The sequence below is a fragment of the Collinsella sp. OF02-10 genome, assembly GCF_003463445.1.
GTDB lineage: Bacteria > Actinomycetota > Coriobacteriia > Coriobacteriales > Coriobacteriaceae > Collinsella.
Window position 1 is genome coordinate 1 of record NZ_QSCW01000012.1, and the last position, 57671, is coordinate 57671.

The following is a 57671-nucleotide window of genomic DNA, read 5'->3' on the forward strand; positions in this document are numbered from 1 at the left end:
TCGCCATCGAAATTTATCGATGGCCTATTTCAGACTGTAATGGGGTACGATTCTTTTGGTTGCGCAAAATATCGGACCTCCTATTGAGGAATTGAGTAGCGGGTCGATCACAGATATTGGATAAAGCAGGTCATTTTGGGGATAAATGACCACTTACGCCAAAATAAGTAGCATTTAGCGACAAAACATTGAAAAATGTGTAGCACATCGCTATGTTTTTCTTACGAAAAGATTCCAAATTGGCTTATTTCGGACTCGCTATTCAAGCGCCTTGCGGTTTCTGCTGAAACTTGCTGACCCTTGGATTGGTCGAATTAAGGCCTCGATGGGGATGAATTAATTATTATGGCGGCGCGCGGACTCAAACGATTTATTGCGCTTCTTTGTAGCTTGGTGCTTGTACTCGTCATGGCCCTTGCCGTCGTTTCTTTTGTTCCTCGTGCATTTGGATACATGCCTTTTGCTGTGCTCTCGGGCTCTATGGAACCCGAGCTTCCCGTCGGCTCCATGGTGTTTGTTCGCCAGGTTGAGCCAACGGATATTGCCGTGGGCGACAATGCAACGTTTTACCGATCGGACGGCGCCGTGGTGACGCACCAGGTGTACGAGGTCGACCCTGTGGCGCAGATGATCGGCACGCAGGGAATTGCGAACAAAAATGCAGATGGAAGCATCATGCACGATGCCGAGCAGACACCTTTTTCGCGCGTGATCGGCACTGTCTCTTTTTGTGTCCCTTACCTGGGCTTCGTTAACGCATATTGCACGACGATGCCCGGTTTGCTTGTTGTGGTGGCCGTTCTGGCGCTGCTGGTCGCGGCGTCGATTGTGCTCGATCGGATGGTCCCCGACGAGCCTGCGGACAAGCATGCCCGCGCGCATGCGAGGGGGCGGCGTCCATAGCGGCAGGGAGAGGTGTCGGCGGCGGCAAGGGCCGTTGCCGGGGAAGTCGGTTTTCGAAAGGAAGAGAACGATGGAAAACAAGAAGAAAAAACGCTACGGCATCGTTGCCGCCCTGCTGCTGCTGGTACTGGCTGCCGGCGTGGGCACCTATGCCTGGCTGACGGCTACGCAGTCGCTGGAGAACGTGTTTACGGTGGGTAGCTTTGGTCCCACGGAGAACAAACCGGATCCGACCGACCCCGAGAAGCCGGACCCCAGTAAACCGAATACTGGCAAGGCCTACCTGTTCGAGACCAAGTGGGTCGACGACTCCAAGATCGTTCCCGGTGCAACTGCCGATAAGAACCCCAACGTTGGCATCAAGAAGGGCTCCGATGACGCCTACGTGTTTATCTATGTGAAGAACGCCATGGTCAAGGAGGGCACCGATCCCGCGGACACCCCGTACTTCACGCTCCATAACAACTGGAAGCCGGTCGATGGTGAGGTGTCCACTTCCGCCGACGGCAAGTATCTGAGCGGCCTGTTCATGTACGCCAAGGGCGCCACGAGCGGTCCCGCCGTTCTAGGCGCCAAGAGCGCTGCTGCGGACGTCTACACCGGCGAGCTCTTTAGTAAGGTTATGTTCCCTAGCACGCTGAAGGGCTCCATGGTCGCCGACGCTCCCAAGATGACGGTTTCCGCCTACATCTTCGGCGCCGACCAGAAGGGCGAGGAAGCTACTCCTGCCGCCAACGCCGTTGCTCAGGCCAAGGATTGGGCTAACGGCCTGAAGTAATCCCACCCCCTCCACCGAGATCCCGACCCGCTCCCCATCCCCATTTTCGGGTCGGGATCTCGGTCCCCCTTTGATCGACGATTGCGAACGTAATGCTCAACAATCTTTCCGACAATCAGAAACGCACCTTGGCGCTTGCCGCGATTGCGCTGTTGGCCCTGGCGTGCCTGTGTGGCACGCTGGCTTTTACAGTTGATATGGTTCCGGCGAACAACGTCCTATCGTTTGGCAGCGTGAAGGTACGAGTCTGCGAATACACCCTAAACGAGCGGGGCGAGGAGATTCCGTTTGAGGCCAACGAGCACGGGGACTATCCCGACACCAAGGCCGGGGGCTCTGACATCAGCCGCATCGTGCGCGTGGAGAACGTCGGCGCGCAGCCTGAGTACGTTCGCGCGCGCCTGCGTATGGTATCGGTGGCGCCCGACGGTTCGAGCGCGGATGCCTCGGGCAACGTTGCGTTTAACGTAAACGCGGGCGAGGGGTCCCCGTGGATCGATGGCGGCGACGGGTGGTACTACTACCGCGGATTGGCTGGACGTGGCGGCGTGCTTGACCCCGGCTCCATGACGGAAAGCCTCATGGACTCGCTGCGATTTGTGGGCGACTACCACGATGCCGCGCGCGGCGGCTCATACAGGCTCGATATCGACGTCCAGGCCGTGCAGGCCAAAAACCAGCAGGCAAACGATACCGTCCTCGACGTGCTCGACGTCGTGGGCTGGCCGGAGGCGAACTAGCCCATGGAGATTAAGAACATGAACCGAGGCGTGCTCGGCAGGCTGATCGCTGTGGTGGCAATCGCCCTTTGCTGCGTTGTAGCGCTGCCGGCGGCAGCGTATGCCGAGGATGTGCCCGAGGACAAGACCGAATTCCATATCACAAACAGGAACGACTTCCTGGCGTGTGTCGCGCTGTCGCGACAGCGCGACACGTCGCAGTGGCGCGTCTATCTCGATAACGATATCGTTCTTAACGATGATGATATGAACGCCATTGTTGAGGATACGGTCAAGCACCTCTCCTTTGGCAACAAAGAACATCCCTTTAAGGGCGTCTTTGACGGTCAAAACCATACCGTGAAGGGCCTGAACTACGAGAATAAGGTCTTGGATCCCGAGCGCGATACGGGCTTTTTTGCCGAGACCGATGGCGCCACCATTAAGAACTTCCTGGTCAAGGATGCCAACATTTGGGCTGACTTCCGCGGCGGCATTATCGTGGGCAGGGCGATCAACACCCACTTCGAAAACGTTATGGTCATGGAGAGCACCCTGCACGTTACGTGTGCCAACAACATGCTCAATGTGATTACCAATGCGGGTTTTGAGGGGGGCCTGATTGCTGGCGAGCTCGATGGTTGCACCCTCTACAACTGCGAGGTCCGTGGTGGCCGCGCCGTTAACAACACGACTTCGGGCGTACAGGCAATCGGTGGCGAGGGCCTGTATATGGCGGCGTTTGCCGGCTACGTTAAGAACTCGACCATCGAGTATTGCCGCGTGACGCCTACGCGCAACGAGGATGGCTCGATTGCCGAGAAGGGCATGACCGACGTTACCAATAAATACGATGTGGCCATTGGCGCCCTGGGCGGCAACAACGTGTACGCCTCGGGTTTTGTGGGCTGCATGGCAGAAGGCGCTAAAGTCATTGACTGCTTTTCAACGGCGAAATGCTATAGCTATGCTGCTTCTTACGTGGGCGTTGTCTCCGTAACGCGCGCTTGGACGGGCGGTCTTGCAGGCCGCATCTTGTCTAAGAGCGGTAATGAAATCACTCGCAGCCATTTCGCCGGCGATTTGAGCTCGCGCCAGTACAACCCCATCGCCGTGATCCCCATTATTCAAAACGACGTGAACCTGGGCGGTATTGCTGCACGCGCTAATGCGGGTGATGCGACTATCACTGATTGCTACTTCAAGCCCAGTGTCAGCCTATCCGGGTTTAGTCAGGGTACGGCAGCCAAGAAGAAGATTTACGCCCTTGCGGGTGATGGCACGGTATCCGGTGCCGGATTCGGTTCCTGGGACGACGAACGCTACGTCACACGTGAGCTGTGGGAGCAGCATGATTACGACTTCTGTGCCGGCACCATGCGCTCGACTGCTAACGATGCGTATCTGAATGACTCACACTCCAATGAGTGGGCGATGGACTACAAACTGAATATTCCCGTGCATGGCCAGAGCGTTAAGGCGACGATTGATTTTCCCGGTGCAGGCATCGCGACCATCGAGGCAACCAAACTCGGTATTGATCAGGCGACCTCGGATCCGTATACCTTTGCCGTGAGTGCCGTGCTGGCGGGAACGGCCCAGGGCTTGGCCCAGGGCGATACGTCGGTAACGTTTAAGCAGGATACCTCCGCAAAGCCTGAGGGGCTGAGCGAGGAGAACGGCGGCTACCGTTTTATGGGCTGGTTCCGCGAGCCCGATGTGCAAGTGAATCGAATTGGACAAGACAACAGCTGGTTTGACGGCAAGACCGATGCCGATGCTGTGGCTGCTGGCAAGCAGGTCCAGAAGAGCGAGTTGCACGACGAAACGTCAACCTATACTGCCGATAACGCGAAAGGGGCCAAGGCTTTTGAGGGCAATGACCTGTTTATCGCTTCGTACGAGGCACAGGTGCTGTTCTATAACGTCAAGGGCGAAACGCTCGATTGGCAGAGCGGTGCTGCGCACGACAGGTCGACGGATTGGTACCGCTACGGCGTGGGTTTGACGCCCGCTGCCCCCGCGGATCGCGGCAACTTGAAGCCTACCGCGACATTTATCGGCTGGACCACGCAGCCTAGCAGCGAGGCGGGGATGAATGGTGGCTATGCCGCCATCACCTCGACTCAGCTAGCCGAGCTTAAAAATCAGGGAGCTTTTTATCCTGCGGGTAGCGAGATCACGGTTGTCCGTCCTACCGACTTCTACCCGGTGTACAGCGACTACGTGTCGAACATCATAACGGTGTTCGAGGGCAATGAGCGGGACACAACCGACGATAAGACTCTGCGCGACGGTGTGGGCAAAACCAATGTCGACGTCCAGACTACCGAGGACGGCACCAGCGTCTACACGGTACAGGTGTGCAACACGGAAGGTACGCCCCTGTCCAATGGCGGCAAGCTGCCCGATGGCTATCGCTTCTTGGGTTGGTATGAAAACAAGGGGACCGAGGATGCTCCGCTCGAGGTGCGCGTAAGCCGCGACCCCAGCTACACACTCCCTGCCGATGTCGATCTAACTGTGCCACATACCTACATCGCCCGCTTTGAGTACCGAGTGGATTATTACGTTCGGGCTTATACCAACCATGAGTTTACGGACAGCAAGCTACTTTGTTCCGTTTGGAATCGCTATCAAACGCCCTTTGAAGAAAACGTCGGTAGTACCTTCGTGCGTGAAAACGTCGTCCACTGGGGTCCGGAGCATGTTGACCACGGCATAAAGGATAGTTATGACGGAACGTGTGAGACGCGCTACACGACGAAAACCCTTGTCGTGAGTCCCCTTAACGCGTACTCGCACAACGTTAAAAACGATACGGGAGCCGATACTCTAAAAAACCTCTATGCCGATACTGATTTTCCAGGCGCTGCAACGCTAAGCGATACTTGGACTTCGGCTTCGCTGAACGTAACGGCCAAACTGGTGAATGATCGCTATCGCCTGAATTTCTGGACGCTTGAGCGCGATGGTGAATATTGGACATATGTGAAAAATCCCATCGAGAGCATAGTGCGTACAGATAAGAAGTACTACGCTCGCGCGATGATTACCACGGACGTTAATTTCTACAACAAGGGCGATAATGTCGTGAGGACTGCCACGCGGCGCTATGAGAGTAACTTGCTGCAGACCAAGGTGAACGGGGCGGATCCGACGTTCACGTATTACTACCCGCATGTTAATAAGTCGGTTAAAGTGGCCGAAAAACCAGAAGATGGTGAGAAGGGATCGTATGAGAGCCCCCTGACCCTCGAAGCTTCCCCGACCGATGCCGACATGGCCGTGCCGGGCTATAAGTTCCTGGGCTGGATTTCGACCGCCGAGGTCAAGAAGGATTCTGCCGTCTGGAAATATATCTATGATGTCGCCAACGACCCCTATGTGACGAGCGATCCGGAAAGGGCGGCGCCATACTTGGCGACGGATGACTCCAAGGTCACCCAGTGTCAGGATGCCTATCCCGTCTACGCAAAGTTCGACGTCAACTACACCACCAACCTGCACCGCGCCGGTTTTAATGGCACTTCCGAGGTGAATGTTCCTAGGTATGACATCACCCCTAATCTCAATGCGGACACCGATCCCGCCACGGCAACGGTGACTCCTGATATCGAAACGACGGTATACAAGTCAGGCGGCGAGCGATACAAGCTGAATAAGGTCGAAATCGAACTCCCGAACGGTGAGGTTAAGGAGCTCGAATCTGACGGCAATAACTCGTATACCTATCCGGTGGAGCCGGGCAAGCCTTACACGTTTGTGGCCTACTACACGCCCATTGCGGTGGTGTATCACCTGAACGACACCGATATCGATGGCAAGCTCGCGCAGGAGGGCAATACGCTCGGCAGCCTTAAGGATGGCATGCCGCTGCCGACGTATAACGTTGGCGACATCGATGCTGCAACGAGCGCATACAATGCCTTCGTAGGCTGGACGGAAACTAAACCGGCATCCGGCAACGGTTATGTCGTTTGGTCGGACGGCCTCCCCATGGTGAATACAAACACTGTGGTTAACGCCCCCATGGAGCTGTACCCGGTCTACCGTGCCAGCGCGGTAATTGTCCAATCGAGTATCGATGCCAATCTGGATAACCCCGATTCTGTGCGTTCTCTTTCGCGCACCGACTCTGGCGATCAAATTTCGCTGGAAGTAAGAGCTACAGCTGAGGTTGTCGGCAAGGATGGCACCAAGTACGACTTTGTCGGCTGGTCGCGTGACTACGAACCCGATGGCAAATACACTCTGTTGACCGATGACGAGAAGTATCCCCTCGAGGGCAGCGAGCCCTTTGAGAGCGTGACCTACACCGCGGTGTATAAGATCGCGCCGTATAAGGTGCGCTATCACGGTGTCGACGGGTCGGTCGTCTTTACGGCGACGGTCGACTCGGACGGCGAGCGAGCGACGGGCGCCGGCTTTGTCCATAACGTCGATGTTCCCAAGGTGGATGAGAGCGGCAACCCGGTCTATGACAAAAACGGCAATCCCGAGATGGAGAAAAAGTCCGTGGCATACGACCCGGACGCCCACTCCAAGATCGTCGCGCTGCTCGATGAACAGACGGCTACTAGCGGTGGCGTGCGCGAACTCTTCCTGGAGTGGCGATATGTGCCTGCCGTTGGCGCTCCGAAGTCTTGGGATGAGTTTAAGGGCGAGCCGGTCAAGGGAGACATGGACCTGTATCCCGTGACGTATCGAGTGGCCGCCAACGATACGTCCGATACCGAGAGACCCGTAGCCATGACCGCGCAGCTTAAGTGGCTGCTCGATCCCACCGCTGGCAACACAGTCGACAACAACGCCGATGAGGCGCCGTTTAAGGCCTGCTTCGCCGAGCCGTTTATGGGGACGCAGCTGACTGTTACCGTTAAGCGGGCGAGCTACGGTCCTGGTGCGTCCATGTCGGAGGAACCCGTCAACGACCAGTATGTCTCGCTCTACAGCTTGGGCTCGGGTAACGGTTCGTTCGACTTGACCAACCGCCTGGAGTCCAAGAAGACGGGCGAAGGGGGGCAGGCTCCTGGCAATGCCGTGTTCGACTTCGCCAAGACCCATGCGCTGACGATCGTCAAAAAGACCACCGATGCCAGCGCCATGGGACAGACGTTCCGCTTTAAGGTGACGAAGACGGCGGGGGGAGCCTCTCCCGAGACGCGCGTGGCCGAGGTGAAGGTCGATAAGCGGCAGCAGGAAAACGGTGAGACCTGGTATGTCGGCAGCGTGCAGCTCGCCGCTCCGGCGGGCATCTATACCGTCGAGGAAGACACGGCTTGGGCATGGCGCTACGAGGGCGAGCTGAGTACGCCGGGCAAGGCGCTCGGCAAATCTGCCGAGCTGACGATTTCGTCTGCATCGAGCGCGAACGATGCCACGTTCACCTGCACGAACACGCGTGTGAACGACAAATGGATCGACGGCAGCGATCGTGCCCATAACGTTTGGAGCAACGGCAACGTAGCAAAGAAGGAGGATTAGCATGTCCAAGCGCAAGCGCATCATCGCCTTGCTGGTGGGGGTTATCCTCTTGGCCGGTACGGCAGGCACGCTGGCCTGGCTTTCGGTTACGGGCGTGCTGGTCAACCAGTTCGGCATCGGATCGGTGACGCCATCGGTTCAGGAAACGCTCAACGGCAAAGTGAAAAGCGATGTCAAGGCGAAGAACACGGGTACTGCGCCCGCCTATATTCGTGCTGCAGTGGATATCTACTGGCAAGATGCGACGAGCGGCGCTCGCCTGTGGGATGAGCCGCAAGCTGACTCGGACTACGAGATTGCGTGGAGCGTGGCTGATGCCTCGGGCGCGAACTCGGCTTCTAGCTGGGTTAAGTCGAGCGACGGGTTCTATTACTGGACGTCGCCCGTTGCTCCCGGCGGTGAAACCGGCATGCTCATTAATAGAGTAACCGAGCTCAAGGCAACCGAAGGTCGCGATCTTGTCGTGGATATCTCCACTCAGGCGGTCCAGGCGACGCCCGATGAGGCCGTGCACGATGCATGGGGTTGCTCGGTCAAGAATGGCGTGCTGGTGCCGCCGCATGGAGGTGCGTAAGTATGGCGTTCCCAATTCGCAAAGGTGTTGCGCGCTCCTTGCGTTGCATGGTCGCGGCCATTTTCTGCGTAGTCACGCTCGCTGTTCCCGCCCGTGCGTTTGCCGATACTCCCGCGATTGCCTATGACGGAAATGCGCGCCAGCTGACGGTCTCGGGGGCGACGGGCTCCTCGGGGGAGCCCGATCTGTTTCCCGCCTTTAAAGGTCTAATGCCCGGCGATGTGCGCGAGCAGCAGATTGAGGTTCGTGCCACGGGTGTAAAGTCCCAGGTACGCGTGTTTGTGCGGGCCGTTGTCGATCACGAGACGGCACGCCAGCTGTCGCCCATTACCTTAACGGCGTCGGCGGGCGATGCGTCTGCCGGTTGGCTCCAGACGGGAACGCCGGGCAGCGTGTTCGCCTATCCCACGCAGGTCGCAGCGTTTACGAGCGATGGCAGCACGGTGCTCAATTTGCAACTAAGTGTCCCGACGTCGGTGGGCAACGAGCTTGCCGACGCAAGCAAGACCATCCGCTGGGAAATCACCGCCGAGGACGATGGCGAGAAGATTCCCGTACAACCTGTTGGCAGTAAGAGCCCCGGTCTGTTTGGCCTGGCGGCAACCGGCGACAGCACGCTCGCATTGCTCTTGGTGTTGCTGACGCTTGCAATCATTGCTTTCATGGCCGCGCTGCTCTTATCCCGGAGGGATAAGCGCTAGGTCCATCTTCTAAATGCTTCGCCCTCCCGGGCGGCGGGCACGAAGTTCCCTGCTCTACAGTCCTGCGCAAAGGAAGCCACATTAAGTGGCCTTCTTTGCGTGCGGAACTCGCGATGAGCTTCGTGCCCGCCGCCCGGGAGGGTGTCTCTTTATTGATAGAAGGCCTAATAAGCTGATGATTTCATGCCTGGATGTATTCGGAGTGGGACGGGCTTTCCGGATGGGCGGGGTTTCGGAAAGTGTGTCCCAGAATCGACGCTCAGAGTGGTCCCCACTTTCCGGTTGATGTATTGTCCGGAAACTATGTCCCGGAATTAAGGCTTGGAATGGGATGCACTTTCCGGTTGAGAGCCTTAGCGGAAAGTGCGACCCGGAATTTACTCTTGAAGTGGGATGCGCTTTCCCAACAGGCCCTCAAGCGGAAACTGCGTCCCATTCCGAAGGCAGATTCCGGGACACACTTTCCGAATATAAAGAAGGCCACTTAATGTGGCCTTCAACTTATATATGTTGCGGATGCTTTCATGGCAAGCCGCGCTTCAACACCGAGGCGTCTGCCCGGCGACGCGGAATGTAAGGTTCATCGCGAGTTCCGCACGCAAAGAAGGCCACTTAATGTGGCCTTCGTCTTGCGCAGGACTGTCCGAGCAGGGAACCTTATATGCCTCCGCCTGGACAGACGTTTCAGTTGTGGCTCAGCAGCTAGCAGCTACTTAATCTTGGTCGTGCCCGGTGCCAGGTTGGGGTCGGTCTCGTTGGCCTCGGTCTGGAAGTGCTTGGTGTACACGTTCTTGCCGTCGCGGAACATCTCGTAGTACTGCATCTTGGCGTAATCCTCGCGCGCCTTGGTGGCGGCTGCGGCAACGGCGTCGTCGCCGGTGACGTTGGAGGAGAGCGCCCAGCGCAGGCTGGCGTCCTCGTAGCCCACCGAGTTGATGGCGGGCAGCGACTCGCGCAGCGTCATGTGCGCCTTCTGGTAGTCGGTCAGCGGTGCGCCGATCAGTTGCATCAGCTGGGTGGACAGGTAGTTGGTGGACAGGTCGTCAACCTCGCTCGTCTGGTCGCAGCCGGCAACGTCGTAGTTGGCCCAGATGATGTAGTCGGTCTGCCACAGACGCTCCTGATGGGTGGCGTCGTCCTCGTCGGTAAACCACTTATCGTTGAACTTGGACGGGAAGAACGGCTGATGGTCGCCCCAGAACACCACGACCACCTTACGGTCGAGCTTGCTCAGGGCGTTGAGGAAGTAGCGAAGCGCCTGGTCGGACTGCTCGATGCACGAGACATATTCGTCGACATCGGAGAGCGTGCCGTCCTCGACGGTCTTGGCGTCCAATTCGGTCGTGTCGATGTTGAGGTGCATCTGCTTGTCGACCGGCAGCAGGCCCGTGTCGTAGCCCGAGTGGTTCTGCATGGTCACGTCGAAGATAAACTGCGGATCGGCGTTCTGGCCGAGCAGCTCAAGAATCTTGTCGTAGGTAGCCTGGTCGGTCACCATGCCGCGCAGAGTGTCGGCCCCCTGGAAATCGTTGATGGACAGGAACTGGTCAAAGCCAAAGTCCTTGTAGACGTTCTCGCGGTTCCAGTTGGTCGCGTGGTTGGGGTGCATGGCCGTGGTGGTGTAGCCGAGCGATTTGAACTGCTCTGCCAGATTCCCGGTCGTCTCCATGTTGTAGATGGTGTAGGGGTACACGCCCGAGCCCAGGTTGGCCATGGAGTTGCCGGTCATAAACTCAAACTCGGTATTGGCGGTACCGCCGCCGTAGGCGCTCACATAGAGCTTGCCGCGGCTGAGGCAGTTGGACAGGCTCTTAAAGTACTGCGGGCCCTCGTAGCCGGCGCGCATGTTCTGGTAGATTGACAGATCCGAGAAGGTCTCGTTCATGATGGCGATGACCGTGGGCTTCTCGCTGTCGAACTGCTCCTGGGCGGCGGCGCGCTCGTCGCTCTTGGCCGCGTCGGACTTGTCGTAGGCCTTGGCGTACTTTTTGAGCGTGGCCTTGGCATCGTCGGCGGAGTAGTCGGCGGGTTTGGGCGGCTTGATGGACTGTGCCGCACTAATAAAGGCGGGCAGGTAGCCCTCGCGCCAGTAGCTCTCGAGCGGGCGCCAGGTGTAGACGGTGATGCCGAGGGTGTTGTAGTAGTCGATAAGCGTGACGTGTGCGGTCACGCCGCCCAGGCACAGCACCGCCACGAGCAGGTTGGTGAGCAGCATGCGCTTGGCGTTGGCGGCACCCTTCTGACGGTGCGGTGCCACCAGGCCGGCGTACTCGCATAGCAGCATGGCGATGGCGGTAAAGCCCATGGACAGCACGCAGAACAGCGAGATCGAGAAGGTGTAGCCGTTGCCGGCGACTTCGGCGGCGGTGGAGATGGCCGAAAGGTCGCCCGGCTGGATCGGCATGGATTTAAACGTGATGACGAAGAACTCGGCAATGCCCAGGACAAAGAGGGCAAAGGCCAGGACCGCGGGAGCTGCGCCGTGGCGCTGGAATAGGAAGAACAAGCCGGTCATGAGCACGGTGATGATGGCCCACTCGAGCAGGATGCACAGGGGGTAGACCCAGGTAAAGTCGTGGTTGGACGAGACCTCCATGCCCAGCAGCGCAAAGACGCCGGCGAGCAGCAGGCACAAGACGGCGGCGACGAGCGGTTTGCCCATAAAGGCGCCGCGCAGGCGGGCGAGCTTGCCGGTGGGGGCGGGCGCGTCGGGCTCGGCGAACGCAAAGACGCGCGGGGCGATGCGGTCGCGTGCGATGCTGGCCCAAGCGCAGCCGGTGAGGATGGCGTTGGTCAGGATGAGCATCACAAAGGCGAGCGGCTCGTTTTGGGCGACGAGGCCAATGGCGCCCCAAATGGTCAAAAAGAGCTGGAACAGGCCGAAGGCGACGCTCCACCCAAGAGCGCTTTTGGCAACGGTGCCCGACTGAGCGCGAATGGCCTTGGCCTCGCGCAAGACAAGGTAGACGGTCGCCGCAAGACCGACGAGCGAGATGGCGGCAGCGAACATGCTGAGACTCCTCACAAACTTAAAACCTACGAAAGCGGGGGTTTACCCGATTGTTACCAAGATATGCGCTGCAATTGGTGGCTGCGCACAACAACCAGCCATATTAACGCGCACGTGTGGCGGTGTGGCGCAATATAGCGGCGACCTGCGCGATAATGGACGGGAATTACACGGAAACGTAAAGGCTTCTTAAAGAAATGGCGAGGGTAGGGCGATGAGCGAGCAGGTTTGCAAGGCGGACATGGGCAGCGACGGAGCTGCGGTCGTGGATACATACGGCTATCCGGTCGAGACTACGGGCAACGCGGTGCTGGACATCTTGGAGCATCGCTCGTCTACGCGTGCCTTCGCGCGTGATGACGATGACCGTCCCGTGGCGGTGACCGACGAACAGCGGGCGGCGATTCTGCATGCGGCGAGCCGTGCGCCGTCGGCAGGCGCCATGATGATGTATTCCATCGTGAGCATTCGTGAGCAGGCCACATTGGACCGCCTGGCCGACCTGTGCGATCATCAGCCCATGATCGCCAAGGCGCCCTGGGCACTCATATTTGTAGTCGACTATGCCAAGTGGATCGATCTGTTTGAGCACGTGGGCTGCTTTGAATCCGAGTTTGTCGAGCGCACGGGCAAGGCGCCCCGCCGCGCGCCGGGTTTGGGCGACTTTGCCATCGCGGCGCAGGATGCCGTGATCGCCGCTCAAAACGCCGTGGTCGCCGCCGAATCTCTGGGGCTGGGGAGCTGCTATATCGGCGATATCGTCGAGAACGCCGAGGAAGTTGCCGCACTGCTTGACTTGCCTGCCTATACCATGCCGCTGTCGATGCTCATCATCGGCACGCCCCGTAAGGAGCACCCGGCGATCGCGCATCCCGTGGTGAACCTGGTGCACGAGGAGCGTTATTGCCGTGCCGACGCTGCGACCATGGATGCGCAGGTGGCCGAGATGGACGCGATGTTTCGCCCGCACGCCCGCGAGGTGGGCGAGCGCGTCGTCGACATCTACACCCGCAAACACACGAGTCCCTTTATGGCCGAGATGAGCCGCTCCATGGAGTGGTGGTTCAAAAACTGGCTCGGCAAATGACGGATGTGACAAGGGAGCAGTCCCTTTGTCACATTCCATATCGCCGTGGTGGCCTAAAGGCCGTATAAATGTTTATCTAGCTGGGAAAACGGCGCCATTCAAACATGGGTCGATTACCTATAATCCCCTCGAACGTTAAAAATGGGAGGAAACTGGCTTATGGAACAAAAGGCCAAGGAGGCAGCTTCGCACGCTGCGATTCCTGTGAGCATCTCGGCGATGCTCGTCACGCTGGGCGTGGTGTACGGCGATATCGGCACCAGCCCCATGTATGTAACCAAGGCGCTCGTTGCCGGCAACGGCGGCATCGGAAGCGTCACGCAGGAGTTCGTGCTCGGCGCGCTCTCCCTTGTCGTGTGGACGGTCACGCTGCTGACGACCGTCAAGTACGTGCTGATCTCGCTGCGCGCCGACAACCACGGCGAGGGCGGCATCTTTGCCCTGTACAGCCTGGTCAAGCGCTGCGGCAAATGGCTCATCATCCCCGCCATGCTGGGCGGCGCGGCGCTCCTCGCCGACGGCATCCTGACGCCTGCCGTTACCGTCACCACGGCCATCGAGGGCCTGCGCACCATCCCGGCGGTCCATGCCGTGCTCGGTGACGACCAGGGTCGTGTCGTCGCCATCACGCTTGCCATCATCATCGCGCTCTTCTTGGTGCAGCGCATCGGCACGGCCAAGATCGGTCACGCCTTCGGCCCCATCATGACGCTGTGGTTTTTGTTCCTGGGCGGCACGGGCCTGTTCTTTGTCTGCCAGTATCCCGCGGTGCTGCTGTGCCTCAACCCGTTGCGTGGCATCGCTTTTCTGCTGAGCCCCAACAACCATGCGGGCATCATGATTTTGGGCAGCTGCTTCCTCGCTACCACCGGTGCCGAGGCGCTCTATTCCGACATGGGCCATGTGGGCCGCGGCAATATCTATGCCACCTGGCCGTTCGTTAAGTGCTGCCTGCTGCTGTCCTACATGGGCCAGGGCGCGTGGCTTATCAACAACGCCGGCAACCCGGAGCTCATGGGTATCGCCGACCTCAACCCCTTCTACCAGATGCTCGCCCCGGGTCTGCGCCCCTTTGCCGTCGGCCTTTCCACCGTCGCGGCCATCATCGCCTCGCAGGCGCTCATCACCGGCGCATTCTCGCTGGTGTCCGAGGCCAGCCGCCTGGACCTCATGCCGCATATGCAGGTCTTCTATCCTGCCGAGACCAAGGGCCAGCTCTACATCCCCATGGTCAACAACGTCATGCTCGTGGGCTGCGTCGTCGTGGTGCTGCTGTTCCAGAACTCGGCGCACATGGAGGCCGCGTACGGCCTGGCCATTACCCTGACCATGATGTGCACGACAATGCTGCTCTTCTTCTATCTGCACGTGGAGCGCAATCTCAAGGTCGCGCCGTGGATCTTTGCTGCCTTCTTCCTTTTGCTCGAGGGTTTCTTCTTTGTGAGCTCGCTCACCAAGTTCTTCCACGGCGGCTACTTCACCATCCTTATGGCTGCACTCATCATGGGCATTATGGTGTGCTGGTACAACGGTACGGCGGTCGAGCAACGTCAGTTTACGCTGCTGCCGCTGCGCAGCTATCTGCCGCAGCTCAAACGCCTGCGCGACGACGATCGCTACGAGCTCATGAGCGACAACATCGTGTACCTGACCAAGGACACCAACACCGACTATATCGACCGCGATATCGTCTACTCGATTTTGGACAAGCACCCCAAGCGCGCTCGCGCCTGGTGGTTCGTGAATGTCGAGACCATGGAGGAGCCGCATACCTTTGCCTACTCGGTCGAGACGTTCGGCACCGACTACGTATTCCGCGTGCATCTGTATCTGGGCTACAAGATCAACCAGCGCGTCAATGCCTATCTGCGCCAGGTTGTTCAGGACCTGGCTGCCAGCGGCGAGCTGCCGGCGCAGACGCATGACTACTCGGTCTACAAGGACCCGGGCAACATCGGTACGTTTAAGTTCGTCATGATCCGCAAGCTGCTGGCGCCCGAAAGCGACGTGGAGCCCAGCGAGCGTACGGCCATCACGCTCAAGTACATCATCCGCCGCGCCGCCGGCACGCCTGCGCGCTGGTACGGCCTGGAGAACTCCAACGTGAGCTTTGAGTACGTGCCGCTGTTCACCAAGTTTAAGGCCGTGAGCAAGATGCAGCGCCTGGCTCCCGACGAGCGTCCGTAGGCGCCGACGGGCTGCATGGAGTTGGTTTTCGATGGACAAGATTGAGGCCGGGGAGGCAAACATGGATACAAAGGCGCTCGATGGCCGCGAGGCGGTGGTCGAAATGGTGCGTGAGGCGCGCGTCGACGCCGCCGAAGATCGGTTCTTTACGAATCGGGCCAACATGGACATGGCCGATCGCGTGATTTCGGTCGTGGCGCTGGTGTTTGTCGCGGCGTGCGTGTGCGCACTGCTCGCGCACGCGCTGTTTGTCTAGCGACCGCAGGCTGCAAAGGCTATACACTTGAAACCACCACAAGGAGGCCATCACCGCAAAGGTGCCAGTCCCCTTTGTGGTGGTTTTTGTTTTTGAGAGAGGGGCGGGGCGCTGATGGACGTCCGTGCGGACGGCGATATTGCCGAGAACTTTTGGTGGCGGCGTACAACGCTGACGCGTCGCAGCCCTCTGTATGACGCCTGCGTATCGGCGGGGCTGCTAGCCGCGGCGACGATTGTGGGCGCGCTGCTCGACCATCCGGGGCTCGCGCCGAGCATCATGATCGTCTATGTGTTCGCCGTGCAGCTGTGCGCTTTCTTTACCTGGAGCCGCCTGTACTGCCTGCTGAGCTCGGCTGCCGCCGTGGCGCTCTACAACTTCTTGTTTGTCGACCCGCGCTACGCGCTGTCGTTTATCGACCGCGCCTATCCCGGCATGTTCTTCATTATGTTTGCGGTCTCGCTCGTATCGAGCTCGATCGCGCTGGCCCTGCGCCGCGCCTTGGCGCAGGCTGCCGCCAGCGACCGTCGCACGCAGATGGTGCTCGAGACTAACCGCATGCTGCAGCGGTGTGGCGATCAGCAACAGATTGTGCACGCTATGGCAACGCAGCTAGCGCGTCTTTCGGACTGTCCGGTCGTGTGGTATAGCGCCGATGCCGATAACGATGACCTGCTGCCGCGCACGACGTACACGGCTGTGGGCGATGCCGCGCCGGTACACCAGCTGGCGCCGCAGATGCCGCCGCGGCTCTCGGCGTCCGCCTATGTGGGAACGCCGCTCGATGCCACCTATGGCGCCTCGGCGTTCTACGGCATATACCTGACCGTGCGCTCGGGCGACACCATGGTGCGCGCGGGCGATCCCGCCTCGGTGGTGGGGGTGTTCGCCATTGTCGCCGAGCCCGATGCGCTGACGCCTGAGGAGCGGACGCTTGCCGATGCCATCGTGAGCGAAGGCGAGCTGGCGCTCGATCGCGCCCGCGCCATGGAGGCTCGCGAGGAAGCGGCGGTGCTCGCCAAAAACGAACAGCTGCGTGCCAACTTGCTGCGCTCCATCTCGCACGACCTGCGCACGCCGCTCACCAGTATTTCGGGTAATGCCGACGTGTTGCTCGACCAGGGCTCGACCGGCACGGCCGTGCTCGACGACCAGACACGCCGCGGCATGCTCCTATCCATTCGCTCGGACGCGCAATGGCTCAACGCCACTGTCGAGAATCTGCTCGCCATCACCAAGCTCGAGGGTGGCGGTATGCGCCTGTCGACCACGCTCGAGCTCATGGACGATATCGTCGAGGAGGCGCTGCGCCACGTGAACCCGGCCGTGCGCGAGCACGACCTTAAGGTGGTGGCGTGCGATGAGCCGGCGCTCGTCAACGTCGACGCGCGCCTGATGGTGCAGCTGGTGGTCAATCTGGTGAACAACGCCATCACCTATACGCCTGCGGGCTCGCATATCGTGATCTCGATTGGCGTCCATGATGGATGCGTGGCGTGCTCGGTTGCTGATGATGGCCCGGGCATTGCGCCCGAGGACCGCGAGCGAATCTTTGAGTCGTTCTACACCGCCAACCATGGCCTGGCCGACAGCTGCCGCAGTGTAGGCTTGGGGCTGTCGCTCTGCCGCTCCATTGCGCTGGCACATGGCGGTAGCATAGAGGTTACCGCGGCGGACCCGCACGGTTCGGTCTTTACGATTGAGCTTCCCGCCGCCGACGTTTCGTTTGATAAGGAGTAGCGCTGTGCCGAACTCTGCCGTGAAACCGCTCATCTTGGTCGTTGAGGACGACCCCGCCGTCCGCAACCTTATCGTCGCCGCGCTCGAGGCGCACGGTTTGCGCCATATGGCTGTGGAGACCGCCCACGCCGCCATCGCCGCCGCTTCGTCGCAGGCGCCGAGCATTGTGCTGCTCGATCTGGGCCTGCCCGATATGGACGGCGTCAAGGTGGTGGAGTCGGTGCGCGCGTGGTCGGGCATGCCGATCATCGTGGTTTCGGCGCGCAGCGAGGACGCGGACAAGATCCGAGCGCTCGATGCCGGCGCCGATGACTACCTGACTAAGCCGTTTTCGGTCGAGGAGCTGCTCGCGCGCATTCGCACCACGCTCAGGCGCCTTTCGTATGCGCAGGCGGGCGGTGTTGTCTCCGAGGGCTCGTTCGATACCGGCGAGTTGCATATCGATTTTGATGCCGGCATCGCCACGATGGATGGCGAGGAACTGCATCTGACGCCGATTGAGTACAAGCTCTTGTGCCTGCTGGCACACAACGCCGACAAGGTGCTGACGCACCAATTTATCCTGCACGAGATTTGGGGTACGGCGACCAAGAGCGACCTGGCGAGCCTGCGTGTCTTTATGGGCACGTTGCGCAAGAAGATCGAGTCCGACCCCGCGCACCCGCGCTATATCCAGACGCACGTGGGTATCGGTTACCGATTGGTCACTCAAGGGTAGGGCAGAGCGCGGCCCCCAGACGCGGCCCCTCTATGAGTTGCGGTGGGATAGTTCCCGTATTTGGCTTTTGATGAGGCCATTTGGGAACTATCCCACCGCATTTTTGTTACTTGCCCTTGGGCTTGCTCGCGTAGAACTTCTTCTTTTTGGGCTTGCCGGCAGGGGAGGGTTTGGCGGCAAAGTTCGACTTGCCGTTGCCGGACTGCGCGTGCGCGGGCGATGCTGCGCGAGGCTTGCGGGCTCCGGGGTTGCGCAGTTCCTCGACGCGCTCAGCAATTTCCTCGGCGCTAAAGCCGACCTCGGCCATGGCGTCCTCGATGGGCAGGCGGCGCACGATGTAGCAGTGGTGCACCTTCTGGTTGCGCGCGAAATCCTCGGGGATGGTCTGCTCCGTAATGTCCTCCAGCACCACGCCTGCGCGCGCAAGCTTGCGCGTCTCGGGGCGGAAACCGCGCAGGTTGCAGCTAAAGATGGCATGGCCGCCCTGCGCGAGCAGGCGCGATACGCCGGCCAAAAGCTCAACATGGTCGCGCTGAACATCCCAGGTGCGACGGCCCATCTTGGACGAGTTCGAGAACGTGGGCGGGTCGACAAAGATCAGGTCCCAGCGGTTGCGCGTCTGGCGCTGGTCGCGAATCCAGGCGAGCACGTCGTCGCGCACAAAATGATGCTGAGGCCCCACAAAGCCGTTCTGGCGCATGTTGCGCTCGGCCCAGTCCAGATAGGTGTTGGAGAGGTCGACCGTCACGGTCTCCTCGACGCCGCCGTCTGCCGCATAGCAGGTGGCAGTGCCGGTGTAGGCAAACAGGTTGAGGAAGCGGCGCGCCTGCTTGGCGTGCTCGCGCACTAGGTTGCGGGTGACGCGGTGGTCCAGGAAGATGCCCACATCCAGATAGTCGTCAAAGTTGACGGCAAAGGTAAGGCCGCCCTCCTCGATGAGCGGCAGGCGACGGCGCGCGATGTTGGCGCGCTCGCCCGGGCCGCCCTTGCCGGCGCCCTGCTTGCCGTACTGCGAGCCGCCGCGCGAACGCATGCGGGCCTTGGCATGCACATGCTCGGCTGGGACATCCAGGATGCGCGGCGCGATGGCCAAGATGTCGAGCATACGGGCCTGGGCCAGCGCCGGGTCGATGGTCTTGGGCGCCGCGTATTCGGCGATGACGAGCCAGCGGCCTGGAGTCTGTGGGCAACCCTCGTACAGGTCGATGGCGGCGGAGTAGTCGGGCAGGTCGGCATCGTAGACGCGGTAGCAGCTCACGCCCTCGCGCTTGGCCCACTTGCGGCGCAGGCGAGCGTTCTTGCGCAGGCGGTTGGCGAACTGCTCGGATTCGGGGATGAGCACGGGCAGCGGCTTGCCGTCGCCCAGGTCGAGCGTGGCAGCGGGCTCGGGCATGGCAGAAGCTGCGGCCTCATCGTTGACTTCGTTGGCATCCGCAACCTCGGCCTCGGCATCCGCGCTGGTCGCAGCCTCAAACGCTGCGGCGGCGTGGTCGAGCGAGGGCCAGACTTCGACGGTCGCCTCTTCGTTGTTGGGCATGACGGCGATCGAGCGCTCGGGCTCGGTGTGGAGCGCGCGGGCCAGCAATCCGTCGCGGGTGAGCGCGGCGACCGGCGCCGCGGCAAGCTCGGGCGCGCGGCGCAACTCGCCGATGAGCGTCATGGTGTCATGCATGAGCGAAAGCGGTGTCTCGGTCGTATCCGCGACCACGGCGGCGCCGGCGACAGCGCCCGCGTGGTCCAGTACGGTGGCGGACTTGGCGGCGCAAAAATCGACAAAGCGCTTGTAGCCGGCACATTTAACCATGCGCTCAGCGGTCTTGCGGGCGGCGGGGTCAACATCCACGGCCACGATGCGCGCCTGGCGCTCGCGCGCTGCCGCCTCGCGCTCGCGCGCCTCGGCAAGCAGCTGCTCCCACAGGGCGGCATCGTGCAGCTGCCAGCCCTCAAAGCCCCAGCGCTCGCGTGTGGCGCCCGGGGCGCGGTCGGTCAGAATGTTCACGGCCTCCAGCAGCAGACCGCCGCCGGCGCACGAGGCATCGATCAGCGTGGGAAGGGCTTCGTTCTCGTAATCGTCGGCCGTCAGCTCGCGCTCGCATAGTGCGGTCCAGCCGACCTGCGCCAGCACCAGGGCGGCGTAGTCGGGGCGCAACACGTGTGCGCCCTCGCCGGCACGAGTCGCAGCGGGCGGCAGGCGTTTGAACAGCGGGTCGCCCGAAAGGTCCAGGCTGATGCTCGCGCGGCGCTGACGCAGCGAAAGCAGTAGGTGAACATCGGGGTCGGCGGCATCGACGTCGGCGCGACGGCCCGTGGTCTCGGCAAGACGGTCGCACAGCGCGTCCTTGGCGCGCAGGGCCGAGAAGCGCGTGTTGCGCAGCTGCTCGGTCACGCCGCGGGCGGTGATGGCGATGGTAGCGCCCGGGTGAACGATGCTTTCCCAGGCGATGTCGTAAACGCCGTCGTACAACTCATCGGCATCCTGCGCCTCAAAGCGCCCAAGCACTACAAACACGCGGCTGGCCAGGCGCGACCACAGACAGGCGCGGTAACCTTCTTCGAGCTCGCCCTCAAATGTAGCGCGGCCCTTCAGGCGGCGGACATGCGAAAGCCCGAGGCGTTTAAGCTCATCGGCGAGTGCGGACTCAAAGCCCTCGGGGCAGCTTGCGTAAAATTCCATGGGTGACCTCTCTGGTTGCGTCGCTCCATTATATGATGGATGCTTCGTTTGCCCTTATCCTCGAAAGGAACCCATATGATTGATGCGTGTCCCGAACCCGCTGTGCTCTTTTTTGACGTGGACGGCACGCTGACGTCGTTCGATCCCGACGATATGACCGATAAGGACTTCAATGCAATCCATCCGTCGAAGGCCGTTGTCGATGCATTTGGTCGCCTGCGCAATGCGGGTCACCAGGCATTTATCTGCACGGGTCGCCCCTTGTGGCTGATTGCCGATGGCCTGCGCGCGCTGAATCCGGCGGGTATCGTTGCCATGGCGGGGGCCACGCTCGAGGTCGAGGGCCGCGTGGCACACGAGGACTGCATTGACGAGGACATTGTTGAGGAGCTCGCGCGTCGCATTACTGTGGCGGGCGGCGAGGCGTTGTTCGAGACGAACGGTGCCACCTATTCACTTGAGCCAGTTGGTGTCGAACAGTCATTTCTGCTAGGCGCCGGCGTGGTGCATGGCACCGACCAGATGCGCGTCGATGGCCGCTTGCGCGTAGGCAAGGTGTGCATTAACGCGTACGACCTGGCTCGCGTAGCCAACGATGACGGCTTTATCGAGCGCGAGTTTGAGCTGTGCAACACCGGTGGTCAGAATCGCGAGCTGAGCCCCAAGGGCATCGACAAGGGCGTGGGCGTGGCACGAGCGCTGGAATACCTGGGTCGCACCGGCAACGCGCGCACCTTTGGCTTTGGCGATTCCGGCAACGATCTGGGTATGCTCGCCGCCGTCGAGACGGCTGTAGCCATGGGCAACGCCATGCCCGAGGTCAAGGCAGTCGCCGACTACGTGACCGACGATGTCGCACACGATGGCACCGTCACAGCGATGCAACATTTCGGCCTCATCTAATGAATCTCGCCTTCTGACGTTTGCTTAAACTGCGACTCTTTGCGTTTGCATGCTCAATCGATTTATCAATCCAAACACTGAGGTGTTTATACCGTTCGCCGAGAAGATGAAAACCCGCAGCTCACGCCTTGATAAACGTAGGTAAAGTGTTTAGCAGTTTATCGCCCATGTGCAAGCGAAAGGAATCAGGCAGATGGCAATCAAGGTGTTCGCTGACGGTGCAAACCTCGAGGGCATGCTCGACATGTACGAGAACGGCAACGTTCAGGGTTTCACGACCAACCCGTCCCTTATGAAGAAGGGCGGCGTGACGGATTACCGCGCGTTTGCCAAGGAGGTCCTGGCCCACATCACCGATGTGTCCGTCTCGTTTGAGGTCTTTGCCGACGACGTCGAGACCATGGAGGTCGAGGCCCGCGAGATCGCTACCTGGGCCGAGAACGTCTACGTCAAGATTCCGTGCGTGACTACCAAGGGCGAGTCCACCGCCGAGCTGGTGCGCAAGCTTTCGGCCGATGGCATCAAGGTCAACGTCACCACCATCTTTACGCCTACGCAGGTCGACGAGATGGTCGAGGCCGTTGATGCCGAGACGCCGTCCATCATCTCGCTCTTTGCCGGCCGTATCGCTGACACCGGCGTCGATCCCATTCCGTTTATGACGGAGTCGGTGAAGAAGGCCGCCGCCAAGCCCAACTGCGAGGTCCTGTGGGCGTCCACGCGTGAGCTTATCAATATTTACCAGGCGGAAGGATGCGGTTGCCAGATCATCACGGTGCCCAACAGCATCCTGGCCAAGCGTAAGAACATCGGCCGTGACCCGTACGAGGTCTCGCTCGATACCGTGCGCGGTTTTGCCAAGGATATCGCCTCGCTCGGTTTCCATATCCTGCCGTAACGCGAACGCTGGCTACATCGCGGGTTGTTCGCCCCGGCCTTTCCTTTCCCTATCGCTCACGCGCTTCGCGAGGGTCGCGCTAGGCAAAGGAAAGGCCGGGGCTGCCGACACGAACTTGCCGGTAGGTTGGTGATAGGCTTCCATATCCTGCCGTGGACAAAGGTACCCCCGCCTGCGCCGTGCAAAATTGAGAGTATTCAGCAAGGTAAAGGCTTTTACCAGCTGGGTGAAGCATGGAACAGCCCCCGTTTTGGCTCTGATGACGCTAAAACGGGGGCTGTTTCTTGCTTTTTCGTCTCTGAGGGGCATCCGGAACGGTGGAATTTGCAGAATACTCGCGATTTTGCACGTCGCGAGAGGGGGGACCCTTGCTTGGCGGTTTACTTCCCCTGCACCATGGTGAGGGAGATCTTCTTGCGGTCGCGATCGACCTTTTCAACCCACACCTTGACCGTGTCACCGACGCGTACCACGTCGCTGGGGTGCTTGACGAAGCGGTTGGCCAGCTTGGAGATGTGCACGAGGCCGTCCTGGTGCACGCCCACGTCGACGAAGGCGCCAAAGTCGACGACGTTGCGCACCGTGCCCTTGAGTTCCATGCCGGGCTCCAGGTCGTCGATCGAAAGCGCCGAGCGGCTAAAGACTACCTCGGGCGCGTCGTCGCGCGGGTCGCGACCGGGCTTTTTGAGCTCGTTGACGATGTCGATGAGTGTGAGGGTGCCGCAGTCCAGGTCGCTTGCCAGCGCCGAGATGCTGCCCAGGCGGCGCTCGATGTCGGGCACGCCGCCGCAGCTGAGCTCGCTTGCCGCAACGCCGCCACGCTCCAGGACGGCCGTGGCCACCTCGTAGCTTTCGGGGTGGACGCTTGTCGCGTCGAGCGGGTTTTTGCCGCCGCTGATGCGCAGGAAGCCCGCGGCGTTGAGATATGCCTTGGGTCCCAGCTTGGGGACCTTCTTAAGCTGACGGCGATCGGTAAAGGCGCCGTTTTCCTCGCGGTATGCCACGATGTTCTTGGCCACGCTCGGCGTAATGCCCGATACGTATCCCAGCAGGCTTGCGCTTGCGGTGTTGACGTCGACGCCCACGCGGTTAACGACGTCCTCCACCACGTGGCCCAGGGTGCGTGAAAGCTCGGCCTGGTCAAGGTCGTGCTGGTACTGGCCAACGCCGATGGACTGGGGCGGAATCTTGACGAGCTCTGCCAGCGGGTCTTGCAGGCGGCGGCCCAGGCTCATGGCGCCACGTACGGTGACGTCCAGGTCGGGATATTCCTGGCTGGCGAGCTCGGAGGCGGAGTACACCGACGCGCCCGCCTCGTTGACGATGGTGTAGCGAAGGCTGGGCGCCTGCTCGGCAATAAACTCCGAGACGACTTCCTCGGTCTCGCGGCTGGCGGTGCCGTTGCCGATGACGATGGTGTTGACGCTGTCCTTCTTGACGAGGCGGGCGAGCTCGCGCTTGGTGCCGGCGACGTCGTGGCGCGGCTTGGTGGGGTAGACCACGCCGTGGTCGAGTAGCTTGCCGGTCTCGTCCATGACGGCGACCTTGCAGCCGGTACGGTAGCCCGGATCGAGCGCGAGCACGCGGGCGCCGCGTACGGGGCGTGCCGAGAGCAGGCCTTCGAGATTCTTGGCAAAGACGTTGATGGCCTCGGTCTGGGCGCGAACGGTGAGTTTGGCGCGGGCCTCGCGCTCCAGCGAGGGGGCCATGAGGCGCTTGTAACCGTCAGCGATGGCGGCATTAAAGACGGGAGCAAACACGCCCTGGCGACGGGGCCAGCGGCTGCCGAGGCGTGCCGTAGCGGCAGCGCCGTCGACGTTCACGCGCACGCGGAGCTTGCCCTCACGCTCACCGCGGTCGATAGCCAGCACACGGTGGTTGGGGATGCGACGCAGCGGCTCATCATAGCTGTAGTACGGCTCGTAGGGGGTCTTCTCGGCGGGGTCGGTGGCCTCGACGACGATGTCGGCGGTGTTTTGCGTAAAGGCGCGCAGGTCGGCGACGTTCTCGGGGTCCTCGGCCACCGTCTCGGCCACGATGTCCGCCGCGCCGGCAAGCGCCTTTTCGGGCGTGTCGAAGCCGGCCTCCTCGTTGACGTATGCCGCGGCGGCGTCGAGCGCGCTGCCCTTGGCCGAGGCCTGCATGATGATCATGTTGGCGAGCGGCTCCAGGCCGGCCTCGCGGGCCTTCTGCGCGCGGGTCATGCGCTTTTTGCGGTAGGGCTTGTAGAGGTCCTCGACACGCTGGAGCTGTGTGGCCTCGCGAATCTGTTGCTCGAGTTCGGGCGTGAGTTTGCCCTGGGCGCCGATGAGCAGAATGACGTCCTCTTTGCGCTGCTCAAGATTACGCAGGTAGGACAGGCGCTCGTCGAGCGCGCGCAGGGCGACATCGTCCATGCCGCCCGTGGCTTCCTTGCGGTAGCGCGAGATAAAGGGAATGGTGTTTCCCTCGTCGATGAGCTTGACGGCCGCCTCGACGTTGGCGGCCTTAAGGTTGAGCTCGCGCGCGAGCTGGGCGATAAGATCCATGGGACTCCTTGCGTTTGAGGTGCGTTTGCAGCACAGAGCTACCAAGGATACCACCTGCCACTTCGCTCAAAAAAGACTGTTTTGGCGCGGGACCACGAAAGCGGCCTATCTACTACGTTTGAACCGTGTGGGTCGACCATCCCCCGGTTTTCCGAAAATGCGCAAGCCATTTACCTGCGGTTTTTATTTCGCGAAATTCGGTATGGATGAGGGTGATTGGTTAAACGTAGTAGATAGGCACATTTCGTGGCGAACGAATCAAGCTAAGGTGCAAAAAGTCCCCCGTCCCAGAAAAATCATTGGCAAGGTAGCAAAATGCCCCGCGGGCAGGAGGCTGCTCGCGGGGCAAAGAAGAGGGACTTGTTGATGGCAGACCGAGGGACTCGGCATGGGGTTTCTGCCGCGGCCGCTCTCAAGGCATTACAGCTCGACGAGCTGGCCGGTCTCGGCTGCCTCCTTGATAGCGTTGAGAAGCGTGAGCGTCTTGACGTTGTCGGCGGGGGTCACGACGGGCTCGACCTCGCGGCGGACGACCTTCACAAAGTGCTTGAGCTGCATCTTGTGCGGCAGTGCCGGGTCGACAGCCGGAATCTCCATCTGCAGCGGCTTGTGCCAGTTGGAGGCGCCGTCGTAGGAGAACTGGTGCAGGCGGGGCAGCGACAGGGCGCCCTTGGTGCCGCCGATAAAGTAGGCGTCGGCGTCGAAGGGGCGGTACTGCGGGTCCTCGCGAGCAGTCGCCTCCCAGTTCCAGGGGCTGGCGGTGGCATCGGAGATGGTCATGCTTGCGAGCGCGCCATCGGCAAAACGGACGTTGACCACGGCGGAGTCCTCGGTCTCAAAACCGCGGGCGGCGCTGGACTGCATACCCTGGACGGCAACGGGCTCGCCCAGCAGATAGCGGAGCAGGTCGACGTCGTGAACCAGGTTAACCAGGATCGGGCCGGCACCCTTCTTGCGGCGCCACTCGACATCGAAATACTCGTCATTCTTATAGATCATGTAGTGGAAGCTCGACACGGTGAGCTTGCCCAGCTCGCCAGACTCGATGATCTCCTTGGCCTTGTTCACAAACGGGTTGTGGCGACGGTGCTGACCCACGAGCACGGGCACGCCGGCGGTCTCGGCCTCGGCGGCAAAGGCCTGGGCATCCTCGAGATCGTTGGAGATCGGCTTTTCGACCAGCGGCACGATGTTGCGCTTGATGGCCTCGCGAGCAACGCCCAGGTGCAGGTCGTTGGGGGTGGCGATAATGACGGCCTCGGGTTTGACCTCGTCCATCATCTGGGCGGGATCGGTGTAAAACGGCACGCCAGCGGCCTCGGCCGTGGCGCGTGCGCCCTCAAAGGCGTCGGCGATGGCGACGAGCTCGGCCTCGGGCTCCTCGGTGACAAAGCGGATGTGGTTGCGGCCCATGGCACCGGCGCCGATAACGGCAATGCGGACGGGGTTGAGCTCAGACATTTCGACTCCTTAATACTGGTGACCGGTGGAATGCGACAAAAGGGCTGCCCCTTTGTCGCATCGGTAAAACTAGGCGGACTTCTTCTTGCTGTCGGAGACCATCATGTAGACGGTGAGTACGACGGCGATGGCGGCAATCACGATGGCGCCGTAGAAGGACTGCTGGTAGGCGGCGCTGCCGGCCTCGGCGTGATACAGCACGGCAGTGATGGGCTGGCTGATCCAGGTGGAGGCGGCGTAGCCCAAAAACATGATGCCGTAGTTGACGCCGATGTTGCTGGTGCCAAAGGCGCCACCGGTGAGCGGCGGGTAGATGACGAGCAGGGCGCCAAAGCTAAAGCCGAGCAGGGCGAGCGCCACAAAGAACATGCTCTGCGTAAAGCTCATCGACATGATGACGAGGGCGACGATGGTCACGACAAGGCTGATGAGCAGCGACTTGTAGGCACCGATCTTGTCGATGATCTGGCCAAAGGACAGACGGCCGACCAGGTTGGCGCAGGTGTTGACGGAGACGACCACGCCGCCGAGGGCGACGGCTGCGGCACTCGTGGGGTCGGCGAAGAGCTGGACGGCGGCGATGGAGGCAACCTTGCCCACGAGCAGGGTGCCCGCGGTGGCGGCGAAGGCGAAGGTGGCGATGAGGACCCAGAAGCGCGGGGTTTTGACCATCTCGCCCGGGGTGAGGTCGCCGAAGGTGCCGGCGTGCGCGCCGCCCTTGGGGGCCTCGAAGCCCTCGGGCAGCCAACCGGCCTCGGGGGCCTTCAGGAACAGGGCGGAGGCGGCGATCGTCACAAAGAAGATGACGCCGAGTGCCTTAAGGGCGCCAAAGATGCCAAGGCTCGGGATGAGCAGCGAGGCGAGCACCGGGGACAGCACGGCGGGGCCGGCGGTCGAAGCGGCCAGGGTGATGCCGGAGGCGAGGCCCTTTTTGTCGATGAACCACTTTTGGCCGGTGGTGAGCGCGGGGTTGTAGTCCAGGCCGTTGCCGATGGCGGCGACGAGCGAGAACCACAGGTAGAACTGCCACGGCTCGGTGACGGTGCCGGACATGAACCAGCCCACGCCGTAGCACACGGCGGCGGCGATCACGACGTTGCGCGGGCCGATCTTATCGGAGATGCGGCCGGCGAAGATGCCCGTCACGGCCATGATGGTCTGGAAGACCGGGAAAGCCCAGGTAAGAGCGCTGGACCACTCGGGATAGACGGCGAGCAGGTTCTTGCTCACAACGGAATACAGCGCGATGGAGCTGATGAAGAACATGGTGACGCACGCGGCGGAAAGCACGACGGCGCGACCCTTGTTGGAGTTGGTGGAAGCCATTGGACTCTTTCTAATCGATACGGGGGAGGGGCGGGGCAAACGCCGCTGAGGTGCTTGCCCCGCGCCCCTTTCTACCGGGCTGGTTTACTGGTCAGTCGGCTTTGCGACGTCGGACTCATCGGACCAGAGCTCGACGCCCTTGTTCTTGAGGTAGTTGTCGGCGTATGCGCGACGGCCGCCGGGCTTGGCGGTGAGGTCGCCCATCATATTGGAGAAGCCGCCGTCGACCTTGATGGCGTCGCCGGTGGTAAAGTCCGAGCGCTTGGACGCCAGGAACATGACGGCGTTGGCGATATCGCTGACCTCGCCGATGCGGCGCGTGGCGATAAGGCGGCTGCGGCTCTTCTCGACCTCGGGGTCGGCGTAAAAGCTCGCCGACATGGGGGTCTTGACAAAGCAGGGCTCGACGCAGTTGGAGCGGACGCCGTAGGGGCCCCACTCGGCGGCCAGCATCTTGGACATCATGTTGACGCCCGCCTTGGTGGAGCTGTACACGCCCGAGAACGTCTCGGGGGAGTGGCTGGCGACGGTCGAGATGTGCACCAGGCGACCCTGGCCGGCCTTGATCATCTCGCGACCAAAGCGCTGCGAGGTGATGAAGTAGCCGGTGAGGTTGACGTTGAGTACCTGCTCCCAGTCGCTCAGCGGCAGGTCCTCCATAGCGGCGAAGCGCAGGATGCCGGCGGTGTTGACGAGAACGTCGACGCGGCCGAAGTTGGCGATGGTGGCGTCGACGGCGGCCTGAACCTCGGCCTCGTCGGTGGCGTTCATCTTGTAACCCTCGGCGTGGATGCCAAACTCGGCAGCAAGGTCGGCGGCAGCGGCCTTGACCTTCTCCTCGTCCAGGTCGAGCATGACGACGTTGGCGCCGTTGCGGGCGAACTCGCGGCAAATCTCGACGCCCATGCCGCCGAGTGCGCCGGTCACGGCGCAGACATCGCCCTCGAGCTTAAGCCAATTGCTCATAGGAACTTCCCTTCTTGTGCCTCCCGGTGGGTCGCTCCCATTAATCGACCCACGTGGTTTTCGCTGGTTATCGTATGCTTTGCATTTGCGCAGGTAAATTGCATATTTGTTAGAATGGCGTAAACCTATGGTTTATAGTTTGCAAGATGACTGGCCCTTATTGAGTGTGTGACCTGCCAAAACAACCCCCTTTGGTAGCGCGCGGGCATACGTCTGGAAACAGGAGATTGACGTGTACGATCGACGACTTGAGGCCATATCGGCCGCCGCGGAGCTGGGAAGCTTTTCGCGTGCGGCGGCAAAATTGCGCGTGTCGACTCCGGCGCTCGTCAAGCAGGTGTCGGGCTTCGAGGCCGAGTTCGGCATCACGCTGTTCGAACGCTCGCACTCGGGCGTCAAAGTGACGCCGGCGGGCGCGCTGCTGGTAGACGATGCGCGCTCGATCATGCGCCAGTCCGAGGACGCGTTGCGCCGCGCCCGGCGAGCGGCGGGCGATGGCGGTGCGGTGCGCCTGGGCGTATCGATGATGTGCCCGGGGCGCCACACGCTCGCGCTGTGGCCGCAGGTGCACGACATGGAGCCGCGCTTGCGTTTTGAGATTGTGCCGGTGGGGGACCTTTACGACGAGCGCGAGACCGTCATGCGCAGCTTGGGCCGCGAGGTCGATGTGGTGCAATCGAGTTTTTCAACCCCACGTTGGGGTGATGCCTGCCAAAAGCTCCGCATTGTCAACGTGCCGTTTTATATCGATCTGCCGCGCACGAGCCCGCTGGCGCGCAAGAATCGCATTACGGTTGCCGACTTGGAGGGTATGCGTCTGCGCGTACTGCGCCACGGCAACGACGCCATGGACAGCCTGCGCATCGATCTTTTGGCCGATGGCGGCGTGGACGTGATCGACGTGGACAGTTTTGACTTTGCGCTCTTTAACGAGGCGGAGGAAAAGGGCGACGCGGTGCTCACTTGCGGGGCGTGGTCGGGCGTGCACCCGGCTTTTGTAGGCGTGCCGTTCCTATGTGGCCGCGAGGTGCCGGTCTTCTTGCACTACCCGCTCGAGCCCACCCTCCAAGTACAAAAATTCGTCAACGCCATGGCCCAACTCCTCAAGTAGCTTACACAAAACGAGGCCCTGGCCAAACGGCCAGGGCCTCACTAACCTTTATTCCGTTTTAAACAACGGGCTGATTGCGCGCAGGAGGGTGCCCCGGGGCGGCGGGGTATTTCCTCCGCGCGCAGTTTCGCAGCGAAGCGAGAATGTTTGAGCACGGAGGAATTACCCCGACGCCCCGGGGCACCCTCCGTCAGTAACCGTTCCTACTCCAGCTCAAACGCTCCCGTGTACAGCTGGTAGTAATACCCGCGCTTGGCGATCAGCTCGTCGTGGTTGCCGCGCTCGATGATGCGGCCGTGATCCAGACAGATGATCGCGTCAGAGTTGCGCACGGTGGACAGGCGGTGTGCGATGACAAACGTCGTGCGGCCTTCCATGAGCTTGTCCATGCCCGCCTGCACGATAGCCTCGGTGCGGGTGTCGATGGAGCTCGTTGCCTCGTCCAGAATCATTGCCGGCGGATCGGCGACGGCGGCGCGTGCGATCGAAATCAGCTGGCGCTGGCCCTGCGACAGCTGGGCGCCGTTGCCGGTGAGCATGGTGTCATAGCCGTCGGGCAGGCGGGTGATAAAGTCGTCCGCGCCCGCGAGCTTGGCCGCCGCGATGCACTCCTCGTCGGTCGCATCCAGGTTGCCGTAGCGGATGTTATCCATCACGGTGCCGGTGAACAGGTTCACGTCCTGCAGCACGACGCCCAGGCTTCGGCGCAGGTCGGCCTTGCGGATCTTGTTGACGTTGATGCCGTCGTAGCGGATCTTGCCGTCGGCGATGTCGTAGAAGCGGTTGATGAGGTTGGTGATGGTCGTCTTGCCGGCTCCGGTGGCGCCGACAAACGCGACCTTCTGGCCCGGCTTGGCAAACACGGACACGCCGTGCAGCACCTCGTGGTCGGGCGTGTAGCCAAAGTCGACGTTGTCCATGACCAGGTCGCCGCGCAGCGGTACGTACTCGATCTCGCCGGTTGCGCGGTGCGGATGCTTCCATGCCCACATGCCGGTGTGGTGGTCGGCCTCCTCGAGCTGCCAGGTATCGGGGTTGACCTGCGCGTTGACGAGCGTCACATAGCCTTCGTCGGCTTCGGGCTTCTCGTCGATGAGCTCAAAGATACGGTCGGCGCCGGCGAGGCCCATGACCACGGCGTTGATCTGCTGCGAGATCTGGCCGATCTGTCCGCAGAACTGCTTGGTCATGTTGAGGAACGGCACCACGACGGCGATCGACAGCGCCATGCCCGAGATGCTCAGGTTGGGCACGCCCAGCGCCAGGAAAATGCCGCCGGCAAGGGCCACCAGCACGTAGAGCAGGTTGCCCAGGTTCATAAGGATGGGCATGAGGATGTTGGCGTACATGTTGGCCTTCTGTGAGACCTCGAAGAGCTTTTCGTTGCGCTCGTCAAAATCGGCCTCGGCGGCAGACTCGTGGCAGAACGCCTTGACGACCTTCTGACCGTTCATGACTTCCTCGATATGGCCCTCGACCACGCCGAGCTCGGTTTGCTGCGCAATGAAGAAACGCGCGGAATTGGAGCCGAGCAGCTTGGTCATAAAGGTCATAAAGGCGACGCCGGCGATGATGACCAGGCACATCCACACGCTGTAGTACAGCATGATAAAGAACACCGTGACGATGATGATGATCGTCATGAGCAGGTTGGGCAGCGACTGACTGATCATCTGGCGCAGCGTATCGATGTCGTTGGTGTAGTGGCTCATAATATCGCCGCGCTGGTGCGTGTCGAAGTAGCGGATCGGCAGGTCCTGCATGCGGTTGAACATCATCTCGCGCAGCTTCTCGAGCGAGCCCTGCGTGACGATAGCCATGGCGCGGTTCCAGAAGAGCGAGGACAGGACACCGACGCCGTAGATGCAGGCGAGGGTGGTCACGAGCTGCAGAATCTTGGGCTGTGCGGCTTCCCAATCGCCCGACTGCCACGATTCGCTAATAATCTGCAGGGCGCTCTGCAGGAAGGTCGCGCCGATGGAGTTGATGATGGCGCAGAGCACCACGCCGGCGACGACGAGGGGCAAAAGCACGGGATAGAAGCCAAAGAGCGTCTTGATGAGGCGCGACATGGTGCCGCCCTTGCGGTTGAGCGCGCGCTCGGCGGTCGTTGCCTTACTCATGTGCCTCGCCTCCTTCCTGGGTCTGAGCTTGCGTTGCGGATGCCTCGGTGTCGGCCTCGACGGCCCCTTCGTCCTCGGCAGACATCTTGTTTTGCGAGGTAAAGGTCTCGCGGTAGATCTCGCTCGTCTTGAGTAGCTCGTCATGGTTGCCGATCTGTGCGATGCGGCCGCCCTCCATGACAATGATGCGGTCTGCGTCCTGCACGGAGCTGATGCGCTGGGCGATGATGATCTTGGTCGTGTTGGGCAGATAGCTTGCCAGCCCTGCGCGGATCTTAGCGTCGGTCTTGGTGTCGACGGCGCTGGTGGAGTCGTCCAGGATCAAGATCTTGGGGCGACGCAGCAGGGCGCGTGCAATGCACAGGCGCTGCTTCTGACCGCCCGAAACATTAGAGCCGCCCTGTTCGATCCAGGTGTCGTAGCCCTTGGGGAAGCCGTCGACAAACTCATCGGCGCAGGCCAGATGTGCCGCCTCGCGGACTTCCTCGTCGGTGGCGTTCGGGTCGCCCCAGCGCAGATTCTCGGCGATGGTGCCGCTAAACAGCACGTTTTTCTGCAGCACCATGGCGACCTGGTGGCGCAGTGCGTCCAGGTCGTAGTCGCGCACGTCCACGCCGCCCACGCGCACAGCGCCTTCGGTGGTGTCGTACAGGCGGGCGATGAGGTTAACGAGCGTGGACTTGGCCGAGCCGGTGCCGCCGATGATGCCGATGGTCTCGCCGCTCGTAATGTGCAGGTCGATATCGTCGAGCGCCTGGCGCTTCGCATGCTTGGAATACTTAAAGCTCACGTGGTCAAAGTCGATGGAACCGTCGGCAACCTCGAGCACGGGCTCGGCGGGATCGGCGATCGTGGGCTCGGCGGCCAGCACCTCGGCAATGCGGTGTGCCGATTCGTCGGCCATGGTCACCATGACAAAGATCATCGACAGCTGCATCAGGCTCATGAGAATCTGGAAACCATAGGTAAAGGTCGAGGAGAGCTGGCCCACGTCGAACAGCGTGCCCTGGCTCGTGATGATGAGCTTGGAGCCCAGGTAGATGATGACGACAAACGCGCCGTTGACGCAGATGTTCATCATGGGGTTGTTAAAGGCGAGCAGTTTCTCGGCGCGGGTGAAGTCCATCTGGACGTCGCGTGCGGCGGTCGCGAACTTCTCCTTCTCAAAGTCTTCGCGCACATAGCTCTTGACCACGCGCATGCCGGTGACGTTTTCCTCAACGGACTCGTTAAGGGCGTCGTACTTGTGGAACACACGCGAGAAGATGGGGCGCACCTTAAAGATGATAAAGAACAGTCCAAAGCCCAGCAGCGGAATGATGACCAGGTAGACCATGGCGACGCTGCCGCCCATGATAAATGCCATGGTAAAGGCGAAGATCAAGACCAGCGGCGCGCGCACGGCGATACGGATGATCATCATAAAGGCCTGCTGAACGTTGTTGATGTCGGTGGTCAGACGCGTGACGAGCGAGGAGCTCGAGAACTCATCGATGTTGGCAAAGCTGAACGTCTGGATCTTGTAGAACAGGTCGTGACGCAGGTTCTTGGCGAACCCGCAGCTCGCATGGCTGCAGGTGACGCCGGCCGCGGCGCCAAAAGCAAGGGATGTTAGCGCGATGAGCACCAAAAAGCCTGCGGTGGGAAGCATCTCGGCTACGGTGGCGCCGTCTTTGATGGCGTCGATCAGGTTGGCGGTGATAAATGGAATCAGCATCTCGCAGAGCACCTCGCCAAGCACGAGCAGCGGCGTGGCAACAGTGACTTTCATATAGTCGCGGATGCTTCCCATGAGGGTTTTAATCATCCAGTTCCTCCCAGGTTACGCGGATTTTATCGAGCATTTCGGCGAGGTCCTCGCGCTCGTCGTGGGTGAGCGCGCTAAAGGCCCGTTCTCTAAAGCGGATGCGGGCCGCCTGGTCGATGCGGGCGTTTTCCCGGCCGGTTTCGGTCAGGCGAATGGTGAGTTGCCGTCGATCCTTGGGGTTACGGCTGCGCTCGATGAGGCCGTTGAGCTCGAGCTTGGACAGGATCTCGGAAAGCGATCCCGGCTTGAGGTCAAAGTGCATGCCGAGCTCCTGCTGCGACATCTCGCCGCCGGGTTGCTTGGCCAGCAGGCAGATGATGGGCGCCTTGCCGGATACGCCTCCGCCATGAAAGTGCATGTAATGGCCGCAAAAGCCCAGGCCACTCAGGATGCGCTTGGCGAGTTTGTCTTCGGCGCTGACCGCTTCGGGTACATCCGCCGGCTGTGATGGGTCGCCGCCGGGCTCGTGCGAACAAAGGCTAAGAGGTTCATCGCACATGAATTAGTGCCGCTCCTTTCTTTAGTTAGGTAGAGGAATTGTTTTGTGCCTAACTAATTTAGGAGCGTGAGAAATCAATGTCAAGGTACCAAACTTATTAAGTTACGGCGTTTTACCAAACGCCGTAACCGCTCGACGCTGCAAGCGTTCCTAAGCGGCAATCTGACGTTCAATCGTCGGGCATGGCCACAAGGCCTATGCCCTCTTCTTTCACGTCACCTTGCTCGCTTAGGAACGCTTTCGCTGTCCGTCCTTCCTTAACCCGTGATTCCGCTACGGTCCGCTTCGGTGCATGTGATCCCTTGGGGACGGAGGAAAAAAAGATCATTTTCCGAAACCTTTCCGCAACAATTTGACCTCCACGGCGCCACCGCCCGCTCGCAATGCCCCCTGCGCTACACTTAGTCGCACTGTGGCGCTGCCGCGCCGCGCCCGAAACAAGGGAGACCCTCATGAAGAACACTCAGCTGCTGCTGATCAACGATATGTGCGGCTACGGCAAGGTCGCGCTTTCCGCCATGCTGCCGGTACTGTCGCACATGGGCTACCGTATCCATAACTTGCCGACGGCGCTCGTTTCCGACACGCTCAACTACCCCAAGTTCTACATCTACGACACCACCGAGTACGTGCGCCAAAGCCTCGCTATCTGGGAGGAGCTCGGCTTTGAGTTTGACGCCATCTCGACCGGCTTTATCGTGACTGAGGAAGAGACGCGTATCATCTCGGACTTTTGCCACCGCCGCGCGCAAAAGGGCACCAAGGTGTTCGTCGATCCCATCATGGGCGACAACGGCAAGCTCTATGCCGGTGTGCCCGAGTCGACCATCGGCCTTATGCGCAGCCTGGTCGAATGCGCCGACTATGCGGTGCCCAACTATACCGAGGCATGCCTACTCACCGATACGCCTATCGTCGAAGAGATTACGGCTGATGAGGCTCATGCACTCGTAGACGCCATGCTCGCGCTGGGCACCAGGTCGGTGGTCATTACGAGCGCCAAGGTGGACGGCAAGAACGCCGTGGTGGGCTATGACCATGTGGCGGGCGAGTATTTCACGATCCCCTTCGAGCTGATCCCGGTGTATTTCCCGGGTACGGGCGATACGTTCTCGGCCGTATTGATGGGTCGCGTGATGAGCGGCTGGACGCTTCAGCGCGCGACGGCCGACGCCATGCGCGTGGTGGCCGAGCTCATCGAGCGCAATGCCGACCAGGAGGACAAGTCGGCCGGCCTTCCCATCGAGGCCTGCCTGGACGTGATCGACCATGAGTAACGCTGGCGAGAACGGTGCCAAGCCTGCGGGCGGGGACAAGCCGCTCGGCGCGCCGCGTGGCAAGCGGCCGCGTATCCGCGTGAGCTGCGTGGACCAGCTGGGGACGTGCCGCTGCCACCATGGTCACAAGCCGGGCGACGTCTTTGACTTTGACCGAGATCGCGGCAAGATGTGCGCCATGGCCTGCCATGTGGGCTTTCCCTATATCGATATCCTGCGCTATGGCGGAACCGTGCCCGGCAACGAGCCCGGTACGGCAAAGTTCTGCTGCCCCGAGGTCGATACGTTAAACGTCTGGCTCGCCGAAATCGTCGACGAGTAGGCGAGCGAGGATTTTCTCCCACCGAGATAATGAGCGTGGATTTTCTCCCGTTTAGAGCGCACTTGAACGCTCAAAGTGGGAGAAAATCCACGCTCGATTTATATGCGGGAATCCCGACCTCGCTTACGCCTAGGTTTTATCGTCTATATTCTATATGCGAGTAAGGTCAAATTTCTGCATTTCATCCGATTTAGGCGCTAAAAATCTCTGCATTTCATCGATAATAGTCGATATAAATATCTGCATTTCATTTATCGAGGCGATGGGAGAGCTTATGTTGCGCAGGAAAATCGCTGATGAGCTTGATTGTTGGCAGAGATCCATTGAACGAAAGGCGTTGTTCGTCACGGGTTCTCGCCAAATCGGTAAGAGCTACTCGATTCGCGAGTTCGGTAAGTCAAACTACGCAACCTATATCGAGCTCAATCTCGCGGAAAACCGCCAGGCAAAAGACGCCCTTCTCGGGGCGAGGGATGCTGATGACTTCATCAGCAGGGTGACGCTTCTCACGGGCAAGTCGATAGCGCCGGGCAAAACTCTCGTATTTATCGATGAGGTGCAGGAGGCGCCGGACATCATGACGATGGCCAAGTTCCTTGTCGAGGACGGCCGTTGTCGCTGGGCATTCTCGGGGTCCATGCTTGGGACCCAATTCAAGGGCGTCAGGTCTTATCCCGTGGGGTACGTCCATGAGCTCAGGATGTTCCCGCTGGATTTTGAGGAGTTCAGCTGGGCGATTGGGGTGAGCGAAGAGGCGAGGCGCTCGATTCGCGATGCGTGCCGCAACGAGACGCCGGTTCCTGGTTATATTCACGACGCAATGATGGCAAACTTTAGGACCTATATCGTCGTTGGCGGTATGCCGGAGGTCGTGCAGCGATTCCTCGACACGCAGGGTGATCTGGCGTCCGTCCACCAGCTTCAGTCCGAGCTGAACGGGCAATACCGTCGGGATATCTCAAAATACGCGAACGGGCGCGCACTTCAGGTGCAGAGCATCTTCGACCAACTGCCTGTCATGTTGGAGGGCGAGAACAAGCGTTTCGTGCTCAACTCCATAGATCCCAAGGCGCATTACGAGAAATACCAGCGAGATTTTGTCTGGCTTGTCGATGCCGGCGTCGCTCTCAAGACCGACATTGTGACCGAGCCCAAGTCCCCCCTGCTTAAGACGGCGCGGCCGTCCCAGTTCAAGCTGTACCAGTCCGATACCGGGATGCTGATGGCCCGCTATCCCGTCGGGGTCGCTCAGGCGGCGTACCTCGACAGCAAGGAGCCCAACCTCGGCGGCGTGTACGAAAACGTAGTGGCCCAGCAGCTGGCTGCTCAAAATCGCCAGCTTTACTACTATCAGACAAAAAAGCGCGGCGAAGTGGATTTTGTGGTCGACGGCCCGGATGGAACGGCTGTTCCGATCGAGGTTAAATCGGGCTCCTATTACCATGCGCACGCTGCGTTGAACCATGTGCTTGAAACGGCCGAGTATGGCGTAAAGCGCGGGATTGTTTTCTCGAGAGGCAACGTTGAGCGCGACGGCGCCGTTCTCTATCTGCCTCTGTATGCGACTTGGGCCCTTTCGGATGTTTTGGGCGACTCCCGTGCCGAGGGGATAAAGTTGGAGGTCAAACCTGTCTAGGGCCAGTTTCGAATGCCCGGCAACGAGCCCGGTACGGCCAAGTTCTGCTGCCCCGAGGTTGATACGTTAAACGTCTGGCTCGCCGAGATCGTCGACGAGTAGTTGAGCGTGGATTTTCTCCCGTTTAGAGTGCACTTGAACGCTCAAAGTGGGAGAAAATCCACGCTCGATTTGTATGCGGGAGAAAATCCTCGCTCGCTGCATGTCGATGGCGCGGTTCGTGTGCTCGCGAGCCTACAGTTGTTCGAGCATAGCGGTGCAGCCGGTGAGCACGTCGCGGTAGGTGGCATCGAAGTTGCCGGTGTACCAGGGATCGGCCACATCGCCGGGGCGATCGGTCCAATCGAGCAGACGTGAGATCTTGCTATCGGGGTCCTTGCCAAAGATACAGTACAGGCCGCGGGCGTTTTCGTCGTCCATATAGACAATGTGGTCCCAGTCGCCATACTCCGCGCGGCGCACCTGACGCGCGCGATGTGCTACGACGGGAATCCCGACCTCGCGCAGCTTGGCAACAGTGCCACGATGCGGCGGGTTGCCAAGCTCCTCGGTCGACGTTGCAGCGGAATCGATGACAAACTCCGCCTCGCGCCCAGCGCGGCGCACGAGCTCGGTAAGCACCGACTCAGCCATCGTCGAGCGACAAATGTTCCCATGACAGATAAACAGAATACGCTGCGTGGATTGGTGGTTTCGCATGACGGTTCCTATTCCGAGCGAAGTCGTTTTTACAATAGCTTAGCGAATAGTATCATCGGGTTTCAACTTACCCAGCGAACGCGATAGGTTCATGCTGGGAACCTCGACCGCGCGCCAAAACGCGATCGCAACAACCGTGCTTACGAGCAATGAGGCTGCGGCAATCGCAAGCGGCGTGGCAATTCCGAGTTTGGGTAAAAAGGCAGCGAGGCCTCCTATGACAATGGCATGAGTGAGATACAAGCTATACGATATCTTTCCCAAAAAAGTCATCGGGCTCGTGCTAAGCGCCCGGCGTGTAAAACCATCGATAATCGAAACTACTACGACCGTCATGCACGCGGCGTTCATGGTGGTAGATAGCAGTGCTTCGGCAATGCCACCGGGATGCCATACGAGCGACAGCTCGATAACGCCAACGGGAACAATGAACAGTGCCAGCTCGACAGGGGCAGCCAACTTAATGGCTTTGATTTTATCGAATTGCTTGGCGATTATGACGCCAAGCCAGAACATGAGGCCTAGGCGCAGCGGAAAATAGCCCGACCAATACGAGACAAACACCGCCGCGAATATCGTTATGACCGCAAAACCAGGGCGTCGAATACGCGATATGCACCAAATAGCCAATGGAAGCGTGAGACTGAACCAAAGCTCCCAGCTCATAGACCATATAGGGGAGTCGACTCGTGCGAGGGGCGCACCATAAAGGGTGTTGACGCCATTGGACACATTGAACAGCACATCGAATTGCATAAGAATGTCGTGAATTATTGTGGGCAGGTCGGCGTCGTAGGCAACGGCAAGTGCGGAACGCGACGTGGATCCCATGTGCCACGCCACATAACCCGCTGGGATAGCCAGCGCGATCGCCGCGAACAACGGAGCGCAAAGGCGAATGATTCTTCTTGGATAGTAGCCGGGCCAGTTGTAGCTACCGCCGTCCTTTTGCTTAAACGGAACAAGGGACAGCACTATGCCAGACAAGATGAAAAAAATCAGAACCGATGCGCTACCGGGGAAGAGACTTGTCCCCCCCCCGAGTGGTTTGACCATAATATCGATGTGGTACAGGAATACCGTCAGCGCCCCGAGCCCTCGAAGACCGTCAAGCGACAAAACGCGTTCCTCGTGTTTTGGCATTGCTGCCCCTTTCCTTATGCTCGTCAATATAAGCGTCCAGTATACCCCCAGGGTATTCCACACGAGGTAACGACTGTCCGTGCTCCGTAAGCGAAAATTCCCACTGTTCCAGACATTAATCTAAGGATGCGACAGGTAACGTCATGGCGGATAAACAAGATGCGCCACATGTGTCGAAACCTCTCTGGTGAGCAAAATAGGGAGGGGCTTTTTTACTCGTTTCCGTTTATGCGTGTAGCAAGGCTGCGCGCCTCAAAAGTCTCAAAATGATATGCGTCCTTCTCGTCGCATTTCTAAAACCCTGGTCAATGAAATGCCACTAGAAGGACGCGTATCATTTTTAAGTACACCATTGTGAGCGCATGGGCTCGTCAGGGGATTGCTACAGCTGCTCCAACAGCGCGTTGCAGCCGGTGAGGACGTCGCGGTAGGTGGCATCGAAGTTGCCGGTGTACCAGGGATCGGCCACGTCGCCGGGGCAATCGGCCCAGTCGAGCAGGCGGCTGGTCTTGCCTATGCGTTAACCTACGTCCTGCAGTTTAACGTCGCCGGCTCCGCGTCCTTCGGCGGTCCTCTCCTGTCGCTCATCTTTAATGGCATCATGGGTGCAGCCAAGGACCCCAACTGGCAGGTTATCCTGTTCCTTGGCCCCATCTACTTCGTGGTGTACTACTTCGTCTTCAAGTTCATCATTCTTAAGAAGGACCTTAAGACCCCCGGCCGCGAGGAGGAGTCCGATGGTGAGGCCGAAAAGGCTTCCAAGACCGTGATCAGCGACCTCATTCCCGCCATCGTTGAGGCAGTGGGCGGCGACAACAATATTAAGTCTGTCGAGGCCTGTTTCACCCGTCTGCGCATCCAGCTCAATGACTGTGACAAGGTGGTTGATGACGCCGAGTTTACCGAAAAGCTCGAAGCGCGTGGCATCGTGCATGTCAACGGCGGCGTGCAGATTGTCTACGGCAACATGGCATCTAACTACGCGACTCAGATGCGCGAGCTGCTGGGCATGGAGTAAACGCCCCACATATCTATAAAATCCGGTATAAAAGGCGGCGACAGACAATGCGTCTTCCGCCGCCTTTGAGTTGCCCCGCGCATTTCGTGTACTTCATATACACGAAAACTGGAAAATCGTGCATTCGAAGTACATGAGATCGAACCACAGCTAAAGGAGCTGGCCTAGCCTATCGTCAGGTAAGCGTCGCGACCGGAACGATAGGCGTTTTAGAGGGAACCTCGCTCTACGCCCTCGCCCGCCTGCGCTCCCAGCGAGCCAACTTAATCGTCGCCAGCGTGAGCGCCCAGGCCACAAGTGAGAATGCGGCGCCCACGGCACCCACGTACGCAATGCCAATTCCGTTTACCACGGCGCCGCCCACTGCGGTGCCAAACGAGATGCCGACGTTAAACGCCATGGGCTCAACCGAACTTGCGAGTACCATCGACTTGGGATGGCGGCTGCGAGCCACGTCCATAAAGTGCGTGATGCATGACACCGAGAACAGGTACATGAGCAGCGCCAAGCTAAAGACAAAGACCAGTGCGAGCGGCATGGTGCCGCCCACGGCAAACAGCCCGAGTAACGCCGCGGCCTGCAGCACAAACGTCACAAGCAGTGCCTTCATGCCAAAACGCGCGTCGATCCATCCGCCCAGGATGTTCGAGATCAGGCAGAACACGCCGTAGGCCATAAGCGTGGTACTGGCTTCGACCGTGCCCATGCCCAGCACCTGCTCAAGATAAGGCGTCACGTAGCCGTAGAATACGTAGACCGAGCCCACGCCAAACAAAAAGATGAGCATGCCGGTGATGATGCTCGGCTCGCGTAGCAGACCCGCCTGCTCGCGGAAGGTGGCGGGCTCATCGGTCTGCCCAGCGCGCGGCATAAACGCCACGAGCGCTCCGCAGATTAGAACGGCAAAGGTCAGCGTGCCGTACATGGCCATGTGCCAATCGAGCGTGTCGGCCACAAACTTGCCGATCGAAGTGACAAAGACCATCGCCACGGAAAACGCACCGTACACCACCGAGATGGCAAGCGAAGTTTGCTGCGGGGACAGCAGCTCGGGGATGTACGTCACGCCCACGGCGAGCAGTGCGCCCGAGACAGAGCCCAGGACAATGCGCGAGATAAACAGTACCTGGAAGTTGGGCGCCAACGCCATGACCAGGTTGCCGAGCACAAAGACGATGCTGTAGCACACGAGCAGCCGGTAGCGGCGGAAGCGTCCCGTGCTGAGCGCAAGCACCGGCGTAGCGATGGCGTAGACGAGTGCGAACACGCTGATGAGCTGGCCCGCTGTGGCAAGCGAGATGCCGAGCTCCGTCGCCAGGTCGCTTTCGATGCCGATGACCACGAACTCGGAGCAGCCGAGCGAGAATCCCAACAGCACGAGCAGCGCCAGGCAGAGCTTGGTGCGCGCGGGGGAGAGCGCGGCGGCGGTTGACTTACTTTTAGGCGTGGTTGCGGCGGTCAAGGTTGTAACTCCAATGTCGCATGAATAAGCGGGATTCAATCCCTGCAACTCTAACAGAATGTGACAAAGGTACAGTTCCTTCGTCACATTCGTGGTGTGGCTGCTGCCCAAACCGTCACAACATTCGATGAAAATCTCGAAAACGAGGAAAAGCGTCGAATGTTGTGACGCTTTTCCTGTCTGTGCCGGCGAGCCCCCGTGTCATCTGGGGGTATAAGGCTAGCAAGTGTTTATTTGCGAGGCCAAGGGGGCGCCCCGTATGGATATCGATAACTTTGAATGGTGGTATAGCGAGGGCGAGGCTCCGGACGAGGAGTGGGACGAGCCCGCGCCGCGTGACGTGTCGAGCGACGAGGACGAGACCGGCAGCGATGCTGCTGTCGAGCCTGACGCCGCCTCCGATGCCGCCGAGCCTCTGACCTTTGAGCAGGCTTGGGCCCAGGCTGAGGCCGACGAGGCAAAGGCCGATGCCACGGCCACACTGGGTGAGCCAGCCGACATGTCCATCTCGCCGGCAAAGACCCCGCAGCCGCGTCACACTATCGATCCCGACAGCACGGCATCCTTCAGCATTCTCGACGTGCCCTCGCAGGGTGCCCAGGCGCCTGCGCCCACGCATCGCCCCGATCTGGCTCGCGAGGAAGATGCGGGACGTCGCTCTCCGCTTGGCCCCATCCTTATCGCCTTTATGGCCGGCGTTATCGCATGCTCGGTAATTGGAAACGTCTGGAGCCATGTTGAACAGCAGCGCCAAGACGCCGCCAAGGTCGAGATGTCCGTCGAACAATCGCTCAGCCGCACGCGCTCGGTGCATGTGTCGGTCGAGGTTAAGGACGGCGCGACGTGGGATACCGCGCGCGGCGATAGCCAAATGCTCATCCATATCGTGGGCCGCACGCTCAAGGGACAAGCAATCGACGAGTATCAATACGTTAATTCCGAAGGTGACGGCATCGAGCTCAAGCCCGGCGACTACGAGCTCACGGTCGATGAGCCGCCCGTCGCCACCGACGGCACGCGTTACCGTGCCTCAAAGCGCATGGTTCCGGTGAGTTTTAATTCACAGGCGCCCGATACGGTCGACAGCACGCCGCAGGGCGGGTTCGACCTTTACGCAATCGTTCAATAACTGTGCCTGTCGCTTCTCCTTGCCGCCAAGAGTGGGACAATAGCCCTCGACACTATTGTTTACTTTTGGAGGAAGTAACATGTCCACCGTCACTACCATCAAGCGCGGCGGCCTCACCGCGGCCATCGATTCCATGGGCGCCCAGCTCACGAGCCTTGCCCTCAACGGCAACGAGTATCTGTGGCAGGGCGACCCGGCCTTTTGGGGCAAGCATGCGCCTATCCTGTTCCCCATTGTGGGCTCGCTGCGCAACAACACGGCAACGTCTGCGGCCGGCACCTGCGAGATGCCGCGCCACGGACTCGCGCGCATCGTCGAGCACAAGCTGGTCGAGGTTTCGGAGGACGGCTCCTCGGTAACGTACGAGATCACCGATACGCCCGAGTCGCTCAAGGCCTTTCCGTTTCACTTTAAGCTCAACATGACCTATGCCCTGACTGGCGACGCCACGCTTACCCAGACCTTTGCCGTTACGAACACCGGCGACGTGGACCTGCCGTTCTCGGTGGGCGGCCACCCCGCATTTAACGTGCCCGCCCCCGGTGCCGAGGACGAGGTATTCGAGGATTACGAGCTGGCGTTTACCGAGGCCTGGACGAACGAGGCTCCCATCATCACGCCCGACGGTCTCATGACGTTCGAGGGTAGCTACAAGGCTCCCGATAACTCGGACGTGCTGCCCATCACGCACCGCAGCTTCGATAACGATGCCATCATGTTCACCGATACTCCGGGCTCCACGCTCACGCTGCGCGGCCGCAAGTCGGGCCACGGCGTCAAGATCGACTTTGAGGGCTTTAAGTACATCGGCGTGTGGTCTGCCGCCAACGACGCTCCGTTTATGGCGCTCGAGCCCTGGACCGGCCACACCACCATGGACACCGAGGACGATGTCTTTGAGCACAAGGTCAACACCATCACGTTGGCACCGGGCGCTACCGACATCCGTTCCTTTAGCGTCACCCTGCTCTAGAGGTTCCGCCGTTCTAACGAACGACGGACCGGTCGACGCTGCGCGCCACCCAGAGCGACAATTTGTCATTCAAAAGGCAAGGCATGACCAGAAGGTCTATGCCTTGCCTTTTTCATGCCAAGTGGTACATGGGGCAGGCTGCTTTGCGCCAATCGTCCTCGTGTGTCTATTAATTTTTCGCGCACATGCCGCGCTGCTGGTTGCGGGCGTATATCCTGTCTTATTGTCAGCAAAACGAAATTGGGAAGGCACCAGATGCAATCTCGACAACAGCGCGACGCGCATCCACAGCCGGTATGCAGCCGTCGCATCTTTTTGGGTAGCGCTCTCGCTGCGAGCGCTTCTGTCGTCGCCGGCGCACTTGCCGGCTGCCAGCGTCCCTCCACGCTGGAAGTAGTTCAGCCCACGACGGGCGGCGGTCGCGATGACCTGTCCGATTCCGTTATCGGCAAGGATAAGATCCGCATCGGCATGGAGGCGGCCTACGCCCCGTACAACTGGCAGGTTTCCGAGGCCAGCGAGTTCACGATCCCCATCGACAACGTGCAGGGCGCCTATGCCGATGGCTACGACGTGCAGATCGCCAAGATCGTCTGCAAGGCTCTCGGCGGCGAGCCCGTTGCCGTCAAGCAGAGCTTCTCGGGCCTTATCGACTCGCTCAACAACGGCCAGATTGACCTCATCATCGCCGGCATGAGCGCCACGCCCGAGCGCGAGGAGTCCGTCGGTTTTTCCGACCCGTACTTTATCGGCTACTTTGGCCTGTTCGTAAAAGAGGGCTCGCCCTACCAAAACGCGACCAAGCTCAGCGACTTCAGCGGTGCCACGGTGCTCGGCCAAAAGGACACCATGCTCGATACCGTCATCGACGAGATCCCGGGCGTCGTTCACAAAAATCCGGTCGATTCGGTCCCCACGGTGTTCTCGAATCTGCTGCAGGGCACGTGCGACGCCGTGACCTACAACACGGAGAACGAAAAGGGCTATATGGCCCAAAATCCCGGTATCGTCCCCATCCACTTTGCCGAGGGCGAGGGCTTTAAGCAGGAGGTCACGGCAAATGTCGGTTGCCGCAAGGGCTCGGACAAACTGCTTAAGCTCATCGACAAGACACTCAAGGGCATTAGCCAAGAGGAGCGCGACCAAATGTGGGACGCGTGCCTCGACCGTCAGCCGGCATAGGGAGGCAGCATGAAAGGCATCAATCGTCTGGCCTCCTTTATCAAGGCCGACCACCGTTATGTGTACCTGGGCACGAGCGTTATCGCGGCGCTCGGCTTGGCATTTAGCCAGCGCAACCCCACGCCGCTGAGCTTTTTGGCGCCCACCGGCATCTTCCAGGATTGCCTTTGGGCGATTCTTTGGGCCTGGATCGTCGTGTCGGCGGCAGCGCTCGTCACCAAGGTTATGCACTGGAACGACTATCGCGAAACGTCGCCGTTTGCATCTGAGCGTTGCCGTCGCGGCGCGCGCCTGGGCAGCTATGTCGTGGTTGCCATCGCGGCGATCTTCTTTATCGACCGCTGCGTCATGTCGTTTATCGATCTGGTGCAGGTGAGCATTGTCTCGGATTCCAACCCCAGCGACTTTTTGTCGAGCTTGGTCTACATGACCTACAAGAGCGGCGACTTCTTCATCCGTGGCATCGAGATCACCATCGCGCTTGCCACCTTCGGCACCGTCATCGCATTCTTCCTGGCGCTGCTCTTTGTGTTCCTGCGTATTCAGACCTTCGACCGCGTAGACAACGACCTGGTGCGCTTCTTTAAGAGCATCGGCCGCGGCTTTGCGACCGTCTACTCCACCATCGTGCGCGGCACGCCCATGATGGTCCAGGGCCTGCTCATCTATTACGCGGGCTTCACCGTTTTGCGCGGCATGGGCTTCGAGACCGCCCAGGCCAACCAGATTTGGAGTACCTTCACCGCCGGCCTCGTCACCATCTCGCTCAACTCCACCGCCTACATGATGGAGGTCCTGCGCGGCGGCATCGAGTCCATCGATCCCGGCCAGGCCGAGGCAGCGCGCTCGCTGGGGCTTTCGCAGTGGCAGGCTATGCGCAAGGTCGTGTTCCCCCAGGGCATTAAAAACGCGATTCCGGCGCTCACCAACGAGCTCATCATTAACATCAAGGATTCGTCGGTGCTCTCGGTCATCGGCGTGTTCGACCTCATGTATGCCACCACCACCGTCGCCGGCGTGTACTACCGCCAGATGGAGGTCTACTGCGTGGCGCTCGTGGTCTACCTGATCCTGACGCTCGTGGCGAGCCGCCTGCTCGAGGCCTTTGGCAAAAAGCTCGGCGCCGAGGCTCCTGCCACGCTGCCCAGCTCTAACTAGGCTTAAGACGAGGAGAATCATCATGGCAGATACCGCCACTACCGGCACCGCGGCCGCCGCACAAACTAAAGAGTCACTCATCCGCGTCGAGGGCCTGCGCAAGAGCTTCGGCTCGCTCGAGGTGCTCAAGGGTATCGACTTGTCCGTCAATCCCGGCGAGGTCGTCACCATCATCGGTGCTTCGGGTTCGGGCAAATCGACCTTTCTGCGCTGCCTCAACCTGCTCGAGACCCCGGACGCGGGCCACATCTGGTTCCACGGCCAGGACCTTACGGCCGAGCGCTGCAATATCAATAAACTCCGCGAGGACATCGGCATGGTGTTCCAGGGCTTTAACCTGTTCAACAACATGGATGTGCTCGACAACTGCACGCTCGCGCCCGTCACGCTCAAAAAGATGAGCAAGGCCGAGGCCGAGAAGGTCGCGATGGAGCATCTGGCGAGTGTGGGACTCGAAAAGTTCGCGCACGCCGCCGTGGGTCGCCTGTCCGGTGGCCAAAAGCAGCGCGTGGCCATCGCTCGTGCCCTGTGCATGAATCCGCAGATCATGCTGTTTGACGAGCCGACCTCAGCGCTCGACCCCGAGATCGTGGGCGAGGTGCTCGAGGTCATGCGCAAGCTCGCGGCCGACGGCATGACCATGGTCGTCGTCACGCACGAGATGGCCTTTGCCCGCACGGTGTCCGACCGCGTGGTCTTTATGGACAAGGGCGTGGTGCTCGAGGATGCCGCGCCGGCCGAGCTCTTCGGCAACCCCAAACACCAGCGCACTCGTGAGTTCCTCTCTCGCTATCTCGAGGACAAATAACCGACCGCAAACGCTTACGTTGCAGGGCCGCTCCCGTGGGGCGGCCTTTGTCGTCACAATCGAAAGGATGTCATGGCCGAGGTTTGGCGCTTCTTTGCGCATGAGGACGATTTTGCCGATATAGACGAGGCCGGCGCGTGCGAGCGCTTGGGCCGCGTGCTGTCGTTTCCGACCATTTCGAGCATGGATGCCGAGGCGGTGGATTGGCAGCCCTTCGGCGACCTGCGCGCGTATATGCAGCAGGCCTGGCCGCACGTATTTGCGGCGGGCGAGGTCGAGCTTATCGACCACTCGCTGTTGGTGACGCTTGTCGGCTCCGACCCTGCTCTCAATCCCGTTATGCTCATGGGCCACATGGACGTGGTCCCCGTGGTGCCGGGTACCGAGGCCGACTGGACGCACGCCCCCTTTAGCGGGCACGTGGACGACACCTACATTTGGGGCCGCGGCGCTATCGACATGAAGGATCAGGTCGCAGGCATTCTCGAGGCGGTTGAGTATGCATTGGCGCACGGTTGGGAGCACAAGCGTTCGCTGTTGCTCGCCTTTGGCCAGGACGAGGAAACCACGCAGTACGGCGCTGGAGCTATCGGCCGCGTGCTCGAGGAGCGCGGTGTTGAGCTCGAGTTCCTGATCGACGAGGGCGACTACCGCATCGTTCCGGCTGCCGAGTACGGCGCGGGCGAGGGCTGGCTTATGCATGCCGACCTGGCCGAAAAGGGCTATGCCGATATCGTGCTCAAGACGAAGAGCGCGGGCGGGCATTCGTCTAACCCCTACGGCGGCACGTCGCTCGAGGTGCTCAGCCGTGCCATCGCCGCAATCTGCGATATCGAGTGGCCGACGCGCGTGACCGATCTGCTTGCCGCGCAGCTTGTCGAGCTGGGGCTCTACACGGCGGATGAGATTGCCGCCAACGGGGGCGCCATTGTCCGCGATTGCCTCGCCAGCAAGAAGCTCTATCCGCTGGTGACGACCACCTGCGCGCCCACGCAGATCGAGGGAGGCAGCGCCGGCGCCAACGTGATGCCGCAGGATATGTGGGCCAACATTAACTTCCGCATGCTCGAGGGCACGAGCGTGGCCGACGTTGTGGCGCGCTGCCGTGAGGCGGTTGCCGGGGCGGACCTTGCCGGTCGTGTCGAAGTGGAGCTGGGCCCCGGCAGCTCCGAGCCCTCGCCGTCCCCGCGCATCGGTGGTCCCGGCCTCGAGGCGGTTCGCTCCATCGCCGCCCGCTATTTCTGCGATCCAAAGGGGACGGAGGAAAACGGATCATCCGAGCCGTTGGCGATTGTCCCCTCGACCGTGATCGGCGCGACCGACGCTGCCAACTACCAGCACATTTGCTCCGAATGCATTCGTTTTTCGGCGTTTGTGGTCGACGATGACGAGTGCGACCGCGGCGTCCACGGCACCAACGAGCGCATCACCCGCCGCGCCTACCTCCAGGGTGTTCGCTTCCTCATCGCCCTGCTCCATACGCTCTAGAATCCGACAAAGGGACTCTCCCTTTGTCGGATTCCGTGCGGGTTGTATGCAGGTTTGCCTGCGCACGCTATCATGTATGGGTTAGACCGCAACTATGTACCCCCATACGCGAAGGGATGCGCATGTATCTGAAGATCGACATGTTCTAGCCGGGCTTTACCCCCGCAGCGGCGCCCCGCGCCCCATCAATTCTGCCGATTTTCACCTTCACGCATATAAAAGGAGTCCGTCATGCGCGACAAGCTCGAAAAGATCATCAAGGCCTACGAGGAGCTCGAGAAGAAGCTTTCCGACCCAGCCGTCGCCTCCGATATCAAGGAGTTCACGCGTCTCAACAAGGAGTACGCGCACCAGTCCGACCTCATCGCTGCCTCGCGCGAGTACATCGGCGCGCTCGATGACATCGAGGCTGCCAAGGAAATGCTCCACGATACTACCGATGCCGATGAGAAGGAGATGCTCCAGATGGACATCTCCGAAAACGAGGCCAAGCTTCCCCAGCTCGAGGAAGACATCAAGTACATGCTCATCCCGAGCGACCCCAACGACGACAAGAACACCATCGTCGAGATTCGCTCCGCCGCCGGTGGCGACGAGGCGGCCATCTTCGCCGGCGACCTGTACAAGATGTATCAGCGCTTCTGCGAGTCGCGCGGCTGGAAGACCACCGTGCTCGACTCCAGCCCCAGCGAGGCCGGCGGCTTTAAGTCCATCGAGTTCAAGGTCGAGGGCGACCGCGTCTACTCCGTCATGAAGTTCGAGTCCGGCGTGCACCGCGTCCAGCGCGTTCCCAAGACCGAGTCCCAGGGTCGCATCCAGACCTCCACGGCAACCGTCGCCGTGCTTCCCGAGGCCGAGGAGATCGACGTTCAGATCAACCAGTCCGACCTGCGCATCGATACCTACTGTGCCTCCGGCCCTGGCGGTCAGTGCGTTAACACCACCTACTCCGCCGTGCGCATCACCCACCTGCCCACCAACACCGTGGTGCAGTCGCAGGAACAGCGCTCCCAGATCCAGAACCGCGAAGTCTGCATGCAGATGCTGCGCGCCCGTCTGTACGAGATGGAGCTCGAGAAGCAGCAGGCAGAGCTCGGTGCCGAGCGCCAGAGCCAGATCGGCCACGGCAACCGTTCCGAGAAGATCCGTACCTACAACCAGCCCCAGGACCGCGTGACCGATCACCGCATCGGTTTCAACTCCACCTACAACGGCGTCCTTCTGGGCGATCAGCTCGGCACCGTCATCGAGGCGCTCGCCGCCGCCGAGCGAGCCGAGAAGCTGGCACAGGCAGTCTAAGTTCCGCCGTTCTACCGAACGGCGGACCAGCCGACGCTGCGCGCCGCCCAGAGCGACAATTTGTCATTCAAAAGGCAAGGCATGACCAGAAGGTCTATGCCCTGCCTTTTTCATGCCAACTTGTTCGCTCTGGACGTCGCTCGCTGACATTGCCAAAACATCGGCGTTTCCTTGGTTGTCAAATGATCCGTAGGGAGTCATTGGTGACATTGCCTTGATATTTTATTCAGTCGGCTGTGATGTCATTTGAGCTGCTTACCTGCTTAAGGTAATTGACGGCATAAGTCCGCTATCGAAAATATTGCTCAAAATATCGTTCAAGAAGTCGCGGAGCGATTTTTGATGGGTCGTGCGTCAAGCGATGTGGCAAGTTCTTGGTTAGATATTGGTCAGTTTTGGGGCAACCTTGCCAAAAACTTGACGGATGCAGATTTAGACGTCGACGAATGAACACTTCAGGTGGGCTCCAAGCAAAATTCTGGGCTGATTCTCGATAATCGCCTTCAATCGTCCCTTGCCAAGCGCTGGCCTCGCTTACAATCTGCTCCGACATTCGCGCGCCGCCCGGCGCTTAAGAGGGGAGGGCCCCATGGCAAACGAGATTTGGACCATCAAGCGTTGTCTCGAGTGGACCAAGGAGTACCTGGCCGAGCGCGGCGAGGAACACCCCCGTCTTTCTGCCGAATGGCTACTGTGCGCAGCCACGGGTTTGGCACGCATCGACTTATATATGCGTATGGACGAGACGCTTAACGCGGCCCAGCTCGAGACCATGCACGCGGCCGTCGTTCGTCGCGCCAAGGGCGAGCCGCTGCAGTACATCACCGGCAGCACGCAGTTCCGCATGATCGACGTCGCGTGCGCCCCCGGTGTGCTCATTCCGCGCCCCGAGACCGAGATGCTCGTCGAGGAAGTCCTCAATTATCTGGATGCCGAGGTGCTGAGCCCCGAGGCTGCTGCCCGTCAGCGTGTTGAGCTGCCTTGGAACGATGAGGTCGAGCAGGCCCGCAAAGCCGAGGCGGCGCTGGCCGACGAACGCGCGACCGCCGAGCGCCGTGCTGCCAACCTGACGGCCGCCGATGAGGCTGCGCTGGGTAGCGACGTGCTCGGTAGCCGCGCCTATGCCGAGGAGCTTGCCGATCGCGAGGCCGAGGAAGCCGCCGCGCAAGCAGCAGAAGCCGAAGCCGCCGAGCCCGAGCTCGACGAATACGGCATCGCCATCGAGGGTGCCGACCAGGAGACGGTTTCAGCTCAGGATGCCGCTGCGCCTGCCCCAGCCGAGCCCCGCACTGCCCGCGTTCTCGAGGTCGGCTGCGGCACGGGCTGCATTTCGCTCTCCCTTGCCTGGGAGCGCCGCGGCCACGTTACCTGCACCGCCACCGATATCGAGTCGCGCGCCATCGATCTGGCCACCAAAAACCGCGACACCCTCGGCCTCACGGCAGATGAGGTTGCCTTTAGCCTCACCAACCTGGTGAGCTCCATTCCCCGCGAAGAGTGGGGCACCTTTGACGTACTCGTCTCCAACCCGCCCTACATCCCCACCGATGTCATGCGCTCGCTGCCGCATGAGGTCAAGGACTTTGAGCCCGATCTGGCGCTCGAGGGCGGTGCCGACGGTCTCGATATCTTCCGCCGCCTGCTCAACGCGGCGCCCTACATGCTGCGTGCCGGCGGCCTGTTTGCCTGCGAGCTCTACGAGGGCGCGCTCGACGCCGCGGCCGAGCTCTGTCGTCAAGCAGGCCTTTCGGACGTGCGTATCGTCCACGACCTCACCGATCGCCCCCGCATTGTCCGAGCCATCGTCACCGAGCCCAAGCAACGCCAGTAATATTTATTAACTGGTTAGCAAAAATTATAAAGTAGTTTATAATTAGGACGGCTGAAAGAGGTCGGCCCATGCAACCCCCTACCTTTCGGGAAATCATTGCCCTACTCAAGCACGATGGATTCGTGAAGGTCGCGCAAGTCGGTAGTCATGCTAAGTATGTTTCTGGTGACCGTGTTGTCACCGTGAACGGCTCTGGTGGTGATCGACCAAAGAAGGGCACGTGGGCAAGTATTCGTCGCCAAGCTGGATGGTAGTTGGAGGCAAAATGAGGCAGCGATTTACCTATGACTGCGTTCTCATAAAAGAAGACGACGGTTACTGCGCCAGCTTCCCGCAGATTCCCGGCGCCTTTGCCGATGGCGATACGCGCGAAGAAGCGATTGCCCATGCCACCGAGGCACTGATGGCGTTTTTGGCCGACGACCTCAACAACGGTTTGACTCCGGCAGGGTACGAACGCTCGGCCGAGGTCGTGGCCCTTTCAGTCGAAATCGACCACGAGGACGCTCGGGAAGCGGCGTGCCGAACATTTAAAGACGCAGCGCTGGACCTCAAAGTCTCCGCTCCGCGGATTACCGCGCTGGTCAAAGCCGGCAAACTCGATGTTGAACTCGTCGACGGCCGTCGGATGATAACGATAGACAGTATCGAGCGTTACGCCGCCCAAGAACGTCACGCCGGAAGACCAAAGAAGTTCGTAGCCGTCCAATAACCCCCTCACTTTCACCGACTACTAGAGCCGCTCACCAAACCAACATGCGCTCTGGGCAAATAGATTGAACGTTTCGTGCGAGAATGCCCCACAGTAAACAAACTTGCACCAGAGCGTAAGGGGCTGGCATACACATGCAGACGGTCTATCGGGTATACGAGGGAGCGCGCGAGCCGCATCGGCTTGCCGTCGAGCACACGGCCGAGGTGCTCGGCTGTGGCGGTCTGGCCCTGATCCCGACCGAGACCGTCTATGGTGTCGCTGTGGCAGTTAACGCCTTTTCGGACGCCGTGCCTCAAGATACAAGCGAATTCCCATCGTGGCCGCGAGATCCGCAGGCCACCGTCAACGGCGCCGCGGTCCCCGCACTCGGTACCGGCTATCGTCGTATCTTTACCCTCAAGCAGCGCGAGCTCACCCAAACGGTTGCCTGGCTGGTCGATGATGCCGAGGCACTCGACCGCTATGGCGTGGATATCCCTAACGAGGCCCGCGTGCTCGCCCGACGATGCTGGCCGGGCGCCCTGACTATCGTGGTCAAGGCGGCCCCCTGCGTGCCGACCTTCATGCGCGCCGCCGACGACACGGTGGCGCTTCGCGCTTCGGCCTCGCCCGTGGTGCAGGCGCTCATCCGCGCCTGTGGCAGCCCCCTTGCCTGCACCAGCGCCAACACGCATGGCGCGCCCGCGCCGGCAAGCTTTGTCACGGTGGAGGAGCGCATCCTGGAGGGGGTCGATGTGGCCGTCGACGCCGGTGAGACCCCGTGTCGCGACGCTTCGACCATCGTGTCGTTTCAGCACGGTGAGCTCCAGATCCTGCGCCAAGGCGCACTTCCCGCATCAGAGATCGAACGGGTCCTGTCCGACCCGATGCAATAGAAAGGTTTAAGCGATGTCGTTGAATCTGGGCAGCTTGGGCATGGAAGATGCCTCGTTTGACTTTGGCGGTTCCTACATCATGGCGCTCGACTGCGGCACCACCTCGGTACTTGCGACCATCGTCGACGAGTACGGCTGCATCGTCGCGCAGGCACGTCGCAGCGTCAAAACCAGCTTTCCGCGTCCCGGCTGGGTGGAGCAAGACCCCATGGCGGTCCTTGCTAGCCAGATCGCCGTCATGATGGAAGTCCAGTTTAAGAGCGGTATCCACTCCGACCGCATTGCCGCCATCGGCATCTCCAACCAGCGCGAGACCACGGTGGTCTGGGATCGCGTGAGCGGTCAGCCGATCTATAACGCTATCGTATGGCAGTGCCGCCGTACCGCACCTCTGATCGACGAGCTTGTCGAGCAGGGCGCAGAAGGGCTGGTGCGCTCCCGCACGGGACTCACGCTCGACCCGTATTTCTCGGCCTCCAAGGTGCAGTGGATTCTCGACAACGTCGACGGCGCACGCGAAAGCGCGGCGGCGGGCGACCTCATGTTTGGCACCATCGACACCTGGCTCATCTACAACCTCACCGGCGGCCAGGTCTTTGCCACCGACTACACCAATGCCAGCCGCACGGCACTCTTTAATATCCATACGCTCGATTGGGACGACGACCTGCTGGCACTCTTTGACGTTCCACGTTCCATGATGCCCGAGGTTCGCTGGAGCTCGGGCGACTACGGCCGCGTCGCGAGCGACATCATGACCAACATGCCACCCATCATGGGCGTGGCGGGTGACCAACAGGCGTCGCTGTTCGGCCACTGCTGTTTCCGTCCCGGCCAGACCAAAAACACCTATGGCACGGGTTGCTTTATGCTCATGAACACCGGCGACGAGATCGTCGAATCCAAGAATGGCCTGGTCTCCACCATCGGTATCGCTGCGGACGGCAAAGTCAGCTATGCGCTCGAGGGCTCTATTTTTGCCGCCGGCTCAACGATGAACTGGCTTCGCAACAACATGGGCATCATCTCGAGCGTGAGCGAGTCGGCACAACTCGCCGCTTCGATTAGCGACAACGAGGGCTGCTACTTCGTTCCGGCCTTTGCGGGTTTGGGTGCTCCCTGGTGGGACCCGCATGCTCGCGGTATCGTGTGCGGTCTGACCGGCGCCTCGAGCCGTGCGACCATCGTACGTGCCGCCTGCGAATCCATGGCATATCAGAGCTACGACGTGCTGCGCGCCATGGAGCAGGACGTGGGGCTTTCGATTGAGCGCCTGTCTGTCGATGGCGGTGCCTCGCGCAACGAGTTCATCATGCAATTCCAGGCCGACCTGCTGGATATCCCCGTGCTGCAATGCGAGACGGTGGAGACCACGGCAATCGGTGCCGCGTACTTGGCGGGTCTTGCCGTCGGCTATTGGGAAGACCTGGAAGAGCTGGAGCAAAATGCCCAGATCGTTAGGACCTTCCTTCCCCACATGTCCGCCGAGCGCCGCGAGCAAAACCTTGCGGGCTGGCGTGATGCAGTCAGGCGCTCGCTCAACACCTCACAGTAGGGCTGCGATGGGCTGCTCGATACAACAAACCGCTAAACTAATGCATGGCGTGCGGCGGCAACATTGCTGCACACCTTGTCAGCAAGGCCGTTTTGCGGCCGCAACGAAAGGGGCAATCAATCCATGACCGTCACCTACGATGCGTCCCGTGTGACGCTTGTCGATCACCCGCTCGTCCAGCACAAGCTGTCGATCCTGCGCGACAAAAACACCGGCACCAACCAGTTCCGTCAGCTCGTGCGCGAACTCGCGCTTTTTGACGGCTACGAGGCCATGCGCGACCTGCCTATGGAAGACGTCGAGGTCGAGACCCCCATCACTACCGCCACGTTCAAACAGCTTGCCGGCAAGAAACTCGCCATCGTGCCCATCCTGCGTGCGGGCCTTGGCATGGTCGACGGCATCCTTGACCTGGTGCCCTCCGCTCGCGTGGGCCACATCGGCATGGAACGCGACGAGGTCACCCACGAGCCGCACGAGTATTACTGCAAGATGCCCAAGGATATCGACCAGCGCATCTGCCTGGTCGTCGACCCCATGCTTGCCACGGGCGGTTCGGCCGAGATGGCCATCAGCTACCTGCGCGAGCGCGGTGTCAAGGACATCCGCATGCTGTGCATCGTCGCGGCCCCCGAGGGCCTCAAGTCGCTGACCGAGAAGGATCCCGATGTGCATATCTATACCTGCGCCATCGACGACCATCTCAACGAGGCTGCCTACATCGTTCCCGGCCTGGGCGACGCCGGCGACCGCATCTACGGCACGCTCTAGTCGTCGGGCTAAGACGGCCGCGGCTGCAAATACGAAGAAACGGTGCGCGCGGACGAACAAAAGGCGACCGCGCGCACTCCCGTTAACGGACGTTTTGCCCTGCAGGGTTCGAGAAAAACGTATTACCTACCTGCGGCATAAAGAAGGTCTTAAGAAAACGAACAGGTGCGTATTAACCGATGCTTTTTCGGTTGTACTTTAGCGATTGGCTCGTACAATAGTCACCAATGTTTGGCGGGAACTGTTCTGGGAAGCGTTAAAGAGGGAAAGTGAGGACGCCAGTGTTTCAGATAGCCGATCTGCTCGCTATCGTTGCAGGCGTCATCGCGGGCGCGGTCGCCTTTCTTCCCTTTGTTTTTACGCTCAAGCCGGTTCTTGACGATAAGCAGAATGCGGACATGCTCAAGGGCATGGTGAGTCTGGCGGTCTCGGCAATCGCCCTACTCGTCTTTACCTTGGTTGTGTTCGTGTTGTTCGGAGAGGCATTTCGCATGTTCCTCCTGGGCGAGGCGATCGGCTTCGTGGCCTTTATGGCTGCCTGCACGGTTCGTGTCGTCAAGGCGCTGCGAGATCCTCATGAGGTCGAAAGGTAAGTCGTGGAAATTTTTGAAAAGCTGCCTGATGAGATTAATCATCTGGTCAGCGAGTTCAGCTCCACCCCTGTCGTGGGCGATCTGAGCTGCGGCATCACGCAGTACTCGTTTTGGCTGATCGTCTCCACGATCGTGCTCCTGATCGTCCTGGCCGTGTTCAAGAAGAAGCAGACCCTGGTTCCCAAGGGCTTCTTCGTCAACGGTTTCGAGTACATCATCGAGTACGTCGAGAACGATATCGGCAAGGGTGTCGTGGGTGAGAACTGGAAGAAGCACTTCCCGTTCCTGTGCTCGCTTTTCCTGTTCATCCTGATCAATAACATGATCGGCCTGATCCCGGGAATGAAGCCCGGCACCGGCGCAATCGGCTCCACCGCCGCACTCGCCATTTTCGCCTTCGTGTACTTCATCTACTACGGATGCAAGGCTCACGGCGTGATCGGCTACATCAAGAGCCTCGCCCCGCAGGGCGTGAGCTTCCCGATGAACGTGCTCGTGTGGGTCGTCGAGCTTTTCTCAACCTTCCTGCGCCTCATCACGCTCGCCGTCCGTCTGTTCTGCAACATGTTCGCAGGACACGTGGTCATGGGCTCGTTCGCCATCATGGCGAGCATGTTCATGCAGCCGCTGCTTCAGCAGGTTTCCGCGGCCCACGCCGTCGGCGCCCTGCCTTCGCTGGCCTGGCTTGCCATCCTCATCCTGATCTATGCGATCGAGCTTGTGGTCGGCGCCATCCAGGCTTACGTCTTCACGGTCCTTACCGCCGTGTATGTCTCCGAGGCAGAGGAGGTCGCGGAGGAGGAGTAGCCTTCCGTTCGCGCCTTAAAGGTAAGGCAATTCGTTAAACCGCCGGTGCCCGTACCCATGGAGCCCGGCAGTTATAAAAAGGTTATCCTGCGTGAAATAAGACACGCACGACAAAGGAGGAATCGTGGGAGTTATCGGTTACGGTCTCGGTGTTATCGGCGCTGGTCTTGCTATCGGCCTGTCTGCTCTGGGTGCTACGGGTGCTATGGCCCGTCAGCCTGAGGTCCAGGGCCGCGTGTTCACCGTCTTCATCATGGGCTCCGCCTTCGGCGAGGCTCTGGCTCTGATCGGCTTCGTTGTCGCGCTGATCGTTAAATAGCACGGAGCGTCAAGTATGAATCTTTCATCCCAGAAGAGCGCGATCGCACTCTCCGCGTCCGCGGCCGCGCTGCTCATGCCGGTTTCCGCGTTCGCCGAGGACGGCGCTGCCGGTGCGGACATCCTCATCCCTAAGATGGCGGAGTTCATCCCGGC

At 60.4% G+C, this 57671-nt stretch carries 47 protein-coding genes and 1 pseudogene (1 of these 48 running past the window's edge); 35 read left to right on the top strand and 13 right to left on the bottom strand.

What is annotated here, in order from left to right; all coding sequences use genetic code 11:
• The first annotated feature begins 345 nt into the window (after positions 1 to 345).
• The 6 genes from DXA43_RS06880 to DXA43_RS06905 all read left to right on the top strand — a co-directional run bounded on the left by DXA43_RS06880 (position 346) and on the right by DXA43_RS06905 (position 9162).
• The gene (locus DXA43_RS06880; RefSeq protein ID WP_117806651.1) at positions 346 to 903 is read left to right on the top strand and encodes a signal peptidase I; all 558 of its coding nucleotides are present in this window, start codon (positions 346 to 348) and stop codon (positions 901 to 903) included.
• A 70-nt stretch (positions 904 to 973) separates the two neighbouring features.
• On the top strand, positions 974 to 1681 hold the full coding sequence (locus DXA43_RS06885) for a SipW-dependent-type signal peptide-containing protein (protein WP_158564955.1): 708 nt from the start codon (positions 974 to 976) through the stop codon (positions 1679 to 1681).
• A 92-nt stretch (positions 1682 to 1773) separates the two neighbouring features.
• Positions 1774 to 2421, top strand: a complete 648-nt coding sequence (locus tag DXA43_RS06890; protein ID WP_117806653.1) for a hypothetical protein — start codon at positions 1774 to 1776, stop codon at positions 2419 to 2421.
• Between the two features lie 3 nt (positions 2422 to 2424).
• Positions 2425 to 7887, top strand: a complete 5463-nt coding sequence (locus tag DXA43_RS06895) for a hypothetical protein (RefSeq protein WP_117806654.1) — start codon at positions 2425 to 2427, stop codon at positions 7885 to 7887.
• Between the two features lies 1 nt (position 7888).
• The gene (locus DXA43_RS06900) at positions 7889 to 8461 is read left to right on the top strand and encodes a hypothetical protein (protein ID WP_117806655.1); all 573 of its coding nucleotides are present in this window, start codon (positions 7889 to 7891) and stop codon (positions 8459 to 8461) included.
• Between the two features lie 2 nt (positions 8462 to 8463).
• Positions 8464 to 9162 carry a hypothetical protein gene (locus tag DXA43_RS06905; RefSeq protein ID WP_117806656.1) on the top strand — a complete coding sequence of 233 codons (699 nt, stop codon included), beginning with the start codon at positions 8464 to 8466 and terminating at the stop codon, positions 9160 to 9162.
• Positions 9163 to 9871: 709 nt separating this feature from the next.
• Here DXA43_RS06905 and DXA43_RS06910 read toward each other — a convergent pair.
• Positions 9872 to 12172 carry an LTA synthase family protein gene (locus DXA43_RS06910; protein WP_117806657.1) on the bottom strand — a complete coding sequence of 767 codons (2301 nt, stop codon included), beginning with the start codon at positions 12170 to 12172 and terminating at the stop codon, positions 9872 to 9874.
• A 214-nt stretch (positions 12173 to 12386) separates the two neighbouring features.
• On the opposite strand from DXA43_RS06910, the gene DXA43_RS06915 reads away from it, so the two are divergent.
• From DXA43_RS06915 to DXA43_RS06935, 5 genes are all read left to right on the top strand, one after another.
• Positions 12387 to 13259, top strand: a complete 873-nt coding sequence (locus DXA43_RS06915) for a nitroreductase family protein (protein ID WP_117806658.1) — start codon at positions 12387 to 12389, stop codon at positions 13257 to 13259.
• 159 nt (positions 13260 to 13418) lie between these two features.
• Entirely contained in the window at positions 13419 to 15446 is a 2028-nt protein-coding gene (locus DXA43_RS06920; RefSeq protein ID WP_117806659.1) for a KUP/HAK/KT family potassium transporter, read from the top strand.
• Between the two features lie 31 nt (positions 15447 to 15477).
• Positions 15478 to 15702, top strand: coding sequence for a hypothetical protein (locus DXA43_RS06925; protein ID WP_117806660.1), 225 nt, complete (start codon positions 15478 to 15480; stop codon positions 15700 to 15702).
• A 114-nt stretch (positions 15703 to 15816) separates the two neighbouring features.
• Complete coding sequence (locus tag DXA43_RS06930) at positions 15817 to 17442, top strand: ATP-binding protein (protein WP_117806661.1); 1626 nt, start codon at positions 15817 to 15819, stop codon at positions 17440 to 17442.
• 4 nt (positions 17443 to 17446) lie between these two features.
• A complete protein-coding gene (locus tag DXA43_RS06935) occupies positions 17447 to 18160 on the top strand; it encodes a response regulator (RefSeq protein ID WP_197032188.1) in 714 nt (237 codons plus the stop codon).
• A 106-nt stretch (positions 18161 to 18266) separates the two neighbouring features.
• Here the strand turns inward: DXA43_RS06935 and rlmKL are convergent, their stop codons facing one another.
• A complete protein-coding gene (rlmKL, locus tag DXA43_RS06940) occupies positions 18267 to 20834 on the bottom strand; it encodes a bifunctional 23S rRNA (guanine(2069)-N(7))-methyltransferase RlmK/23S rRNA (guanine(2445)-N(2))-methyltransferase RlmL (RefSeq protein ID WP_117806662.1) in 2568 nt (855 codons plus the stop codon).
• A 75-nt stretch (positions 20835 to 20909) separates the two neighbouring features.
• Here rlmKL and DXA43_RS06945 point away from each other — a divergent pair, with 75 nt between their 5' ends.
• Positions 20910 to 21737, top strand: coding sequence for an HAD hydrolase family protein (locus DXA43_RS06945; RefSeq protein WP_158550151.1), 828 nt, complete (start codon positions 20910 to 20912; stop codon positions 21735 to 21737).
• Between the two features lie 193 nt (positions 21738 to 21930).
• Positions 21931 to 22635 carry a transaldolase gene (locus DXA43_RS06950; RefSeq protein ID WP_199580544.1) on the top strand — a complete coding sequence of 235 codons (705 nt, stop codon included), beginning with the start codon at positions 21931 to 21933 and terminating at the stop codon, positions 22633 to 22635.
• Positions 22636 to 23015: 380 nt separating this feature from the next.
• Here DXA43_RS06950 and DXA43_RS06955 read toward each other — a convergent pair whose 3' ends face one another.
• The 4 genes from DXA43_RS06955 to DXA43_RS06970 form a co-directional block, all read right to left on the bottom strand.
• Positions 23016 to 25163: a Tex family protein gene (locus DXA43_RS06955; protein ID WP_117806664.1), complete on the bottom strand. Its 2148-nt coding sequence runs from the start codon at positions 25161 to 25163 to the stop codon at positions 23016 to 23018.
• Between the two features lie 420 nt (positions 25164 to 25583).
• Positions 25584 to 26624: a Gfo/Idh/MocA family protein gene (locus DXA43_RS06960; RefSeq protein WP_055286288.1), complete on the bottom strand. Its 1041-nt coding sequence runs from the start codon at positions 26622 to 26624 to the stop codon at positions 25584 to 25586.
• A gap of 69 nt (positions 26625 to 26693) precedes the next feature.
• Positions 26694 to 27950: an MFS transporter gene (locus tag DXA43_RS06965; protein ID WP_117806665.1), complete on the bottom strand. Its 1257-nt coding sequence runs from the start codon at positions 27948 to 27950 to the stop codon at positions 26694 to 26696.
• Positions 27951 to 28034: 84 nt separating this feature from the next.
• A complete protein-coding gene (locus tag DXA43_RS06970) occupies positions 28035 to 28916 on the bottom strand; it encodes an SDR family NAD(P)-dependent oxidoreductase (RefSeq protein WP_117806666.1) in 882 nt (293 codons plus the stop codon).
• A 232-nt stretch (positions 28917 to 29148) separates the two neighbouring features.
• Between DXA43_RS06970 and DXA43_RS06975 the strand changes: the two genes are divergently transcribed.
• The gene (locus DXA43_RS06975; protein ID WP_117806667.1) at positions 29149 to 30027 is read left to right on the top strand and encodes a LysR family transcriptional regulator; all 879 of its coding nucleotides are present in this window, start codon (positions 29149 to 29151) and stop codon (positions 30025 to 30027) included.
• Positions 30028 to 30230: 203 nt separating this feature from the next.
• Here DXA43_RS06975 and DXA43_RS06980 read toward each other — a convergent pair whose 3' ends face one another.
• The 3 genes from DXA43_RS06980 to DXA43_RS06990 are packed head-to-tail and all read right to left on the bottom strand — an operon-like array spanning position 30231 to position 34456.
• The gene (locus tag DXA43_RS06980; protein ID WP_117806668.1) at positions 30231 to 32150 is read right to left on the bottom strand and encodes an ABC transporter ATP-binding protein; all 1920 of its coding nucleotides are present in this window, start codon (positions 32148 to 32150) and stop codon (positions 30231 to 30233) included.
• Positions 32143 to 33957 (bottom strand): ABC transporter ATP-binding protein, encoded by a 1815-nt coding sequence (locus tag DXA43_RS06985; RefSeq protein WP_117806669.1) that lies wholly within the window; start codon positions 33955 to 33957, stop codon positions 32143 to 32145. Before DXA43_RS06985 ends, DXA43_RS06980 begins: the two co-directional genes overlap by 8 nt.
• Positions 33950 to 34456, bottom strand: a complete 507-nt coding sequence (locus tag DXA43_RS06990) for a MarR family winged helix-turn-helix transcriptional regulator (protein ID WP_117806670.1) — start codon at positions 34454 to 34456, stop codon at positions 33950 to 33952. The genes DXA43_RS06985 and DXA43_RS06990 overlap by 8 nt, the downstream gene beginning before the upstream one ends.
• A 452-nt stretch (positions 34457 to 34908) precedes the next feature.
• Between DXA43_RS06990 and DXA43_RS06995 the strand changes: the two genes are divergently transcribed.
• From DXA43_RS06995 to DXA43_RS07005, 3 genes are all read left to right on the top strand, one after another.
• Positions 34909 to 35733, top strand: a complete 825-nt coding sequence (locus DXA43_RS06995) for a PfkB family carbohydrate kinase (RefSeq protein WP_117806671.1) — start codon at positions 34909 to 34911, stop codon at positions 35731 to 35733.
• Entirely contained in the window at positions 35726 to 36055 is a 330-nt protein-coding gene (locus DXA43_RS07000) for a TIGR04076 family protein (RefSeq protein ID WP_117766739.1), read from the top strand. The genes DXA43_RS06995 and DXA43_RS07000 overlap by 8 nt, the downstream gene beginning before the upstream one ends.
• Positions 36056 to 36317: 262 nt before the next feature.
• Positions 36318 to 37691, top strand: a complete 1374-nt coding sequence (locus DXA43_RS07005; RefSeq protein ID WP_199580545.1) for an ATP-binding protein — start codon at positions 36318 to 36320, stop codon at positions 37689 to 37691.
• Positions 37692 to 37925: 234 nt separating this feature from the next.
• On the opposite strand, the gene DXA43_RS07015 is transcribed toward DXA43_RS07005, so the two are convergent.
• The 3 genes and pseudogenes from DXA43_RS07015 to DXA43_RS10600 form a co-directional block, all read right to left on the bottom strand.
• Positions 37926 to 38390 carry a low molecular weight protein-tyrosine-phosphatase gene (locus tag DXA43_RS07015; RefSeq protein ID WP_117806673.1) on the bottom strand — a complete coding sequence of 155 codons (465 nt, stop codon included), beginning with the start codon at positions 38388 to 38390 and terminating at the stop codon, positions 37926 to 37928.
• A gap of 39 nt (positions 38391 to 38429) precedes the next feature.
• Complete coding sequence (locus tag DXA43_RS07020) at positions 38430 to 39533, bottom strand: acyltransferase (RefSeq protein ID WP_117806674.1); 1104 nt, start codon at positions 39531 to 39533, stop codon at positions 38430 to 38432.
• 382 nt (positions 39534 to 39915) lie between these two features.
• Positions 39916 to 40047: pseudogene (locus DXA43_RS10600) on the bottom strand (low molecular weight phosphotyrosine protein phosphatase); the annotation flags it as partial.
• 87 nt (positions 40048 to 40134) lie between these two features.
• On the opposite strand from DXA43_RS10600, the gene DXA43_RS07025 reads away from it, so the two are divergent.
• Positions 40135 to 40551 (top strand): glucose PTS transporter subunit EIIB, encoded by a 417-nt coding sequence (locus tag DXA43_RS07025; protein WP_370448008.1) that lies wholly within the window; start codon positions 40135 to 40137, stop codon positions 40549 to 40551.
• Positions 40552 to 40777: 226 nt separating this feature from the next.
• Here the strand turns inward: DXA43_RS07025 and DXA43_RS07030 are convergent, their stop codons facing one another.
• Positions 40778 to 42013, bottom strand: a complete 1236-nt coding sequence (locus DXA43_RS07030) for an MFS transporter (protein WP_233514501.1) — start codon at positions 42011 to 42013, stop codon at positions 40778 to 40780.
• 259 nt (positions 42014 to 42272) lie between these two features.
• Here DXA43_RS07030 and DXA43_RS07035 point away from each other — a divergent pair, with 259 nt between their 5' ends.
• The 17 genes from DXA43_RS07035 to atpF form a co-directional block, all read left to right on the top strand.
• Positions 42273 to 43142 carry a hypothetical protein gene (locus DXA43_RS07035; RefSeq protein WP_117806676.1) on the top strand — a complete coding sequence of 290 codons (870 nt, stop codon included), beginning with the start codon at positions 42273 to 42275 and terminating at the stop codon, positions 43140 to 43142.
• Between the two features lie 79 nt (positions 43143 to 43221).
• Positions 43222 to 44115, top strand: coding sequence for an aldose 1-epimerase family protein (locus DXA43_RS07040; RefSeq protein WP_117806677.1), 894 nt, complete (start codon positions 43222 to 43224; stop codon positions 44113 to 44115).
• A gap of 255 nt (positions 44116 to 44370) precedes the next feature.
• A complete protein-coding gene (locus tag DXA43_RS07045; RefSeq protein ID WP_117806678.1) occupies positions 44371 to 45297 on the top strand; it encodes a transporter substrate-binding domain-containing protein in 927 nt (308 codons plus the stop codon).
• A gap of 9 nt (positions 45298 to 45306) precedes the next feature.
• The gene (locus DXA43_RS07050) at positions 45307 to 46455 is read left to right on the top strand and encodes an amino acid ABC transporter permease (RefSeq protein ID WP_117806679.1); all 1149 of its coding nucleotides are present in this window, start codon (positions 45307 to 45309) and stop codon (positions 46453 to 46455) included.
• 22 nt (positions 46456 to 46477) lie between these two features.
• Positions 46478 to 47263: an amino acid ABC transporter ATP-binding protein gene (locus tag DXA43_RS07055; protein WP_117564372.1), complete on the top strand. Its 786-nt coding sequence runs from the start codon at positions 46478 to 46480 to the stop codon at positions 47261 to 47263.
• A gap of 72 nt (positions 47264 to 47335) precedes the next feature.
• Entirely contained in the window at positions 47336 to 48751 is a 1416-nt protein-coding gene (locus tag DXA43_RS07060) for a M20/M25/M40 family metallo-hydrolase (protein ID WP_117806680.1), read from the top strand.
• Between the two features lie 231 nt (positions 48752 to 48982).
• Complete coding sequence (gene prfA, locus DXA43_RS07065; protein WP_055252487.1) at positions 48983 to 50050, top strand: peptide chain release factor 1; 1068 nt, start codon at positions 48983 to 48985, stop codon at positions 50048 to 50050.
• Between the two features lie 589 nt (positions 50051 to 50639).
• On the top strand, positions 50640 to 51881 hold the full coding sequence (locus DXA43_RS07070) for a HemK/PrmC family methyltransferase (protein ID WP_117806681.1): 1242 nt from the start codon (positions 50640 to 50642) through the stop codon (positions 51879 to 51881).
• Between the two features lie 68 nt (positions 51882 to 51949).
• A complete protein-coding gene (locus tag DXA43_RS10605; RefSeq protein ID WP_089573106.1) occupies positions 51950 to 52135 on the top strand; it encodes a type II toxin-antitoxin system HicA family toxin in 186 nt (61 codons plus the stop codon).
• An 11-nt stretch (positions 52136 to 52146) separates the two neighbouring features.
• Entirely contained in the window at positions 52147 to 52593 is a 447-nt protein-coding gene (locus DXA43_RS07080; RefSeq protein WP_118260181.1) for a type II toxin-antitoxin system HicB family antitoxin, read from the top strand.
• A 134-nt stretch (positions 52594 to 52727) separates the two neighbouring features.
• The gene (locus DXA43_RS07085; protein ID WP_117806682.1) at positions 52728 to 53471 is read left to right on the top strand and encodes an L-threonylcarbamoyladenylate synthase; all 744 of its coding nucleotides are present in this window, start codon (positions 52728 to 52730) and stop codon (positions 53469 to 53471) included.
• 13 nt (positions 53472 to 53484) lie between these two features.
• The gene (gene glpK / locus DXA43_RS07090) at positions 53485 to 55026 is read left to right on the top strand and encodes a glycerol kinase GlpK (protein WP_117806683.1); all 1542 of its coding nucleotides are present in this window, start codon (positions 53485 to 53487) and stop codon (positions 55024 to 55026) included.
• 123 nt (positions 55027 to 55149) lie between these two features.
• Positions 55150 to 55797: a uracil phosphoribosyltransferase gene (gene upp, locus DXA43_RS07095; protein ID WP_040359658.1), complete on the top strand. Its 648-nt coding sequence runs from the start codon at positions 55150 to 55152 to the stop codon at positions 55795 to 55797.
• 281 nt (positions 55798 to 56078) lie between these two features.
• The gene (locus DXA43_RS07100; RefSeq protein WP_117803918.1) at positions 56079 to 56390 is read left to right on the top strand and encodes a hypothetical protein; all 312 of its coding nucleotides are present in this window, start codon (positions 56079 to 56081) and stop codon (positions 56388 to 56390) included.
• A gap of 3 nt (positions 56391 to 56393) precedes the next feature.
• On the top strand, positions 56394 to 57197 hold the full coding sequence (gene atpB / locus DXA43_RS07105) for a F0F1 ATP synthase subunit A (RefSeq protein WP_022094263.1): 804 nt from the start codon (positions 56394 to 56396) through the stop codon (positions 57195 to 57197).
• A gap of 124 nt (positions 57198 to 57321) precedes the next feature.
• Positions 57322 to 57516, top strand: coding sequence for an ATP synthase subunit C (locus DXA43_RS07110; protein WP_022094262.1), 195 nt, complete (start codon positions 57322 to 57324; stop codon positions 57514 to 57516).
• A 15-nt stretch (positions 57517 to 57531) separates the two neighbouring features.
• Positions 57532 to 57671, top strand: partial view of a F0F1 ATP synthase subunit B gene (gene atpF / locus DXA43_RS07115; RefSeq protein WP_006235712.1) — the beginning only. Its footprint extends 463 nt past the window's final position; the window shows 140 of its 603 coding nt (coding positions 1–140); its start codon is at positions 57532 to 57534; the stop codon falls past the right edge of the window.

Coding starts and splice junctions, on each gene's coding strand:
- DXA43_RS06880 (WP_117806651.1), top strand. CDS start 346: ATGGCGGCGCGCGGACTCAAACGATTTATTGCGCTTCTTTGTAGCTTG.
- DXA43_RS06885 (WP_158564955.1), top strand. CDS start 974: ATGGAAAACAAGAAGAAAAAACGCTACGGCATCGTTGCCGCCCTGCTG.
- DXA43_RS06890 (WP_117806653.1), top strand. CDS start 1,774: ATGCTCAACAATCTTTCCGACAATCAGAAACGCACCTTGGCGCTTGCC.
- DXA43_RS06895 (WP_117806654.1), top strand. CDS start 2,425: ATGGAGATTAAGAACATGAACCGAGGCGTGCTCGGCAGGCTGATCGCT.
- DXA43_RS06900 (WP_117806655.1), top strand. CDS start 7,889: ATGTCCAAGCGCAAGCGCATCATCGCCTTGCTGGTGGGGGTTATCCTC.
- DXA43_RS06905 (WP_117806656.1), top strand. CDS start 8,464: ATGGCGTTCCCAATTCGCAAAGGTGTTGCGCGCTCCTTGCGTTGCATG.
- DXA43_RS06910 (WP_117806657.1), bottom strand. CDS start 12,172: ATGTTCGCTGCCGCCATCTCGCTCGTCGGTCTTGCGGCGACCGTCTAC.
- DXA43_RS06915 (WP_117806658.1), top strand. CDS start 12,387: ATGAGCGAGCAGGTTTGCAAGGCGGACATGGGCAGCGACGGAGCTGCG.
- DXA43_RS06920 (WP_117806659.1), top strand. CDS start 13,419: ATGGAACAAAAGGCCAAGGAGGCAGCTTCGCACGCTGCGATTCCTGTG.
- DXA43_RS06925 (WP_117806660.1), top strand. CDS start 15,478: ATGGACAAGATTGAGGCCGGGGAGGCAAACATGGATACAAAGGCGCTC.
- DXA43_RS06930 (WP_117806661.1), top strand. CDS start 15,817: ATGGACGTCCGTGCGGACGGCGATATTGCCGAGAACTTTTGGTGGCGG.
- rlmKL (WP_117806662.1), bottom strand. CDS start 20,834: ATGGAATTTTACGCAAGCTGCCCCGAGGGCTTTGAGTCCGCACTCGCC.
- DXA43_RS06945 (WP_158550151.1), top strand. CDS start 20,910: ATGATTGATGCGTGTCCCGAACCCGCTGTGCTCTTTTTTGACGTGGAC.
- DXA43_RS06950 (WP_199580544.1), top strand. CDS start 21,931: ATGGCAATCAAGGTGTTCGCTGACGGTGCAAACCTCGAGGGCATGCTC.
- DXA43_RS06955 (WP_117806664.1), bottom strand. CDS start 25,163: ATGGATCTTATCGCCCAGCTCGCGCGCGAGCTCAACCTTAAGGCCGCC.
- DXA43_RS06960 (WP_055286288.1), bottom strand. CDS start 26,624: ATGTCTGAGCTCAACCCCGTCCGCATTGCCGTTATCGGCGCCGGTGCC.
- DXA43_RS06965 (WP_117806665.1), bottom strand. CDS start 27,950: ATGGCTTCCACCAACTCCAACAAGGGTCGCGCCGTCGTGCTTTCCGCC.
- DXA43_RS06970 (WP_117806666.1), bottom strand. CDS start 28,916: ATGAGCAATTGGCTTAAGCTCGAGGGCGATGTCTGCGCCGTGACCGGC.
- DXA43_RS06980 (WP_117806668.1), bottom strand. CDS start 32,150: ATGAGTAAGGCAACGACCGCCGAGCGCGCGCTCAACCGCAAGGGCGGC.
- DXA43_RS06985 (WP_117806669.1), bottom strand. CDS start 33,957: ATGATTAAAACCCTCATGGGAAGCATCCGCGACTATATGAAAGTCACT.
- DXA43_RS06990 (WP_117806670.1), bottom strand. CDS start 34,456: ATGTGCGATGAACCTCTTAGCCTTTGTTCGCACGAGCCCGGCGGCGAC.
- DXA43_RS06995 (WP_117806671.1), top strand. CDS start 34,909: ATGAAGAACACTCAGCTGCTGCTGATCAACGATATGTGCGGCTACGGC.
- DXA43_RS07000 (WP_117766739.1), top strand. CDS start 35,726: ATGAGTAACGCTGGCGAGAACGGTGCCAAGCCTGCGGGCGGGGACAAG.
- DXA43_RS07005 (WP_199580545.1), top strand. CDS start 36,318: ATGGGAGAGCTTATGTTGCGCAGGAAAATCGCTGATGAGCTTGATTGT.
- DXA43_RS07015 (WP_117806673.1), bottom strand. CDS start 38,390: ATGCGAAACCACCAATCCACGCAGCGTATTCTGTTTATCTGTCATGGG.
- DXA43_RS07020 (WP_117806674.1), bottom strand. CDS start 39,533: ATGCCAAAACACGAGGAACGCGTTTTGTCGCTTGACGGTCTTCGAGGG.
- DXA43_RS07025 (WP_370448008.1), top strand. CDS start 40,135: ATGGGTGCAGCCAAGGACCCCAACTGGCAGGTTATCCTGTTCCTTGGC.
- DXA43_RS07035 (WP_117806676.1), top strand. CDS start 42,273: ATGGATATCGATAACTTTGAATGGTGGTATAGCGAGGGCGAGGCTCCG.
- DXA43_RS07040 (WP_117806677.1), top strand. CDS start 43,222: ATGTCCACCGTCACTACCATCAAGCGCGGCGGCCTCACCGCGGCCATC.
- DXA43_RS07045 (WP_117806678.1), top strand. CDS start 44,371: ATGCAATCTCGACAACAGCGCGACGCGCATCCACAGCCGGTATGCAGC.
- DXA43_RS07050 (WP_117806679.1), top strand. CDS start 45,307: ATGAAAGGCATCAATCGTCTGGCCTCCTTTATCAAGGCCGACCACCGT.
- DXA43_RS07055 (WP_117564372.1), top strand. CDS start 46,478: ATGGCAGATACCGCCACTACCGGCACCGCGGCCGCCGCACAAACTAAA.
- DXA43_RS07060 (WP_117806680.1), top strand. CDS start 47,336: ATGGCCGAGGTTTGGCGCTTCTTTGCGCATGAGGACGATTTTGCCGAT.
- prfA (WP_055252487.1), top strand. CDS start 48,983: ATGCGCGACAAGCTCGAAAAGATCATCAAGGCCTACGAGGAGCTCGAG.
- DXA43_RS07070 (WP_117806681.1), top strand. CDS start 50,640: ATGGCAAACGAGATTTGGACCATCAAGCGTTGTCTCGAGTGGACCAAG.
- DXA43_RS10605 (WP_089573106.1), top strand. CDS start 51,950: ATGCAACCCCCTACCTTTCGGGAAATCATTGCCCTACTCAAGCACGAT.
- DXA43_RS07080 (WP_118260181.1), top strand. CDS start 52,147: ATGAGGCAGCGATTTACCTATGACTGCGTTCTCATAAAAGAAGACGAC.
- DXA43_RS07085 (WP_117806682.1), top strand. CDS start 52,728: ATGCAGACGGTCTATCGGGTATACGAGGGAGCGCGCGAGCCGCATCGG.
- glpK (WP_117806683.1), top strand. CDS start 53,485: ATGTCGTTGAATCTGGGCAGCTTGGGCATGGAAGATGCCTCGTTTGAC.
- upp (WP_040359658.1), top strand. CDS start 55,150: ATGACCGTCACCTACGATGCGTCCCGTGTGACGCTTGTCGATCACCCG.